At 66.6% G+C, this 46384-nt stretch carries 40 protein-coding genes (1 of these 40 cut by a window edge); 23 read left to right on the top strand and 17 right to left on the bottom strand.

Going from position 1 to position 46384, the window contains the following annotated elements:
• Positions 1-71: 71 nt before the first annotated feature.
• From IEY58_RS17190 to IEY58_RS17175, 4 genes are all read right to left on the bottom strand, one after another.
• Positions 72-1658, bottom strand: coding sequence for a site-specific integrase (locus IEY58_RS17190; protein WP_189047927.1), 1587 nt, complete (start codon positions 1656-1658; stop codon positions 72-74).
• Positions 1651-2880, bottom strand: a complete 1230-nt coding sequence (locus IEY58_RS17185) for a tyrosine-type recombinase/integrase (protein ID WP_189047925.1) — start codon at positions 2878-2880, stop codon at positions 1651-1653. The genes IEY58_RS17190 and IEY58_RS17185 overlap by 8 nt, the downstream gene beginning before the upstream one ends.
• 184 nt (positions 2881-3064) lie before the next feature.
• Entirely contained in the window at positions 3065-3616 is a 552-nt protein-coding gene (gene ssb / locus IEY58_RS17180) for a single-stranded DNA-binding protein (protein WP_189047923.1), read from the bottom strand.
• A 74-nt stretch (positions 3617-3690) separates the two neighbouring features.
• Positions 3691-6627, bottom strand: a complete 2937-nt coding sequence (locus IEY58_RS17175; RefSeq protein ID WP_189047921.1) for a phosphoenolpyruvate carboxylase — start codon at positions 6625-6627, stop codon at positions 3691-3693.
• Positions 6628-6903: 276 nt separating this feature from the next.
• On the opposite strand from IEY58_RS17175, the gene uvrA reads away from it, so the two are divergent.
• The 7 genes from uvrA (at position 6904) to IEY58_RS17140 (ending at position 15500) form a co-directional block, all read left to right on the top strand.
• On the top strand, positions 6904-9756 hold the full coding sequence (gene uvrA, locus IEY58_RS17170) for an excinuclease ABC subunit UvrA (RefSeq protein WP_229743777.1): 2853 nt from the start codon (positions 6904-6906) through the stop codon (positions 9754-9756).
• A 156-nt stretch (positions 9757-9912) separates the two neighbouring features.
• Positions 9913-11139 (top strand): EAL domain-containing protein, encoded by a 1227-nt coding sequence (locus IEY58_RS17165; protein ID WP_189047920.1) that lies wholly within the window; start codon positions 9913-9915, stop codon positions 11137-11139.
• Between the two features lie 68 nt (positions 11140-11207).
• Positions 11208-12266 carry an MBL fold metallo-hydrolase gene (locus IEY58_RS17160; protein ID WP_189047918.1) on the top strand — a complete coding sequence of 353 codons (1059 nt, stop codon included), beginning with the start codon at positions 11208-11210 and terminating at the stop codon, positions 12264-12266.
• Positions 12267-12278: 12 nt separating this feature from the next.
• Positions 12279-13088, top strand: a complete 810-nt coding sequence (locus tag IEY58_RS17155) for a CoA transferase subunit A (RefSeq protein WP_229743776.1) — start codon at positions 12279-12281, stop codon at positions 13086-13088.
• Positions 13085-13840: a CoA-transferase gene (locus IEY58_RS17150; RefSeq protein ID WP_189047916.1), complete on the top strand. Its 756-nt coding sequence runs from the start codon at positions 13085-13087 to the stop codon at positions 13838-13840. Before IEY58_RS17155 ends, IEY58_RS17150 begins: the two co-directional genes overlap by 4 nt.
• Positions 13837-15048, top strand: a complete 1212-nt coding sequence (locus IEY58_RS17145) for a CaiB/BaiF CoA transferase family protein (RefSeq protein WP_189047914.1) — start codon at positions 13837-13839, stop codon at positions 15046-15048. The genes IEY58_RS17150 and IEY58_RS17145 overlap by 4 nt, the downstream gene beginning before the upstream one ends.
• Positions 15045-15500, top strand: a complete 456-nt coding sequence (locus IEY58_RS17140) for an acyl-CoA thioesterase (protein WP_189047912.1) — start codon at positions 15045-15047, stop codon at positions 15498-15500. Before IEY58_RS17145 ends, IEY58_RS17140 begins: the two co-directional genes overlap by 4 nt.
• A 28-nt stretch (positions 15501-15528) precedes the next feature.
• On the opposite strand, the gene IEY58_RS17135 is transcribed toward IEY58_RS17140, so the two are convergent.
• Complete coding sequence (locus IEY58_RS17135; protein WP_229743775.1) at positions 15529-16893, bottom strand: hypothetical protein; 1365 nt, start codon at positions 16891-16893, stop codon at positions 15529-15531.
• A 179-nt stretch (positions 16894-17072) separates the two neighbouring features.
• Between IEY58_RS17135 and IEY58_RS17130 the strand changes: the two genes are divergently transcribed.
• Positions 17073-17423 carry a c-type cytochrome gene (locus tag IEY58_RS17130; RefSeq protein ID WP_229743774.1) on the top strand — a complete coding sequence of 117 codons (351 nt, stop codon included), beginning with the start codon at positions 17073-17075 and terminating at the stop codon, positions 17421-17423.
• A 145-nt stretch (positions 17424-17568) separates the two neighbouring features.
• On the opposite strand, the gene IEY58_RS17125 is transcribed toward IEY58_RS17130, so the two are convergent.
• The gene (locus IEY58_RS17125; RefSeq protein ID WP_189047907.1) at positions 17569-18714 is read right to left on the bottom strand and encodes a TIGR03118 family protein; all 1146 of its coding nucleotides are present in this window, start codon (positions 18712-18714) and stop codon (positions 17569-17571) included.
• 160 nt (positions 18715-18874) lie between these two features.
• Positions 18875-21790, bottom strand: a complete 2916-nt coding sequence (locus IEY58_RS17120) for a PAS domain S-box protein (RefSeq protein ID WP_189047905.1) — start codon at positions 21788-21790, stop codon at positions 18875-18877.
• Between the two features lie 206 nt (positions 21791-21996).
• On the opposite strand from IEY58_RS17120, the gene IEY58_RS17115 reads away from it, so the two are divergent.
• Complete coding sequence (locus IEY58_RS17115; protein ID WP_189047903.1) at positions 21997-22593, top strand: helix-turn-helix domain-containing protein; 597 nt, start codon at positions 21997-21999, stop codon at positions 22591-22593.
• A 79-nt stretch (positions 22594-22672) separates the two neighbouring features.
• Here IEY58_RS17115 and IEY58_RS17110 read toward each other — a convergent pair whose 3' ends face one another.
• Positions 22673-23890 (bottom strand): polyhydroxyalkanoate depolymerase, encoded by a 1218-nt coding sequence (locus IEY58_RS17110; RefSeq protein WP_189047902.1) that lies wholly within the window; start codon positions 23888-23890, stop codon positions 22673-22675.
• Positions 23891-24457: 567 nt separating this feature from the next.
• Positions 24458-24697 (bottom strand): hypothetical protein, encoded by a 240-nt coding sequence (locus IEY58_RS17105; RefSeq protein WP_189047900.1) that lies wholly within the window; start codon positions 24695-24697, stop codon positions 24458-24460.
• Positions 24698-24894: 197 nt separating this feature from the next.
• Between IEY58_RS17105 and IEY58_RS17100 the strand changes: the two genes are divergently transcribed.
• Complete coding sequence (locus IEY58_RS17100; protein WP_189047898.1) at positions 24895-25389, top strand: SixA phosphatase family protein; 495 nt, start codon at positions 24895-24897, stop codon at positions 25387-25389.
• 18 nt (positions 25390-25407) lie between these two features.
• On the opposite strand, the gene IEY58_RS17095 is transcribed toward IEY58_RS17100, so the two are convergent.
• The 3 genes from IEY58_RS17095 to IEY58_RS17085 all read right to left on the bottom strand — a co-directional run bounded on the left by IEY58_RS17095 (position 25408) and on the right by IEY58_RS17085 (position 28535).
• Positions 25408-26091: an HdaA/DnaA family protein gene (locus IEY58_RS17095; RefSeq protein ID WP_308422437.1), complete on the bottom strand. Its 684-nt coding sequence runs from the start codon at positions 26089-26091 to the stop codon at positions 25408-25410.
• On the bottom strand, positions 26088-27263 hold the full coding sequence (locus tag IEY58_RS17090) for an AI-2E family transporter (protein ID WP_189047896.1): 1176 nt from the start codon (positions 27261-27263) through the stop codon (positions 26088-26090). The genes IEY58_RS17095 and IEY58_RS17090 overlap by 4 nt, the downstream gene beginning before the upstream one ends.
• Positions 27264-27377: 114 nt before the next feature.
• Complete coding sequence (locus tag IEY58_RS17085) at positions 27378-28535, bottom strand: DUF2066 domain-containing protein (protein WP_189047894.1); 1158 nt, start codon at positions 28533-28535, stop codon at positions 27378-27380.
• A gap of 150 nt (positions 28536-28685) precedes the next feature.
• Between IEY58_RS17085 and purM the strand changes: the two genes are divergently transcribed.
• From purM to IEY58_RS17050, 7 genes are all read left to right on the top strand, one after another.
• Positions 28686-29753, top strand: a complete 1068-nt coding sequence (purM, locus tag IEY58_RS17080) for a phosphoribosylformylglycinamidine cyclo-ligase (protein WP_189047892.1) — start codon at positions 28686-28688, stop codon at positions 29751-29753.
• The gene (purN, locus tag IEY58_RS17075; protein WP_189047890.1) at positions 29741-30433 is read left to right on the top strand and encodes a phosphoribosylglycinamide formyltransferase; all 693 of its coding nucleotides are present in this window, start codon (positions 29741-29743) and stop codon (positions 30431-30433) included. The genes purM and purN overlap by 13 nt, the downstream gene beginning before the upstream one ends.
• Before the next feature lie 50 nt (positions 30434-30483).
• Positions 30484-30606 carry an aa3-type cytochrome c oxidase subunit IV gene (locus IEY58_RS17070; RefSeq protein ID WP_189047888.1) on the top strand — a complete coding sequence of 41 codons (123 nt, stop codon included), beginning with the start codon at positions 30484-30486 and terminating at the stop codon, positions 30604-30606.
• Positions 30607-30743: 137 nt separating this feature from the next.
• Positions 30744-31466: a GntR family transcriptional regulator gene (locus IEY58_RS17065; RefSeq protein ID WP_189047886.1), complete on the top strand. Its 723-nt coding sequence runs from the start codon at positions 30744-30746 to the stop codon at positions 31464-31466.
• Positions 31467-31570: 104 nt separating this feature from the next.
• Complete coding sequence (locus tag IEY58_RS17060) at positions 31571-32854, top strand: MFS transporter (RefSeq protein ID WP_189047884.1); 1284 nt, start codon at positions 31571-31573, stop codon at positions 32852-32854.
• On the top strand, positions 32817-33674 hold the full coding sequence (locus IEY58_RS17055; protein ID WP_189047882.1) for an amidohydrolase family protein: 858 nt from the start codon (positions 32817-32819) through the stop codon (positions 33672-33674). Before IEY58_RS17060 ends, IEY58_RS17055 begins: the two co-directional genes overlap by 38 nt.
• Before the next feature lie 87 nt (positions 33675-33761).
• Positions 33762-34229, top strand: a complete 468-nt coding sequence (locus IEY58_RS17050; protein WP_189047880.1) for a DUF1203 domain-containing protein — start codon at positions 33762-33764, stop codon at positions 34227-34229.
• A 79-nt stretch (positions 34230-34308) separates the two neighbouring features.
• Here the strand turns inward: IEY58_RS17050 and ndk are convergent, their stop codons facing one another.
• The 3 genes from ndk to IEY58_RS17035 form a co-directional block, all read right to left on the bottom strand.
• Positions 34309-34731, bottom strand: coding sequence for a nucleoside-diphosphate kinase (ndk, locus tag IEY58_RS17045; protein WP_189047878.1), 423 nt, complete (start codon positions 34729-34731; stop codon positions 34309-34311).
• A 138-nt stretch (positions 34732-34869) separates the two neighbouring features.
• Entirely contained in the window at positions 34870-35319 is a 450-nt protein-coding gene (locus IEY58_RS17040) for a DNA polymerase III subunit chi (RefSeq protein ID WP_189047876.1), read from the bottom strand.
• Between the two features lie 23 nt (positions 35320-35342).
• Positions 35343-36839 carry a leucyl aminopeptidase gene (locus tag IEY58_RS17035; RefSeq protein ID WP_189047875.1) on the bottom strand — a complete coding sequence of 499 codons (1497 nt, stop codon included), beginning with the start codon at positions 36837-36839 and terminating at the stop codon, positions 35343-35345.
• Positions 36840-37097: 258 nt separating this feature from the next.
• On the opposite strand from IEY58_RS17035, the gene lptF reads away from it, so the two are divergent.
• The 6 genes from lptF (at position 37098) to rsmA (ending at position 44936) form a co-directional block, all read left to right on the top strand.
• Positions 37098-38228, top strand: a complete 1131-nt coding sequence (gene lptF / locus IEY58_RS17030; RefSeq protein WP_189047873.1) for an LPS export ABC transporter permease LptF — start codon at positions 37098-37100, stop codon at positions 38226-38228.
• Positions 38225-39331 (top strand): LPS export ABC transporter permease LptG, encoded by a 1107-nt coding sequence (gene lptG / locus IEY58_RS17025; protein WP_189047872.1) that lies wholly within the window; start codon positions 38225-38227, stop codon positions 39329-39331. The genes lptF and lptG overlap by 4 nt, the downstream gene beginning before the upstream one ends.
• 7 nt (positions 39332-39338) lie before the next feature.
• Positions 39339-41711: an LPS-assembly protein LptD gene (locus IEY58_RS17020; protein WP_189047871.1), complete on the top strand. Its 2373-nt coding sequence runs from the start codon at positions 39339-39341 to the stop codon at positions 41709-41711.
• A gap of 81 nt (positions 41712-41792) precedes the next feature.
• On the top strand, positions 41793-43070 hold the full coding sequence (locus IEY58_RS17015) for a peptidylprolyl isomerase (protein WP_189047870.1): 1278 nt from the start codon (positions 41793-41795) through the stop codon (positions 43068-43070).
• A gap of 4 nt (positions 43071-43074) precedes the next feature.
• Complete coding sequence (gene pdxA, locus IEY58_RS17010) at positions 43075-44073, top strand: 4-hydroxythreonine-4-phosphate dehydrogenase PdxA (RefSeq protein ID WP_189047869.1); 999 nt, start codon at positions 43075-43077, stop codon at positions 44071-44073.
• Positions 44074-44078: 5 nt separating this feature from the next.
• Positions 44079-44936, top strand: coding sequence for a 16S rRNA (adenine(1518)-N(6)/adenine(1519)-N(6))-dimethyltransferase RsmA (gene rsmA / locus IEY58_RS17005; RefSeq protein ID WP_189047963.1), 858 nt, complete (start codon positions 44079-44081; stop codon positions 44934-44936).
• Here rsmA and gmk read toward each other — a convergent pair.
• Both gmk and IEY58_RS16995 read right to left on the bottom strand, forming a co-directional pair.
• Positions 44923-45555: a guanylate kinase gene (gene gmk / locus IEY58_RS17000; protein ID WP_189047868.1), complete on the bottom strand. Its 633-nt coding sequence runs from the start codon at positions 45553-45555 to the stop codon at positions 44923-44925. The genes rsmA and gmk overlap by 14 nt on opposite strands.
• A 7-nt stretch (positions 45556-45562) precedes the next feature.
• A protein-coding gene (locus IEY58_RS16995; RefSeq protein ID WP_189047867.1) for a YicC/YloC family endoribonuclease crosses the window boundary here: on the bottom strand, positions 45563-46384 show its 3' portion. 51 nt of this gene lie beyond the right edge of the window; only the last 822 of its 873 coding nucleotides appear in the window; its start codon lies beyond the right edge, outside the window — the gene reads right to left on this strand; it ends in the stop codon at positions 45563-45565.

The following is a 46384-nucleotide window of genomic DNA, read 5'->3' as shown; positions in this document are numbered from 1 at the left end:
GCTCCGTCGCGCGTGGAGGCACTGCGCGTCGCGCTCGGGCCCCTCCTATGGACTACCGGGACAACCCGCCATCAGGGGGTCAACATTGGACGCCGATCGGGGGTCAAGATTGCGCGCCGGTTGACACCACGAGCAGCCTCCGGCAAAGCCGAACGCCGCTTTTTGCATTCTTCGACAACCTGAGCAACCGCGAGGATTGTGCGATCATTGATGGATGCAATCCGCGCGCTCCCTTCATTCATCAGGCGATCGCGCTCACCCAACAGACCATCGAGAATCTCCTCGTGAGGCCCATCCAGCCACGGTCGGAAGTGCCGGCACGTGTAGCAGGCGATTGGCGCGGCGAGACTACAAAAGCTGTGGCTTCCGCATCCACCAACAGCCTGTTCGCCGTCACCGTATCGTGGGTCGGATATGAGATAGTCTTCTTCGTCGGCACCAAAGGCACCATCGACCAGAACCCCTGCAAACGCCTGGGCAAGCGGTGCCATGCGCATGGCAATCGCCTTATCGATGCGCTCAACGATCTCCGGGCGTGCCTCGACATATACGCCAGCATTCTGAGTATCGGAGTGGTCGAGCAGGGCCGCTATAAGTAACTCGCCATGTCCTTCGATAGCAGCATGAGTGCCGAGCGTTCGACGGAGGCGGGTTGGGAAGATGTTCAGTGGTTCGCCGGTACGTTCGGAATGAACCGCGAGGCCTTCGAGGATGAACGTTATACGTCCGCCTATGTTGTCGGCCGTAGTGTGCCATTCAAAACCGTCTAGCCAGTTCTCGATATCTCTCACTGCAGGAAACAAAGGAGCCGAACTTACGTCGGGCACGAAGCCTTTCAGCCTTTTCTCGACTTCTGCAATGTGATGCGAGATGAGCTTTCCGATTTCTGGAAGAAGCGCTCGATCGAAAAACTCATCCCTAGCGAGCTTGCCTCTCTGCTTCGCACGCGGAACCCGCAGGACATAGGTCGGAATCCCGTCGTGACTTGTCGAGTATTTCAGATCGCATATCTTAAGCGACGCGAGTTGGATTGGTCTTGGGCTTAGAAGGATGGCTAGCCACGCCAACGCCTCGTCCTCCACAGCTATCTCACCGGTCAGACGCGCATTCTTGAGGGCATCGATCAAGGCTTGGCGTTCGATATCAGTGAGAGGTCCCTCCACGGGGTCCATGGTCCGGACTGCGGTTCCTTTCCGATTTCCCTCCACTCGCATCTCATCGAGCACTATAGGCGCGTCCGGCTCCACGCCTGGCCAGCCGAGGGCGGCCCACTTTTTTATGAAACCCGACAGACCTGACAGATACCACTTGGTCTCCTTTGAAAGGCTATCTCTGTAGTTGATGATGCTGACCGAATCGATTTTCGACACCGGTGCGCATGGAGAGCCGATAGTCGCAAAGAAATGAACAAGACGTTCAAACATGTTGACCGTATGGCTGGATGATTTGTTTTGGACGTACCAAATCAAAACCGCCTTTATGCAATCAATTATCTCCGGCGACACAAACTCAATTCGGTCAAAATTCAATGAGTGCGCCTTTGCTGCCAAGCGAAGCGTCCATCGATTCCGGCGAGGATCAAAAGCCGCACCATCTCTCGTGACAACTTCCGTTGGCAGTTCGGGATACGGACGATATTCTAATTCATTTTTAACCATTATTGTTATCTCCAAGAGCCTTAGCCTGCATCTTGAGCGAATACTCGCTAGCTTTTCGCCTTATATGTCGCTTCGTGTAAGTTTCGGCGGTGTTAGAACCCTCAGCCCATCCCATCATATTGGAACGGTATTTTTCTTCCTTTGCTTCCGGCACATTCCCTCTGTCCATCGCCTCGGAGAATCGATCATTCCAATCATGACGAAGAACATGAGGGGTAACCCGACTGAGCATTTTTTTGTTTGTAGACCTTATTTCTTTGAAAATTTTTGCGAGGGCGCTTTTCGACAAAGGGCGACCGTGATCCGTTTCAACCAATAAAAACGGATGCTTAGATGATCCTTGGACCGCGCGTCTCTCCCCGAGATACGCAAATGCCAAATCTATCAGGCCCTGGTTCACGGGAAGTATGCGTTCAAGCGTCTTCACCGTCGGCTGGATGCTTCGAGGATCCAACGGATTGTCAGGTCTGCGGACGATCTTCATCGCGTTTGATCGAAAGTCGAGATCGTCAACATATGCGGCGAGGAGTTCGCCTCCTCGAATTCCAAGATGGTAGAGCAATAGGACAATTAACTTGTTTCTGGCCGCCACCCTGGAGTCTTTCCAGGGATTATTGGGAGAATTTGGCTCGATGCATTCCAGGAGAGCTTCACGTTCTTCCGGGTCCAGCCCCTCTCTGTTAGACGATGAGCTTCCTTCTCGGAGAATGCGTGCATCGATTGCTTCGAGCATTTGATCGCGCTTTGCCAACGTCACACCGTAGTTGGGATGCGTCGATTGGATCCGGGCAAGGTGATCATCTGTGAGCCAATAGAGATAGGCGTATATGACGCGCATCCGATTGGCCGCCGTGTAGCGATTGACTGTTTGCTCTCTGACGACTGGCGCCCGCTTTCGTACTCTCTCCAGCGGGATGGTCGGCGCGGCATCGGAATGAGTCCGCGCCTTCGATTTCAGGAGCCGAGACAGAAGGTCCTTGCTCTTAAGCTTCACAGCTGCGGCAAGAGCATCGATCTCATTGAGATCGAGAAAAGCTCCAGACGCGATCCGCCGTGAAAGGTCGATCCCCCAGGTGTCAGTGTGGATAAGCAGAATCGCGATCGCGGATAGGTGAGCCGTGATCGTATTGGCCGCAGCAGCTGTCGCTCGGACCTGCGTCAGAATGTACGCCATCGGCTCAAAGAGCGGCATACCGGTGGCCGCATTCAGGAGCGTTGGCAACCGCTCCCCGTTCTCCATGACGACGGTGTGAATTCGAAACGGGGACGCTGTTGTCAACACGAAAACTCCAGGTGCTACTTACACCCAGGTTCTCGCACGACCCAGAAAACATGACAACGGGGAAGTTTCGCCGTGTTTTCTGGGTCTTATACCATTCTGTTTACATCTACTTGATAGGTGTAAACTAGAACGGAATCTCGTCGTCGAGATCGGTCGCGGGCGCCGGGCCGCGGCTGCCGCCGCCCGAGCCAGACGAGCCGGAACCGCCGCGCGAGCCGCCGCTATAGCCGCCCCCGCCCCCACCGCTATAACCGCCGCCGCCGTAACCGCCGCCGCTGCTGTAGCCGCCGCCCTCGTCGTCACCGAACTCGCCGCCACCACCCTGGCGGCCGTCGAGCATGGTGAGCTCGCCGCGGAACTTCTGCAGCACGACCTCGGTCGTATAGCGTTCCTGGCCGGAATTGTCGGTCCACTTGCGGGTCTGCAAGGCACCTTCGAGATAGATCTTGGCGCCCTTCTTCAAGAACCGCTCGGCGACCTCGACCAGCCGGTCGTTGAAGATCACCACGCGATGCCACTCGGTGCGCTCCTTGCGCTCGCCCGAGTTCCGGTCCTTCCAGGTCTCGGACGTCGCGACCGACAGGCTCGCCACCTTGGTGCCGTCGTTGGTCGTGCGGATCTCCGGATCCTTGCCGAGATTGCCGACCAGGATGACCTTGTTCACCGAACCGGCCATGAAACACCCCTATGCACCATTGGAATCGATGCCCTTGACGTAGGCCGGATGGCCGGCCGGACGCAAGGGTGACGTTAGCCGACGGCGCCGATTTGATACGCGATCGCGTTGGAGAGCCGCAGCACCTGGCCGTAGAGCGCCAGAAGAGGATCGAACAGCGTCTCGTGCTCGCGCGCATAGCCCTGCGTCGCCTCGCCCTCGTAGGTCGAGGGCTCGGCCACGCGGGCCTCGGCCGGCAGCGCGCCCGGGTCGACCTTGGGGAAGATGTCCTTCAGCAGCTGCACCGCACCCGGCACGTCGAGTCGGATGAGCCGGGCCACGATGTCGGCACGCATCAGCCCGTGATGCGGCGAGAAGTCCGGCACGTGCATGGCCAGCAGATAGATCCGGTGGATCAGCGCAAGCCGTACGACATGCAGCAGGACCAGCGTGTGGTGGCGATCCGGCTCCAGCTTGCCCTCGAGCCCGCCGCCATGGGCGCCGGCCCGGTCGGTCAGGTCGAGGAAATCGGCCTGAAGCCGGCGATAGAGCTTGATCAAAGCCGGATATAGGTCGAGCCGCTCGAGCGCGCTCGACACGCCGCGCAGCTCCGTCGCCCGGGTCGGCCGCCGCGTCACGGCCGAGCGCGACAGCCACATGCCGGGATTGAGCGTGTCGATATGGGCCTTCAGCACATCAAGGTCGCTGAAGCCCAGTGCCGTCTCGACCATGACCATCGCGCGCCGGAAGCGCGGCGAGCGCTGGGTGAGCTCGTTGAACAGCTCCGGGTCCTTGGCGCGCGCGCGACCGACGCCATAGAGCGTGTTCGCGAGCAGTCCCAGCTGCTGCAGGATCGCGTTGTTCGGGATGGCGCGGATCTGCGAGACGTGCGTCACCTCCATGGCGCGCGCCGAGCCGTCGTGCTGGCGCTTGGTCGGGCGCGAGCCGGTGCGCGGCACGAGGTTGGCACCATAGGCGCTGACCAGCACCGCATAATTCGGGTCCTCGACCAGGCTCTCGAACAGCTGCTGGATCGTGGCGAAGAACTCGACCGCGTAGTCGTTCTCGCGATAGATCGGGTCTTCGACCGCCTCCGGGTCCGGCAGCAGCATGGTCTCGAGCACGCCGCGCAGCACGGCCAGCGCCGAGGCGAAGCCCATGAACGGCAGGAAGCCGTCGCCGCCCTGGAAGCTCACCTCCTCTTTCACCGCGATGCCGAGGTTCGCGAAATTGGCGCGGGTCACCGGCGGGCTGACATAGCGCAGCCGGTCAACGAGGCTCGACGGATGGCCGCCGCGGCCGATCGATTCGCCGTGCGTGTTGAACAGCACGATCTGGACGTCGCCGAGTTCGTGGCGTGCCAGCAGCGTCGCAAGCCGGAGGCGCAGCCGCTCGATCATGAAGGTCGCCGCCATCTGGCCGAGGTAGCGCCCGGAATCGGAGAAGCCGAACTGCACCGTGAGCCGCCCAGTCCGCTTCAGGTACGCCTTGTAGTGCGGGCTGCGGAGCGCCTCCTCGATGATGCCGTCGCCGCGCTCGAGCGCTTCCGCCGTCTCATAGAGCGGCGAGATCTCGACCTGGTCCTCGACGCCGAACAGGCGCGCGTAATAGAGCGCGGTCAGGAGCGTGAAGCCGGCCTCGGTCTCGGCGATCAGGAAGCGGACGGGCGTGTCGGCATCGACGTATTTCACCATCTGCTGGACGATCATGAACAGGCGCTTCGCCGTCGCCCGCTCGGCCATCAGATCGGCGAAATTGACCTTGACCGGCTCGACCGCACCCAGCAGGTCGTTGATCGCATTGTGATAGCTGCGCCGGTGGCTCGGATCGTTCGGCGCCGTTTCCATGCCGACCTGCTTGCGGATCGCATTGTGCAGCTGGGTCGCGTTCAAGCGCACATGGGTATGGGCGAGCCCCAGCCCGTGGCTCATCAGGCTCGCGTCGAGCGCCACGAGGTCGCGCCGCACCACCCGGTCCTCGCTCGCCGCCAGCCCCGCCGCGACCGCCGCGCGCAGGGGTGCTGCCGACACCAGGCCCGCGTCCCGCCCCTCGACGAACAGGTGGGAGAGCTCGCCGACCCGCTCCGGATGGCCCGAGACGGTGGCGAGCACCGCCTGCTCGCGCTCGACCATGGCGATCGCCCGGTCGAGCTGCTCCACGGCGGGGGCCAGCGCCGCTGCGACCGGCTTCTCCACCGCGGCCAGCCGCTGAGCCGCCGCGCGATGGCGCTTCAACTGCGCGAGCTTCACCCCCAGGCGCTTGGCGAACGTATCGCTCCAGGCGATGTCGGTCCGGCCGTCGAGGTCGTAGCCGACCCAGGAGGCCGCCGTGATCAGGCTCGGACGCAGCTCGGTCCAGCGCTCCGGGTAGAGCTCGGCCGCGACGTCGAGCACGATCTCGTTCACCCGGTCGAGCGCCGCCTGGATATGGCCGAGCGCCTCGACCGAGAACTCATGCTCGACCGCGAGCGTCAGGTCCTGGGGCGGCAGGTGCTCGGCATTCATCACCTCGCGCAGCGTCTCGGCACCGGCAGTGGATCCCAGCGGGCCGCCTGCCTCGTCTCGCCCGCTCGCCATGCGCATGAGCGCCCGCGCCAGCTCGACCGGCATGCCGAAGGTCGGGTGTGCGGTCAGCACGATGCCCAGCACCACGCGCTCAATGCGCGTGCGAAACGCCTCGAACGGCAGAAGCGGCGTTCCGGCCACGGCACGCACCACGGCGGCGATGGCGAGCGCGTTCCCCTGCGGGTCCATGTCGCCCAGATAGCGCACCTGCCGGTCGACCCGGTCAGCGAAGGACTTGACCGAGAGGCGCTGGATCAGCTGGTCGATGGCACCCGCCGAGGCCTGGCCGCCATCCATCATGCGCGAGAACTCGAGCGCCATGAGCAGGATCGGGTTGCCGAACGGGTCGATCTCCGCTTGCTCGGCCAGCACGAAGAGTCGCTCGCGCAGCAGACGTTCGAGGGTAGCGCCGTCCGCAGTCGACGCGGTCGAGCTGGCAAGCAGCGCCCGCAGACGCGACGCCAGCATGCTGCGTTGCACGCGATCGATATCGGCTCTTTCAACCCCTGAATCGGCAAGCATTGGTTTCTCACGGTACCAATTTTTGAAACATTCTATCTTATCGCATTGTGCAGTGCACGCACGCAAGCCTGCGACCTAACCGTGGGGCTAAAGATCATTGGCAGCGGTTGTCACCTGCTGTACGTTGATCACGTTTTGTTCCCATTCCGCGCAGCAGGCTTGAGTCGATTTCCTGGCCGGCCGCGCCATATAGTGCGCGTTCCCCAACGGAAGACTCCCCTGATGCAGCAGATCAGCGTGCGCGGCGCCCGCGAGCACAACCTCAAGAACGTCGACGTCGATATTCCCCGCGACAAGCTCGTGGTCATCACCGGCCTGTCGGGCTCTGGTAAATCGTCGCTGGCGTTCGACACGATCTATGCCGAAGGCCAGCGCCGCTATGTCGAGTCCCTCTCGGCCTATGCCCGCCAGTTCCTCGAGCTGATGCAGAAGCCGGACGTCGATTCGATCGAGGGCCTGTCGCCCGCCATCTCGATCGAGCAGAAGACGACGTCGAAGAACCCACGCTCGACCGTCGGCACGGTCACCGAGATCTACGATTATCTGCGCCTGCTCTACGCCCGCATCGGCGTGCCCTACTCGCCCGCGACCGGCCTGCCGATCGAGAGCCAGACGGTGAGCCAGATGGTCGACCGGATCTTGGGCATGCCGGAGGGCACGCGCCTCCTGCTGCTGGCACCGGTCGTGCGCGGCCGCAAGGGCGAGTACAAGAAGGAGCTGCAGGATCTGCAGAAGCGCGGCTTCCAGCGCGTCAAGATCGACGGCACGCTCTATGACATCGACGAGGCGCCGGCGCTCAACAAGAAGCTGAAGCACGACATCGAGGTCGTGGTCGACCGCGTCGTGGTGTCGGGCGAGCTCGGCAACCGGCTCGCCGATTCGATCGAGACTGCGCTCGAGCTCTCGGACGGGCTGCTCATTGCCGAGAATGCCGACGGCGGCGAGCGCACGACCTTCTCGGCCAAGTTCGCCTGCCCGGTTTCGGGCTTCACCATCGACGAGATCGAACCCAGGCTCTTCTCGTTCAACAACCCATTCGGCGCCTGCCCGGCCTGCGACGGGCTCGGCGCCAAGATGTATTTCGATCCGGACATGATCGTGCCGGACGAGCGCAAGTCGCTGGCCGACGGCGCCATCGCGCCTTGGGCCAATTCGACGTCGCAATATTACTCGCAGACGCTCGAAAGCCTGGCGAAGCACTATCACTTCAGCATGAAGACGCCCTGGTCCGAGCTGCCCGAGGAGGCGCGCCGGGTCATCCTGTTCGGCTCCGATGGCAAGATCGTGCCTCTGACCTATGCCGACGGCTTGCGCAACTACACGACCTCGAAGCCGTTCGAGGGCATCGTCCCCAACATGGACCGGCGCTGGAAGGAGACGGACAGCGCCTGGATCCGCGACGAGCTCTCGCGCTTCCAGAACCAGCAGACCTGCGAGGCGTGCGGTGGTGCGCGCCTCAAGCCCGAGGCACTGGCGGTCAAGATCGGCGGCAAGCACGTCTCGGAAGTGACGGCCCTCTCGATCGCCGAGGCCGGCCGCTGGTTCGCGGAACTGACCAAGACGCTCTCGCCCAAGGATGCCGAGATCTCCTATCGCATCCTGAAGGAGATCAACGAGCGGCTGGGGTTCTTGAACAACGTCGGCCTCGAGTACCTGACGCTCGCGCGCGCGTCGGCGACGCTGTCCGGCGGCGAGAGCCAGCGCATCCGCTTGGCGTCCCAGATCGGCTCGGGCCTGACCGGCGTGCTCTATGTGCTGGACGAGCCGTCGATCGGCCTGCACCAGCGCGACAACGACCGGCTCTTGGCGACGCTGCGGCGGCTCCGCGACATCGGCAACACGGTGCTGGTGGTCGAGCATGACGAGGACGCGATCCGCGCCGCCGATCATCTGATCGACATGGGGCCGGCGGCGGGTGCCCACGGCGGCGAGATCATCGCGCACGGCACGCCCGAAGAGGTCATGGCCCATCCGAAGAGCCTGACCGGGCTCTACCTCAAGGGCGAGCGCTCGATCCCCGTGCCGGCCCAGCGGCGCCGGATCGACAAGAAGAAGGCGCTCGAAATCGTCGGCGCGCGCGGCAACAACCTGCAGAACGTCTCGGTCAAGATCCCGCTCAGCACCTTCACGTGCGTGACCGGCGTCTCGGGCGGCGGCAAGTCGACGCTCATCATCGAGACGCTCTACAAGGCTCTCGCCAAGCGCATGAACGGCGCGCGCGAGCAGCCGCTGCCGCACGAGCGGATCGATGGCATCGAGCGGATCGACAAGATCGTCGACATCGACCAATCGCCGATCGGCCGCACGCCGCGCTCGAACCCGGCGACCTATACCGGCTGCTTCACGCCGATCCGCGACTGGTTCGCAGGCCTGCCCGAGGCGAAGGCACGCGGCTACGCACCCGGCCGTTTCTCGTTCAACGTCAAGGGCGGCCGCTGCGAGGCGTGCCAGGGCGACGGGCTCATCAAGATCGAGATGCATTTCCTGCCCGACGTCTATGTGCAGTGCGACGTCTGCAAGGGCCGGCGCTACAACCGCGAGACGCTCGAGGTCACGTTCAAGGGCAAGTCGATCGCCGACGTGCTCGACATGACGGTCGAGGACGGCGCCGAGTTCTTCAAGGCGGTGCCGTCGATTCGCGACAAGCTCCGCACGCTCGAGCAGGTCGGCCTGGGATATATCCATGTCGGCCAGTCGGCGACGACGCTGTCGGGCGGCGAGGCGCAGCGCGTCAAGCTCGCCAAGGAACTGTCGCGGCGTGCTACCGGCCAGACGCTCTATATCCTCGATGAGCCGACCACGGGCCTGCATTTCGAGGACGTGCGCAAGCTGCTCGAAGTGCTGCACACGCTGGTCGACCAGGGCAATACGGTGCTGGTGATCGAGCACAATCTCGAGGTCATCAAGACCGCCGACTGGCTGATCGACCTCGGCCCTGAAGGCGGCGCCGGCGGCGGCCGGATCGTGGCCGAGGGCCGGCCCGAGGCGGTGTCGGAGGTGGCCGAGAGCTACACCGGACGCTACCTCGCGCCCTATCTCGCGCGCGCCGCGGCGGACAAGCGACGGCGCGCCTAGGGCGCCCGGCGCGCCGCGCCCCGCGCAATCCAGCCTGGCGCGAGCGGTTGCCGTGACAAGGTTTAGAAGGAGTTAATACAAATAGGGTCCAATGCCGCTCAGCGGGGCCACTCCCGATTTCCGCTCGTCCGCGACGGCACCCGCGCATGAGGCAAGATGTCCAGGTCAGCACAGGAAGAAATTTCAACGGACCAGGAGTACCGGCTCCTGGAGCAGGTCGATCGGCTGTCGCGCCATCGCAACGGCCGGCGTGCGGTGCATGTCCATCTGTCCCGCCTCCGCTCCGAGAACCGTCGCGACCATCACCTCCGTATCGCCGCCAGCACATTCGAGAATCAGGTACGGGCGTTCGAGGGCCAGCTGTTCCAGCTGGCGAACCAGGACCTGTTCTTCATCTATCGCGACGTCCATCCGAGCGAGATCGACGAAGCGGTGATGCGCCTGCGCTACCTGTTCACCGACGATCCCCTGGTCCAGGACAGCGACGAGACAGACGGTTTCTGCACCTGGTACGACCTGGAACGTCAGTATGACGACCTGCGCGCGTCCGCCCAGGCGCTCTACGAGGATGCCCAGCGGCGCCAGAAGCGCCTGGCGCAGATCGCCGGCACCGGGCAGACCTCCAAGACGCCGATCAATGCCCATCGCCTGGGCGAGCTCATCGACATCATCGCCAAGGCCGATCTTTCGAACCTGCTGCGCCGGCAGGCCGTATTCGCGATCCTGACGACCCAGCCGCCGCAACCGCTGTTCCGCGAGCTGTTCATCTCGATCGGCGACCTGCAGAAGCTCGTCCTGCCGAACTACGACATCCTCGCCAATCGCTGGCTGTTCCAGTACCTGACCGAGACGCTCGACAAGCGCATGCTCGCGATGCTGAGCAAGAACGACGATCCGGCGATCTCGAACTCCTTCAGCCTCAACCTCAACGTCTCGACCATCCTGTCGAAGGAATTCATGGCCTTCGACAGTTCGCTCAAGGCCGGCGCACGCGGCACGATCGTGATCGAGCTGCAGATGCTCGACGTCTATGCCGACATCGCCGCCTTCACCTTCGCCCGCGATTTCGCGCGCGAGCGCGGCTATCGCCTGTGCCTCGACGGCCTCAATGAGCTCACCCTGCCGATCGTCGATCGCGAGCAGCTCGGCATCGATCTCGTCAAGCTGCAGTGGAAGCCCAACATGGCCGACGACCGCCTGCCGGAGAAGAAGGCGAAGATCCGCGACATGGTCGAGCGCACGGGCAAGACCAAGGTCATCATGTGCCATGTCGACACCGAGGAAGCACTGCGCTTCGGCCACAGCATAGGCCTCGCCATGTACCAGGGCCGCTTCATCGACCAGCTGGTCGCCCCCCGGAACGCGGCCAACCGCCCGCGCTGAGGTTTTCGACGCCAAGGTTCCACTGGCGGCGCTTGTGAGGGCAGTCCTGATCCCTTAGTTTGCTCTGGATGAGCAGTTCGACCCCAGCGGCGGCCGCGGCCGCCGGTCTCACCTTTCCGCATGCGGCACCGCCCGAGCCGGGCGGCCTCGTGGAAATCGCCCCCGGCGTGCTTTGGCTGCGCCTGGCCCTGCCCTTCCAGCTGAATCACGTCAATGTCTACCTGATCGAGGACGAGGGCGGCTGGGCCGTGCTCGACACCGGGCTCGGCGACGACGCAACGCGCGCCGCGTGGCAGGCTGTGCTGGCCGGCCCGCTCGCCGGCAGCCGGCTCACCCGTCTCATCGTCACCCACTTCCACCCGGACCATGTGGGCTTGGCCGGCTGGATGTGCGAGCGCTATGGCCTGCCGCTCCACATGAGCCAGACGGAATATCTGTTCAGCCACGCAATGCAGCTCGACCAGACCGGCATCGGCGACGAGCCGCTGCGCGCGTTCCACCGCACGACCGGCCTCAATACCGAGCAGATCGAGCAAGTCGTGGGACGCGGCCACAGTTACCTGAAGCGGACGACCGGCCTGCCGCCGACCTTTCTCCGCCTGATGGCCGGGGACCGGCTGCCCCTCGGCGGCCGCGGCTTCGACATCCTGACCGGTGCCGGGCACGCGCCGGAGCAGGTCATGCTGTTCGAGCCCGCAACCAAGCTGTTCTTCTCGGCCGACCAGATCCTGGCCAAAATCTCGCCGAACGTCAGCGTCTGGTCGATGGAGCCGGAGGCCGATCCCCTGGGCCTCTATCTCCGCTCGCTGGCCGAGATCCGGGCGAGCCTGCCGGAGGATGCCTTCGTGCTCGCCTGCCACAACCTGCCGTTCTACGGCCTGCACCGCCGGATCGACGAGCTGGTCCAGCACCACAGGCACCGCTGCGCCGAAATCGCCGACGCCTGCCGCGCGGCGCCCAAAAGTGCTGCCGACATCATCCCGGTGCTGTTCCACCGTCCGCTCGACGCGCACCAGACCGGCTTCGCTGTCGGCGAGGTGGTGGCCCATCTCAACTACATGCGCCGCTGTGGCGAGCTTACGCGCGAAACCCGGACGGACGGCGTCCATCTCTATCGCGTCAGCTGAGGAGCCGGGCCTGTGACCGCCGGACATCCGACCGATCTCGATGCCGCTCTGCGCCTCGTCGAGGACGGCGCGCTTGTGGCGATCCCGCCCGACTATGCCGGCGTCGCCATGGCGGCGACGCGGGCGCTCATCCGGCGCGGCATCCGGAACTTGCGCCTCGTCTGCGTGCCCCAGAGCGGCCTGCAGGCGGACCTGCTGATCGGTGCCGGCGTCGTCGCCGAGATCGAGACCGCGGCCGTCACGCTCGGCGAATACGGCCTTGCCCCGCGCTTCACGGCGGCAATCCGCGAGCAGCGCATCCGCATCAAGGATGCAACCTGCCCCGCCATCCACGCCGGGCTGCAGGCGAGCGAAAAGGGTGCGCCCTTCACCGCCATGCGCGGGCTCATCGGCAGCGACCTCATCAAGGTCCGGCCCGACTGGCGCGTGATCGACAATCCTTTTGGTTCGGGCGACGATCCGGTGGCGCTCATCCCGGCGATCCGGCCGGACGTGGCGTTGTTCCACGCCCCCATGGCCGATCGCAACGGCAATGTCTGGGTCGGCAAGCGCCGGGAACTCGTCACCATGGCCCATGCCTCGGCCACGAGCGTCGTGACGGTCGAGCGGCTCTATGACGGCGACCTGCTCGCCGACGACACGCTCGCGGCCGGCACGCTGCCGGCGCTCTATGTTGGCCGCGTCGCCATTGTGCCCGAGGGCACCCGGCCCATCCGCTTCGGCGCCCGACCGAACGACGGCCCGCACCTCGCCGAATATGCCGAGCTCGCGGCGACGGACGCCGGCTTCGCCACATATCTCGCCCGGGAGCTCGCGCGATGACCGGGAATTGCCGTCCCGAGGAACTGCTGATTGGCGTGGTGGCCGAGCTCATCGGCCGAGTGCGCCACGTTGCGGTCGGCGCGCTGTCGCCGATTCCGGCCGCCGCGGCACTGCTCGGCGCCCGGCGCCATGACGGCATGCGCGTGTCGATCTTGAACAGCCGCCGCCACAGCTTCTTCACCGATGGCGGGCGCGAGCTGTTCGACTGCGCCGGCCAGGGCCGGATCGACGCGTTCTTCCTCTCGGGCGGCCAGATCGACGGCGCCGGCAACGTCAACCTGGTGGCGATCGGCGATTATGCGGCGCCGAAGGCGCGCTTCTCCGGCTCATTCGGTTCGGCCTATCTCTATTACGTCGTGCCGAAGGTCATCCTGTTCCGCCTGGAGCACACCCGGCGCACGCTGGTCGAGCAGGTCGATTTCGTGTCGGCGCCTGGCACCAGCGCCCCTGGCGTCTATCGGCCGGGCGGCCCACATGCGCTCGTGACCAACCTCTGCGTCTTCCATTTCGACAAGACGGCCGGCCGCTTCACGCTCGCGAGCCTGCACCCGGGTGTGACACTCGAGGAAGTGCGCGACCGCACGGGCTTCACCTTCGCGGCACCGGACGTGGTGCCGACGACGGCAGAGCCGTCCGAGGCCGATCTCGCGCTGATGCGCGGCCCGGTCGCACAAGACCTGGCCGAGACCTATCCTGCCTTCGCCGCCGAGGTGCTCGGCTGGCGCGCCCCTGCCGGAGAGACCGTTCCATGACCATTCAACCCCATCCCGGCGCGCTCGCCGGCATCCGGGTCGTCGACCTGACCCGCGTGCTCGGCGGTCCTTACTGCACGCAGATCCTGGGCGACCACGGCGCGGAGATTATCAAGATCGAGCCGCCGACCGGCGACGAGACGCGCGGCTGGGGCCCGCCGTTCCGCGACGGCGACGCGTCCTATTTCATTGGCGTCAACCGCAACAAGCAGTCGGTCGCCATGGACTTCACCAAGCCCGAGGCGCGCGAGATCCTGTTCCGCCTGCTCGAGGACGCCGACGTGCTGGTCGAGAATTTCAAGGCCGGCACGCTCGAGCGCTGGGGCATCGGCTACGAACAGACGCTGCGCGCGCGCTTCCCGCGCCTGATCCACGCCCGCGTCTCGGGGTTCGGCAGCGACGGCCCGCTGGGCGGCCGGGTCGGCTACGACGCGGTGATCCAGGGCATGGCGGGCCTGATGAGCGTCAACGGCGAGCGCGGCGGCTCCCCGCTCCGCCTCGGCATTCCGATCGTCGACCTTGCGACCGGGCTCAACACGGCGCTCGGCATCCTGATGGCACTGATCGAGCGCGGCAAGTCGGGCCAGGGCCAGTTCGTCGAAGCCTCGCTGTTCGACAGCGGCGTGGCCCTGCTGCACCCGCATCTCGCCAACTACCTGATCAATAACAAGATTCCGGGTCGCACCGGCAGCGCGCACCCGAACATCAGCCCGTATGACTGCTACCCGACCAAGACCGTGCCGATCTTCCTCGCGGTCGGCAACGACCGGCAATACGCGATGTTCTGCCGGCGGCTGGGCGTCGAGGCGCTGATCGACGACCCGCGCTTCGCCGCCAACCGCGACCGCGTCGCCAACCGCGACGCGCTGACGGCGCTGCTGCAGCCGGTGCTGGACGAACTCGACGGCTATGACCTGGCGGAGCGGCTGCTGGCCGAGGGTGTGCCCTGCGGGCCGGTGCTCGATCTGTCCCACGTCGTGGAGCACCCGCAAACGATCCATCGCGAGATGGTCATCGAGGAAGGCGAATACAGCGGCTTCGGCACGCCGATCAAGCTGTCGCGCACGCCGGGCGGCCTGCGCAGCGTGCCGCAGAAGTTCGGTCATGCGACGCGTGCGGTGCTGGCCAAGGCGGGCTATTCGGAGACCGAGATCGACCGGCTGATCGCGGAGGGCATCGCGTTCACCACCCACGACGCAGCCTCATGAGCAGCGCCGGTTTCGCCCCGCCGGCCCTCGATCCAACCGACCGGGCGAGCTATCACGATTGGGTCGAGGACGTGCTGCGCTACGGCGACGTCGACCGGCAGAACCACGTCAACAACGTGGTGTTCGCGAGCTTCTTCGAGAACGGCCGCGTCCACTTCCTCGATACGGTGGTGCGCCCGCTGATCGAACCAACCGACCTGTTCGCGCTGGTCAAGATCACCGTCGAGTTCCGGCACGAGATGCATCATCCCGGCACGGCCGCGGTCGGGACCCGGCTCGCCCGGCTCGGCCGCAGCTCCGTCGCCTTCGCCCAGGGTCTGTTCAACGAGGGCCGCTGCGTCGCGATCGCGGAAAGCATCGTCGTGTTGATGGATGGCGAGAACCGCAAGTCGAAGCCATGGCCGGACGAGGCGGCAGTGGTGCTGCAGCGCCTGGCGGACGGCGCCGCGTAGCTGCCTGCGGCGAAGCACCTTCGGCGCCTCAGAAGGCGATCCAGGCATAGAGAAAGAGGGTGTTGTTGTCCGACGCGTTGCGGCCCCTGCCGTCGAAGTTCGTGCGGCCGCCGTTGAACTTGTCGTTGATGATGTACTGGATGCCGATGCGGCCGTTGAGCTGCGGCCAGAACGACGGTCCGCCGTGGCTGAACGGCAGGTACGCGATCTCGGCGATCCAGCCGTCGCCGTTCGGACTGCCGGTGGGCGTGCCATAGAGCTGCGCGTCGGCGCTGCCGTTGATGGCGAAATAGCCGCCGGTCACGCTCCAGGTCCGATCGTAGGTGTATGAGGCCGAGAGGTTGGTGCTGCGCAGCAGGTCGTGCCCGTTGCTGGCGAGACCGAGGGGCCGGCTGGCGCCGAGCGTCTGGCTCTCATGGATCCACGAGCCGCGCAATGTGACGGCGTCGCGCTCGCCGATGTACTGGTACTGCAGGTCCAGGCCGATATCGGAGACGTGATCGGTGCCGAAGCCGATCTTCCTCGAGGGGACCACATCGGCCGAAAGACCGAACGTGCCGACCTCCAGATGGTTGTTACCCCAGCCGGGCTCGACCGCCACGCGCCAATAGGGGGCCGTGCCGGAGATCGGAGACTCCCCGGTCGTGTCGACGCCGAAGAAGGTTTGGGTCCGCTTCGACAGCGAGCGATAGCCCGAAAGCTCGACATAAAGGAGGTCGTTCCAGAACGCATAGGCGCCGGCACCGGCGACCTTCTGTGCCTGAGTGCCCTCGACCAAGGTGGCTGCAGCGGGCTTTGGTGCGAGCGACGAGGAAATGAAGGGAAAGCGCCAGGCCGGCGTTGTGTTCCAGACGTCCTGCACCGTCGGGTTATTGTTGAGCGTGGCGCCCCAGATCAGGTCCTCGCCGAATAGGGTTCCGGTGTTGGCGTAGCGGATGTCCGTATTGTCCCAGCCGAAGCGGCGCGCCGTGCTGTCGTAGGTCGCCTGGACGAAGGCCCCGGCGTGATCGGTGATCCGCCCGCCAGTGAAGAGACTTGCCTGTTGCAGGGCCAGGTTGTTGTTCGGCCCGAAATGCGGGGCGGCGCCACCCCGCTGGCCCGCCTCGGTGTGGGTGTAGGCGGGCTGCAGCATGACTGCGAAGGGCGGCAACGTCGAGGTGCCCCCGCCCATCGTGTAGCCGTTGAGCTTGAAGCGGCGGCCGACCGGTGTCAGTTCGGGAAATGCCACGTGGCAGGTGGCGCAGGGCTCGCCGGTCTGCCGGGCATAGAGCGGCAGCGCATCAGCGCCTCGAGGATAGAACACCGCCACGGCAATGCCGACGAGGGTCCCCATCCCCGCGACGGCGGCCACGACCACGGCCGCCCATTGCCCCTCGCTGCGCATCGGTGCCATGGCGACGCTCCCGCGCCCCAGGCGCGCTGGGTGCGCTGCGATGACTTCCCCCATTGGTCCGAGGACACCCAGCGCGCATGGAATATTCCACCGCGGGCTCACGTCTCTAGAAGCAGCACCATTGGCTTCACGAGAGCCCTTCGAGGGGCCGCGCTATGCCTTCATCTGTGCAAATTGCCGTGCTCGCCGGGCTGGCCTCCGTCATGACGATGGTGGCAACCGGCGCCCGCGCCGAGGACGATGGCGCGCAGATCTTCCGGCGCACCTGCGCGCTCTGCCACTCGATCGAAGCGGGCAAGAACCGGGTAGGCCCGTCGCTTGCCGGGGTCGTCGGACGCCCGGCCAGCAGCATCCCGGATTTCTCCTACTCGACGGCAAACAAGGCCTCGCACGTGGTCTGGACGCCCGAGGTGCTCGACCGCTATCTCACGGACCCGCGAGGCTTCATGCCCGGCACGAAGATGACCTTTGCGGGCCTGAAGGATGAAGCCGACCGGCAGGCCGTGATCACGTTTCTGAAGGCGCATTAGGCTCTGAAGGCGCATTAGGCGCGCGACCGGCCATCCGGTGATGCGCATGACAAAACGGCCCGCCGGGGATGCTCCGGCGGGCCGTTTCCATTGCCGAGGCTCGCCCCCGGCCAATCACGGCCGAGGCGCGAGCTTGGCGGCCGGCTCAATCCTCATTCTCGCCCTGGTCGTCGTCCTCGTGGTGGACGAAGGCGAGGTTGCCGAACAACCCGTCCGCCTCTCCGTTCGGGCCAGCGGAGAAATAGACCTTGTCCTTGTCGCCACCCTTGCCGCCGTTGCCGACAATCAAGGCCCAGAGTCCGTCGATCTTGAGATCATGGCGCTTCTCGTGGGCCCCATCGGTCTTGAGCGCGCCGCGCGCATGCAGGTTGCCAGGGCGGAAGGCATGGATTGCGCCGTCGCCGAAATTGCCGACGAGCAGCTTGCCGGCGAAGCGGCCGAAGCTTCGCGGTGCGATCGCCAGGCCCCAGGGCGAGTTCAGGTCGTCCCGGTCGTGGACGCTCGCCTTGATCGTGCCGAAGATGTCGACCCGCTCGACGAAGCCGTTGCCGACGCCTTTCACGTCGTCATGTCGTTCGGCGTCCTGTTTGGCATAGGTGACGTAGAGATGCCCGTTCAGGTTCTGGATGTTGAAGGGCGCGAAGTCGCTGGGCAGGCGATGATCGCGGAAGGTGCGGACCAGATGGAAGTGGCCGTCATAGACCTCGACCACGCCGAAGCGGAAATTGGTAGCGAGCAGGTAGCTGCCGCTCGCGTCGGTAAAGATGGTGAGGCCCTTATAGACCGCACTCGGATTCAAGGTCGAATGGTTGACGGCGATCACCGCATTGGTCGGGTCGACCTTGGGCGACCAGCCCGAGATGGTGCCGTCCTCGGTCGCGAACAGGAAGACGGCCGGCGCGGAATGGGTCATGCCCGACTTGTCCTTGGCGCTCACCACGAAATCCTGCGTCGCGTTGAACACCTGGCCGGTCGGCGCCGACGCGCCGGTGGCACCGGGCGGGGCCGGTATGGTCACCGTGAGGAGCTTGGTGCCCTGACCGTCGAAGACGAGGGCGAGGCCGGCACCGTTGGCCGAGATCCAGAACGGCCCGGTCGGCGCATAGGAAATGCCCCAGGCATTGAGGAGGTTGTGATCCGTGACCACAGCTGGCGGCTTGCCATCGGAGACAATGTCGGTCTGGACGACGACACCGGCCGCCGCCGGGCCAGAGGACGATGCGAGAAGGGCGAGTGCGAGCGTGGCTTCCGTGAGCCAGCGCGGCGCGTGTTGCAATAGCGGTATTGCCATGGACTCTGCCTCCTGCACGCGCGCCGTTCGATGAGGGCACACGCCATCGGGGTCAGGGCGCGCTCTGAACGCGAATAGACCAAGAGACTGGACCGGGTGGTGTTCTATTCCGCGGGCGCGAGCGGAAGCGCCGTGCCATTCCGCTCAATTCGATCCGACCCTAGCCGGTCGAGGCCAGCGCCGCGTTGCCCTCATCGTCTGCGACCCGCTGGAACCGGGCGGTCACAGTCGTTCCGACGCCGAGCGACGAGGCGATCTCGAGCGTGCCGCCCTGCATTTCCATGAGCCGACGTGACAGAGGCAGGCCCAAGCCGGTGCCGTCGCCCTCGCGGTTGCGCGCGTTGTCGACCTGGCCGAACGGCTCGATCACCTTCGACAGATCCTCCTGCGCGATACCGATGCCGGTATCGGCGACCAAGATCGCCGGTGAGCCGTCGGCCAACAGGCTGGTCGACACGACGACCCGGCCGCCGACCGGCGTGAACTTGATGGCATTGGACAGGAGATTGAGCAGTACCTGCTTGATGCGGACCGGATCGCCGACCGCTTCCGGCATGTCGTCCGTCACTACATAGTTAAGCGCCACACCCTTCTGCTCCGCCCGCGCCGCCATCAGACGGCAGCTTGTCTGGACCAGCGCGCCCAGCGTCACCGACTCCTGGTGGAGCACCAGCGCCCCGGCCTCGAGCTTCGCGAAATCGAGGATATCGGTGATGATGGCGAGCAGATGCTCGCCGCTGGCGTGGATGTCCTCCGCATACTCCCGATATTTCGCCGAGCCGAGCGGCCCCAGGCTCTCCTGGCGCATCAGGTCGGCAAACCCGATCACGGCATTGAGCGGCGTGCGCAGTTCGTGACTCATGTTCGAGAAGAAGGCGCTGCGCATCCGGTTCGATCGCTCGGCCTCTTCGCGCGCCGCCCGCAGTTTCTCCTCGTTCGCCTTCTGCAGGCTGACGTCGCGCACCACGCCCACGATCTCGAGCGGCGTCCCGGTCGCGGCGTCGCGCACGAGCTTCACTCGCGTCTCGACCCAGACGAGATGCCCGTCGCGATGGTGGACGCGATAATCGATGGCGGCCGCATCACGGCGCCCCGCGCCGAGTTCGGCGAGCGTTGCGAGCACCTTCGGCCGGTCCGCGGCGAGGACGATATCGCCGGTAACGCCCTGGAGCAGCTCGTCCGGATCGTAGCCGAGGATGTCGCGATAGGCCGGCGAAAGATAGACGCGGCGCCCATCGAGCGTCAGCCGGATGATCATGTCGGTCGCGTTTTCGGCGAGCAGCCGGTAGCGCGCCTCGCTCTCGCGCAGCGCTTCCGCCTGCTCCACCCGCTCGGTCACGTCGCGCAGCATGCTGATGAGCTCGATCGGCCGCCCGGTGCTCTCGTCCCGAAGCACCCGATCGCGCGCCTCCAGCCAGAGCGTATGCCCGTCGCGATGGAGCGCGCGGAAGCTGTAGACGCCGATCTCGGGCCCCTCGCCGCGCAATTCCGCCGCGAAACGATCGGCCACCATGGACTGGTCGTCCGGATGGATCAGGCACGGGTTCTGATGCCCGATCATCTCTTCCGGCTCGATGCCGAGGATCTCGCGACAGGCGGGCGACACGTAACGCCGCGTGCAGTCCGGCCCGATGCGCAGGATCATGTCGGTCGCATTCTCGGCAATCGCCCGGAACCGCGCCTCGCTCTCCCGCTGGGCGCGTTCGGCGGCGATACGGGCGCCCACATCGCGGACGAGGCTCACGATCTCGCCGGTCGGCCGGCCGGCTGCGTCGCGTACCAGCCGGGCCTTCGACTCGACCCATACCCAGCTGCCGTCGGCATGGCGCATGCGATGGCAACTCAGCCCTTCGCCGGCGCCATCCGCGAGCCCGTGCCAGATGGCGATCACCCGGTCCCGGTCGTCCGGATGCAGCTGGTCACCCGGCTGGGTCGCGATCATTTCCTCCGGCGAGAAGCCGAAGATCCCTCGCGAGGCCGGCGAGACGTAGTGACGTTCGAGCGTCACGAGATCATTGACCACGATCATGTCGCCGGCATTTTCGGCGAGCAGCCGGTAGTCGGCCATGACCCGTGCCGTCTCGATCTCGGCCTCGTTCTGCCGGCGCCAGAGCGCGACGAGCCGCCAGCCGAGCAAACCCGACAATGTTCCGAGCAGACCGATGCCGACCAGATGAGCCCGGAAGTCGCGGCGCCAGCGGGCGAGCGCCTCGCTTTCCGCGACGCCGATCACGACCACCAGCGGCAGCTCGGTCGAGCGGTGATAGGCCTCGACCCGCCGCACCCCATCGATCATCGACGGCGTGACAAAGGCGCCGGTCGGCGATTGCCGGACATGGTCGCGGAACAGCGGACCGTCCGCGAAGCTCTTGCCCAGCACCGGTACCAGCACCGGCCAGCGCGTCAGCAGCACGGCATCGGAGCGGAACAGCACGATCGTCCCGTGCCGGCCGAGGGGCAAGCCCGCACAAAGGTTGTCGAAGAAGGAGAGATCCATCGCGGCGACCGCGACGCCGACGAAGCGGCCATGGGCATCGTCGAGCCGGCGCGAGATCGCGATGCTGTAGCGACCCGTGCTGCGGCTAAGATAGGGGGCCGAGATCGCAACGTCGCGATCGAGCTGATCGCGGTGCATCTGGAAGAACTCGCGCCCTTCGGCACTGCCCTCGGCATGGCTTGCAAAGGAGCTCGCGAACCAGCGCCCGTCCTGATCGAGCACCACGAGATCGCGCAGTTGCGGCGTCGCCCGCGCCCGATTGCGCAGCAGCGCGTCGAGTTCCGGCGCGCGCGCCGGATCCAGCCCGCCGGCCGCCACTCGGTCTTGCACCTCACGCAGCGGCAGGTCGACCAGATCGATCGCCCGGGCAATTTGCTGGGCCGTCGAGTCCGCGAGGCTCTGCGCCCGGACGCCCGCAATGTCGAGCGCCACCGCCCGTGCGTTCCAGGCATGCCAGAGGTCGAGCCCGACGAGCGAAAGCACCAGCGCCACCACGAGCCCCGCGGCGGTCGCTTGCACGGTCGTGCCGCCGAGGCGGCCGCGCGCTGCTCTGAAGACGGGCTGGAGGGCAGGCTCCATCACCAATCCGCTCCTATTGGCATGCCGGTGGCACGAAACTGATCTTACCGCCCAAATTCGGCCTGACGCCATCGGTGCGGCGGCCGTTACGGCCCTGGCTTGACAGCACATCCGGCATAACGGACATATCGCCCAGGATATTTTGCCGGCATGAGCCTGGAATGCACGCTGAACACGCTGATACCGCTGAAACCGACCGGTCGGATATGGTCGATGTCACAGACGGCAAGGACCCTGCCGCCGAACTGGCGGCGATCGTCGGCCGCAATCTCCGCCGGTTGCGGACACGGCGCGGCTATTCGCTGGAGCGGCTCGCCAAGCTGTCGGGCGTCAGCCGCGGCATGCTGGGACAGATCGAGCTCGGCCGGAGTGCCCCCACCATCGGGCTCCTGTGGAAGATCGCGACGGCGCTCGACGTCACCTTCGCCACGCTGACCGCAGCGGACGCGGCGGGAGGCACGGCCGTGCTCAGGCTCGATCAGGCGAAGATCCTGTCGTCGAGTCAGGGCCGCTTCACCTCGCGGGCGCTCTTCCCGTTCGACGGGGAACGGCGCGTCGAATTCTATGAGATCCGGATCGCGCCCGGCCATGAGGAGGCGGCACTGGCCCATGCGCCGGGCACGATGGAGAATCTGACCGTGAGCCAGGGGCGCCTCGAGCTGTTCGACGGCGAGGAAAGCCATCTGCTCAATACCGGCGACGCCATCCTGTTCGAGGCCGGCCGGCCTCATCGCTATCGCAATCCCGACGACACGGAGACCGTTGTCTACCTTGTCATGACCTACGACGAGACCATCGGCTAGCGACGGCACGCCGGAAATGCAATGGCCCCGGATCGCACGATCCGGGGCCTTTCCTTGTCCGCTCACGCGGGTGTCGACGTCAGCCGTGGCTACGGATGAAGTCGCGCACCACCGGATAGATCTCGGTCGACCAGCGGCGGCCGTTGAACACGCCGTAGTGACCGACCTGGCGCTGCAGGTGATGCGCCTTCTTGCTGGCCGCGAGCCCCGTGCACAGGTCCTGGGCGGCCGACGTCTGGCCGACGGCGCAGATGTCGTCCTTCTCGCCCTCGACCGTCAGCAGCGCGGTCCGCTTGATCGCGCGCGGCTCGACCTTGCGGCCGCGCGACACCAGGCGGCCGAGCGGCAGCGCGTGCTCCTGGAACACCTCGCGGATGGTCTGCAGGTAGAATTCGGCCGGCAGGTCCATGACGGCGGTATATTCGTCATAGAACTTCTGCGTCGCCTCGGCGCTCTCGCCGTCGCCCTTCACCAGATGGTGGAACAGATCGACATGGGCGTTCACGTGCCGGTCGAGATTCATGGTCATGAAGCCGGCGAGCTGCAGAAAGCCCGGATAAACGCGCCGGAAAGCACCCGGATAGCGCAGCGGGACCGAGGTGACGACGTTGCGCTCGAACCAGTCGATGTCGCGCGTGGTCGCGAGCACGTTCACCTGGGTCGGATTGATGCGCGTGTCGATCGGGCCGCCCATCAGCGTCATGGTCGCCGGCTGGTTGGGCGCACCGTCGGCCGCCATCAGCGACACCGCCGCGAAAACCGGCACCGCCGGCTGGCACACGGCGATGACGTGATTCCGGGGCCCGAGGAAGTTCATGAAGCCGGTGATCGTGTCGATGAAATCGTCAAGATCGAACCGGCCATGGATGAGCGAGACGTTGCGCGCGTTCTTCCAGTCGGTGATGTAGACGTCATTGTCGGGCAGCAGCGTCTTGACCGTGCCGCGCAGCAGCGTCGCGAAATGCCCCGACATGGGCGCGACCAGCAGGACCCGCGGCTGCTCCTCAGAACCGTCCTTGGCGAAATGCAGCAGATTGCCGAACGGCGTCTGCAGCACGTTCTCCTCCGTCACCGCAACCTCGCGGCCGCCGACCCGCACCGTGTCGATGCCGAATGCCGGGCGACTGTGCGACATGCCCGAGCGAACGACCAGTTCGCAGGCGGCCGCCATTGCGCGGACCATGACATTGTCGTTCAGCCCCGGCCAGGGCTGCTTCAGAAAAGCGCCGGTTGCTTGGGCCATAACGCGAAACGGACCCATCACGTCGACGTGCGCTTGATAAGCCTCGTACAGCATGTGCCGTCACACCTTCCAAAAGTAATCCGAAGCCCGCGCGTCGCGTCGTGTATCGACTCGACGCTGATCTTCGCTGCCGAAGTCATCGGCAGAACCGCTCAGCGTGTGCGCCCTGTTACAACCCGCATCGGCCGGCTTCGTTCCTGGATAACGGACGAACACCGTCTCGCATTTCATCAGTCCGTAACAATGACGGCGGTCACAATCTAAGCAGCCTTGGCCCTCGGTCAAGCGCTCTCATCCGTCACTTCCACGGACTTTTATGCAAATTTTCAGCTAATGGAAAATACTGGAGAAAGCCCGGTGCGCGCGGCACAAATACTGGGCATTTCGCAGCTGCGCCCATTTTCTCGGCGCCGCAAAATTAGCCACAAGCTGTGGCATTCTGCCAAATGCCCCTCCGGTTGACGCCGGAGACCGCGTTCCAAGGCCCGACTCCATCCATCACGCGACCGAGTATGCACCCGGTCGCTGAAGGGCTTCTTAACGATGGATGGGAGTTGTCGGTTAACGATGCCCAGGCGGACAAGCCGACTGGGCATCGGCCCTAGGGGAGCATTCGGCCGGTCATTCGCCCGGATTGGCCTTGATGTCCTGCTCGATCTGCTCGGTCAGGTCCTTGAGCAGGCGGACGATATCCTCGCGGCTGGTCGCTTCCGCCGCCGCGTTCACCGCGGCCTCGACCATCATGACGCCGACGAGGTAGCCGAGCGCGCCGCCCTCTTCGAGCGCCGCCACCAGATGCCGGTCGGCGATCTCGGCGGCCTTGTCGTAAAGCGCGTCCATCTGGTTGTTCTCGTCGCTCATCTCTTCCTCAGTTGGCTGGCTCAGTTGGCTGGGTCTTGGCCGCTCCCCGGGCCTCGGGCGACGGCAATGCGGCGGGACCCTACCAGGAATCGATCCGGCTCCCACCAGTTTTCATCGTCGGACGCTTGCGTCGCGCGGGCAGCACCGGCACATCCTGCTCTGAGCGATATGATGAAGCCGGAGGACGCCGGAGGACGATGCCAATCAGGAAACTCACTTTGCTGCGCCACGCGAAAGCCGTGCCGGCCCTGCCCGGAGTCGACGACCACAGCCGCCCGCTCAACGGGCGCGGCCGCAGCGCCGCCCGCCAGGTCGGCGTCGAGACCGCCGGCGCCCGGCCCGACCTGGTCCTGTGCTCCACCTCCACGCGGACGCGCGAGACCTGGGCGCTCCTGAGCCAAGCCTGGGAAACGACGCCGCCGGTCCTGGTCGAGGATGCGCTCTATATGGCCGACGTCGAGGCGCTGCTCGCGCGCCTGCGGCGTATTCCGGGCGAGATCAGCCATGCCTGGCTGATCGGCCATAATCCAGGGCTGCATGATCTCGCCAATCTCCTGGCGGAAGGCATCGGCCAGGTCGCCCATTTCCCGACTGCGGCGCGCGCCCGGCTCGAATTCGTGGCCGACGACTGGGACGAGCTCGGGCGTCTGCCGCTGCGCCGCCTCGACGTGTTCACGCCCGCCCGAGACTAAGAGTCCCGCGACTGAGCGTTACCCCTCGTCCGGATAGAGCCGGCGCAGCACGTCGCGGGCAAGCGGCACCGTCACCCGCCGATGGGCCGCGAGCGCCGCCGCGTCGATCGCCGCCACGAGCCGCCGCGCCACCTCGAACGAGCGCTCCATGCGCGCCGTCAGGAAATCGACGACGTCCTCGGCGATCATCAGCTGACGGTCGGCGAACAGCTTGATCAGCACCGCATGGATCAGCGGGTCGTCCGGCGGGAGGATGGCGACGACCGGCAAGGCCTTGAGGCGTGAGGCAAGATCGGGCAACGCGGTGCCCCAGCGCGCCGACGCCCGGTCGGCCGTCAGCAGCAGGCTGAGGCGTCGCTCCGCCGAGCCGTTATAGAGGTGCAGCAGCGGTTGCTCGGCCGCGCGGTCGGCCTGCTCGACGACGAGCGGCCGGCCGGCCTCGAGCAGACGCGGCACGGCGGCCGCGTCGAGCGCGGGTCCGTCGATGAGCCCGGCATCGGCCCGCGCGCGCCAGACGCTCGCAAGATGGGTCTTGCCGGCACCCGGCGGCCCCTCCAGCACGAGCGCCGGCATCGGCCAGGCCGGCCAGCGGTCGATCCAGCCGACGGCGGCGGCATTGCTGTCGGTCACCAGGAAAGCGTCGCGGTCGAGGGCCGGCCGGTGGCCGAGGTCGAGCGGCAGCTGGACCGGCGGGGCGATCACGGCGTACCGCCGGCCGGCGGGGCACCGACATCCCGATGACCGACATCCTGATGACTGGCATCCCGATGATAGGAATCGGGGGGGCAGGCATCCGATTCATTGGCCGGGACTGCGTTGGCAGGGTCGTAGAGCGGGCTCAGGAGATAACGCTTGAGCGCGAAGCGGACGAGCACGCCGATGACGGCAGCCATCGGGACGGCGATCAGCACGCCGACGAAGCCGAACAGCGCGCCGAACGCGAGCAGCGAGAAGATCAGCCAGACCGGATGCAGGTTGACCCGGTCGCCGACCAGCTTGGGCGTGATGATGTTGCCCTCGAGCGTCTGACCGACGACGAACAGTGCTGCGACCACAAGCGGCTTGTGCCAGCTGCCGAACTGGGCGAAGGCGAGGCCGACCGACAGGAGGCCGCCGGTGAAGCCGCCGAGGAACGGGATGAAGATGAGGCAGCCGCACACGAGCCCCAGCACCAGCCCGAAATCGAGCCCGATGATGGTGAGCGCCAGCCCGTAGAACATGCCCAGCAGCAGGCAGACCGACGCCTGGCCGCGCAGGAAGCCACTCAGCGTCTGCTCGATGAGGCGCGCCTGCTCGCGAATCGTCTCGGCGTGCTCGCGCGGCAGCCAGGAATCGATCGTCGCCAGCAGCACCTCCCAATCCCGGAGCAGGAAGAAGGCGACGATCGGCGTGATGAAGACGAGCGAGAGCAGGTTGGCGATCGCGATGCCGCCGGTCAGCAGCGAGGTGATGACCTTGCCGATGCCGGCGAGGATATCGCCCACCTTGGCGCTCGCAGCATCGCGCAGCTTCGCGACCTGGTCGGGGTCGAGCCGGTCCTGCAGCAATGCCAGGAAATGGTCGATCTCGTCGCGCACCATCGCGAGATAGGCCGGGAAATGGCTGACGAGGGCGGTGATCTGGTTCTCGAGCAGCGGCACCAGCAGCAGGATGAACGCGACGATGAGCGCCAGGAACGCGAACAGCACCAGGATCGAGCCCAGCGACCGGGGCACGCGCAGCCGGTCGAGCCGGATGACGAACGGATCGAGCAGGAAGGCAATGGCGGAGCCCATCACGAACGGCAGGAGAATGCTACTCAAGAGATTGAGCACATAGGCGGCAAGCACCACGGCCCCGATCCAGAACAATGTGCGGCCCCAAGCCTGAGTCATGAACACCTCTCCGCCGGGCCTGCCAATCGTTCCGGCGCCCGTCCCCTGCTTCCCGAGTATCGCAGATCGGCCCCACCGGTCGAGCGCGAAGCGATCAGGCCTCGCGCCGCCCGGCTATTGGCCGGCCGATACCGGCGCGGCGCTAGCGGGCTGCGCGGCCGAAACCGGCGTCTTCAGCGCGAGCGTCGCCGTCGGTTGGCCGGGCGTAAACACCAAGTCCTGCTGGGCGAAGCCGATCTTCAGCAGGTCGGCGCTGCCGCGCACCCGGAGCCTGATGTGCACCTCTGAGTGCCCGAACAGATCGACCTGCTCGCCGCGCACGAACGGGATCTTGGAAAGCCGCTCGCGCACCGCGCCCCAGTCGGCAGCACTGGTGATGGGCACGGTCACCGACAGGATCGATTCCTGCTCGCCGCCGCCGAACGTCAGCTGCTTCCATTTGTCCTCGAGCGCCTTTTCGGCCGCGACCACGCCGGCGGCATAGAGCGCGGTATCGGCCTTGGCGCCGGGTACCTGGACGGTGACGGGATCGGCCGAGCCGTCCGGGCTGTAGCGCGCGACCGTGACCTCGAGCCCGTCGCCGCCCGGTGCGGCGGTCGCGACCACCACGTCGCCGCCGCCGTAGTGCTGCGCCAGCGCCTGCAGCTGCTCGGGCGCAGGCTTGCCGGCCGCCGGCGCGTCGAGCACCGACATGTCGGCGAGGTCGCCTGTCGGCAGCACCCAGGGCACGAGACCGGAGCGGCCGTTCGCAGCACCCCAGGCGGCGCGCCAGGGGTTCGGGTCGTCCCACAGCCGGGCCGTATCGCCCGTCCGCAGCAACGGCACGATCACCACGGGCTTGCTCGCGAGCTCCGTCACGGTCAGGTGCGCTTCATGCAGCAGCTTGCGCACGCCGTTCGGGCTGAAGCGATAGGTGTAGCTCGCGAGGTAACGGACCGACGAGCTGTGCTCGTCCTTGACCTCGAAATCCTGGATGAGGTTGACGATCGTGTCGTCGCTCGGCTGTGGCAGGCGCTGCCAGTCGCCCTTCTGCGTCAAACGCTCGAGCAGCTGGCGGAACGCGCGGCGCTCGCCGTCGAGCCGTGCCGCCTCGCGCGCCTGCACGGCGCTCTGTGCCGTCGCGTCGACCGGCACGTCGGCGACCACGTAGGCCGAAGGAAACCCGGCCGCGGCGGCCGGACGCGCCCACAGCAGGAGCGCCAGCGCCAGGACCGCAGCCCCAAAGGGGCCCGGCCCTGCCATGCGCAAGCCAGGGAAGCGTCGCTCGATCATTGAAGTCCGTCCCGTTTCAAGTATGGTCGCCGCCAATCGGTTGTCCTATGGGCTTGGTCGCGCGTCCCCCGGTCAGCAAGGCGGGTCGCCCCGCTTCGCACCCCCGGAGCGCCCCAGGGCCGCACCGCCCGTATAACGCACAAGGATGCCATGAAGAGTCAAAGCTACCGTGACGCAGGCGTCGATATCGATGCCGGCAATGCGCTGGTCGAGGCGATCAAGCCGCTGGCCCGCGCCACCTCCCGCACGGGGGCCAACGCCAGCCTCGGCGGCTTTGGCGCGTTCTTCGACCTGAAGGCCGCCGGCTTCAAGGATCCGCTGCTGGTTTCGACGACCGATGGCGTCGGCACCAAGCTCAAGATCGCGATCGATTCGGGCAAGCACGATACGGTCGGCATCGACCTCGTCGCCATGTGCGTGAACGACCTGGTCGTCCAGGGCGCCGAGCCGCTGTTCTTCCTTGATTATTACGCGACGGGCAAGCTCGACGTGGCGGCGGGCAAGGCGATCATCGCCGGCATCGCCCAGGCCTGCCAGGAGGTGGGATGTGCGCTGGTCGGCGGCGAGACCGCCGAGATGCCCGGCATGTATGCCCACGGCGACTATGATCTCGCCGGCTTCTCGGTCGGTGCCGTCGAGCGCGACCAGGTGATCGACGGCACCAAGGTCGCAGCGGGCGATGTCATCCTGGGCCTCGCCTCGAGCGGGCTGCATTCGAACGGCTTCTCGCTCGTGCGCAAGGTCGTGGCCGAGGCGCAGCTCGACTATGCCGCCCCTGCCCCGTTCGCCCCCGGACTGTCGCTGGCCGAGGCGCTGCTCAAGCCGACCCGGCTCTACGTCACGTCCTGCCTGGCCGCCGTGCGCGCCGGCGGCGTCAAGGCGCTTGCCCACATCACCGGCGGCGGCCTTCTGGAGAATATCCCGCGCGTATTGCCGGACACGCTCCAGGCCGAGCTCGACGTCGCCGCCTGGTCGCTGCCGCCGGTGTTCCGCTGGCTTGCCGAAACGGCCGGCATCGCCGCCCCCGAGATGGCGCGCACCTTCAACTGCGGCATCGGCATGATCGCCGTGGTCGCGGCCGCCGACGCTGACCGGATCGAGCGGATCTTCGCCGAGAAGGGCGAGACGGTGCGCCAGATCGGCCGCATCGTGCCGCGCCCGGCCGAGGCACCTGGCTGCGCCATTCCGGCGCTGGGATCGGCGGCATGGCCCGCCTGAAAGTCGGCGTCCTCGTTTCGGGCAACGGCTCGAACCTGCAGGCGCTGATCGACCTGTGCCGGAGGCCGGGCTTCCCGGCGGAAATCGTGCTCGTCGTCTCGAACAAGCCGGGCGTCAAGGCGCTCGACCGGGCGGCACGCGCCGGCATCGCGACCGCGGTCGTCCCGCACGAGGAATATCCCGACCGGCTGGCGTTCGATCAGGCGATCGACGCGGCGCTGCGCACGGCCGATGTCGAATTCATCTGCCTCGCGGGCTTCATGCGCGTCTTGAGCGAGATGTTCGTCGAGCTCTGGCGCGACCGCATCATCAACATCCATCCCTCGCTGCTGCCGAGCTTCAAGGGCCTGCACACCCATCGCCAGGCGCTCGAGGCCGGCGTGCGCTTCCACGGCTGCACCGTGCATATCGTGCGGCCGCGGCTCGACGACGGCCCGATTCTGGTGCAGGCCGTCGTCCCGGTGCTGCCGGGCGACGACGAGCAGACGCTGGCGGCGCGCGTGCTCAAGGCCGAGCACAAGATCTATCCTCAGGCATTGCGGCTCGTCGCCGAGGGGCGCGTCACGATCGAGGGCACGCGCGCCCGGATCGACGATCAGTTCCTCGGCGCGTTGGAAGAATTGATGAATCCGCCCGATCGGCCAAGGCCGCCCTTGCCAAGCCCGCCCGCTCGGGGGTAACACCGCGGTATCGTTCTTCTTTCTCCCAGGCTTCTTTCGAGGATTTCGCGATGGCTGATACCGAACTCGTCCGGCACCAGCAGATCTGGCACGGCTTCACCAATTTCGTGAAGTACGGCACCGCCGCGGTACTCCTGCTCGTCGTCTGCCTGTGGTTCTTCCTGGTCGCCTGATCCGGCGCCATAACCCGATCACCGACTGACTCCAATCATCGACCGCCGCCGGGCTGAGCCGCCCGCGCGGCGGTTTTCGTCTTGGCGCTCCAGCGCGTCCGCTTGATCCGGACAAGCGCGAAATCGATACTGCGGCCATGGACTCCGACCATCGACTGCCGCTTTACCAGCGCCTGCGCGACCAGATCGCCGGCGATATCACCCGCCATGTCTGGCGCCCCGGTGCCGCCATCCCGACCGAGGCCGAGCTCGCCGAAACCCACAAGGTCGCGGTCGGCACCGTGCGCAAGGCGATCGATCTGCTGGTCGCCGAAGGGCTGGTCGAGCGCGCCCAGGGCCGCGGCACCTATGTCCGCCGACCGAGCTTCGACAGTTCCCTCTTCCGCTTCTTCCGCTTCCAGGGGCCGGACGGCACCCGGCGCGTGCCGGAAAGCCGCATCCTGGCGCGCGAGCGGCTGGCAGGTCCGCCCGAGGTCACCCGCGCGCTGGCGATCGCCGACGGCGCCGAGGTCATCCGCCTCACGCGCCTGCGCCTCATCGACCGGCGCCCGGTGCTGGCCGAGGAGATTTGGCTGCCGGCCGATCGCTTCGCGCCGCTGATGGCGCTCGAGCCGAACGCGTTCGGCGACCTGCTCTACCCGCTCTACGAGACTCATTGCCGCACGGCCGTCGCCTCCGCACGCGAGACGCTCTGGGTCGAGACCATGGCGGCACCGGTCGCAACTCTGCTCGAGCAGCCGCCCGGCACGCCCGCCGTAGCGATCGAGCGGCTGGCGCTGGGATACGACGAGCGTCCGGTCGAGTGGCGTCGTACGCGCGGTCCGGCCGACCAATTCCGCTATCAGATCGAGATCCGCTGACGAGATCTGCCGACAGGCGCCGCGACTCGAGCACTTGACATCGCCCCGGACTCCGTCATTTCTCTAGTCATATATATGACTGAGATCCATCGGGGAGGATGAACTTGATCGACTGGTATCGCGAGTGCGCCCCGGTGGAGCGCCGGACCTTCTGGGCCTGTTTCGGCGGTTGGGCGCTCGATGCCCTCGACGTCCAGATGTTCAGCCTGGTCATCCCGGCCCTGATCGCAACCTGGCACGTGAGCCACACAGAGGCCGGGCTCATCGGCAGTGTCACGCTCGCCACCTCCGCGATCGGCGGCTGGCTCGGCGGCGCGCTCGCCGACCGGGTCGGCCGGGTCCGCGCGCTGCAGGTGACGGTGCTCTGGTTCGCCCTCGCCACCTTCGCCGCCGCCTTCACCCAGGATTTCTCGCAGTTGCTGGTCGCCAAGGCGCTGCAGGGCTTCGGCTTCGGCGGCGAATGGGCGGCGGGCGCGGTACTGATGGCGGAAATCATCCGGCCGGAACATCGCGGCAAGGCGCTGGGCGCGGTGCAGAGCGCCTGGGCCGTCGGCTGGGGCGGCGCGGTGCTGCTCTATGCCGCCGTCTTCTCGGTTGCGACGCCGGAGGTAGCCTGGCGCGTGCTGTTCGCCATCGGCCTGCTGCCGGCAGCGCTCGTGCTCTATGTCCGCCGCGGCATTCCCGAGCCGGCGCGACGCGACGCTCCTTCCGAACGCGCACCGTTCTTCGCGACACTCTTCGGCATCTTCCGGCCGGAGACGCTGCGCGCCACGCTCGTCGGCGGCTTGTTCGGCCTCGGCGCCCATGGCGGTTACTACAGCATCACGACCTGGCTGCCGACCTATCTCAAGGCCGAGCGCGGCCTGTCGGTGCTCGCGACCGGCTCCTACCTGGGCGTGATCATCGTCGCCTTCTTCTGCGGCTGCGTCATCGCAGGCCAGCTCCTGGACCGGCTCGGCCGCCGATTGACCGTCGCCGGCTTCGCACTCGGCTGCATCCTGGTCGTCATCGCCTATGTCATGCTGCCGATCGGCAACGGCGCGATGCTGCTCCTGGGCTTTCCGCTCGGCTTCTTTTCAGCCGGCATCCCGGCCAGCATGGCGACCCTGTTCAACGAGCTCTATCCCGGCGGCACGCGCGGCACCGGCGTCGGCTTCTGCTACAATTTCGGCCGCATCCTTTCGGCCGTATTCCCGACGCTCATCGGCTATCTGAGCGGCTCGATATCGCTCGGCACGGCGATCGGCCTCGACGCGGCCTTCGCCTATGCCCTCGTCCTGCTGGCACTGGCACTCCTGCCGGAGACCCGCGGGAAGACCCTCGGCACCGCAGCCCCAGCGGTCGAGGAAGATGCGACGGAGCTGGTCCCTCACGGCAGCCGCCTCTGAGAAGTCCCGGAGAGCCATCATCGCCATCGACACCCACGCCCACGTCTTCACGCGCGACCTGCCGCTCGCCCCGGGGCGGCGCTACGCCCCGGGCTACGACGCCGACATCGACGCCTACATCGCCCGGCTCGACCGGTACGGCCTCGACCGCGGCGTGCTGGTCCAGCCGAGCTTTCTCGGCACCGACAACAGCTATCTCATTGAGGCGCTGGCCGAGCACCCGACGCGGCTGCGCGGCATCGCCGTCGTGGCACCGGACATCGCGCGGACGGCGCTCGACGATCTGGAACGCGCGGGCGTCGTGGGGCTGCGGCTCAACCTGATCGGCGAGCCGGACCCGCCGTTCGGCTCGCTGCGCTGGCGCCGGCATCTTGCCGCCGTGGCCGAGCGCGGCTGGCAGATCGAGATTCAGGCCGAGGCGCATCGGCTGAACTGGATCCTGCCGCCGCTGGTCGATGCCGGCGTCGCGGTCGTGGTCGATCATTTCGGCAAGCCAGATCCGGCGCAGGGCGTGGACGATCCGGGCTTCCGCCATCTGCTGTCGCTAGGCCCCTCCCGTGCCGTCTGGGTCAAGCTCTCCGGCGCCTATCGCACGGGCGACATCGAGCGTGGCCGGGCAATCGCCGCCGCCGCGGTGCCATTGCTCAAGGAGGCGTTCGGGCTCGACCGGCTCGTCTGGGGCAGCGACTGGCCGCACACCCAGTTCGAAGCGGTCGCAAGCTATCCGAACGCGCTGGCGCTCCTCGGCGAATGGCTGCCCGATGCGGCCGAGCGCGCCATTGTCCTCGGCGAGAGCGCGGCGCAGCTCTTCCGGTTCTGACGAATAGCGGCGCAAGAACCGGAACGTCGCTGGCGCCGGGCCTTCCTAGAGTGGCGGCATCGCGTCACTCGAAGGGATCCCTGCGCCATGAACTTCCGTATCACCGGCCTCTCGCCCGAACCGTTCCGTGCCTTGTTCGGCCTTAGCGACGAAGAGCTCGCCTGCCGCGGCGCCCAGCGCGTGATCGCCGACGCCAAGCCCGGCTATCCGGACCGGATCGAGGTCCGCGATGCCGAGGTCGGCGAGCCGCTGCTGCTCGTCAACTACACCCACCAGCCCGCCGACACGCCGTATCGTGCGAGCCACGCCGTCTTCGTGCGCGAGGGTGCCGAGACGACCTATGACCAGGTCAATGAAGTGCCCGACGCCATGCGCAGCCGGTGGCTGTCGGTCCGGGCGTTCGATGCCGGCCATCTGATGATCGATGCCGACCTCGTCGAGGGCTCGGCGCTCGAAAGCCTGATCGAACGGTTCCTCGCCAACCCGGATGTCGCCTATCTGCAGGCGCACTACGCCAAGCGCGGCTGCTACGCGGCGCGGATCGAACGCGCCTGACCGGTCGGCCCGCCCAAAACAAAACCGCCGCCGGATCGCTCCGGCGGCGGTTTCCGTTTCGACCGAGGTTGCCCGGAAGTTAGGCAACGATCTCCGAGGTGGCGAAGAAGAACGCGACCTCGATCGCGGCATTCTCCAGGCTGTCCGAACCGTGGACCGAGTTCGCCTCGATCGATTCGGCGAAATCCTTGCGGATGGTGCCCGGCGCGGCGTTGGCCGGGTTGGTGGCGCCCATGATCTCGCGGTTCTTGGCGACGGCATTCTCGCCTTCCAGCACCTGAACCACGACCGGGCCCGAGGTCATGAACGAGACCAGATCCTTGAAGAACGGCCGTTCGCGATGCACGGCGTAGAACTGGCCGGCGATCGCCTCGCTCATCAGAATGCGCCGCTGGGCGATGATCCGGAGGCCGGCCTCTTCGAAGCGGGCGTTGATCTTGCCGGTCAGGTTGCGGCGGGTCGCGTCGGGCTTGAGGATCGACAGGGTGCGCTCGATGGCCATGGCCTCGGGTCTCCAGAGGGATGAGAAAGGGTCCGACGGCAGGTCCGTCGCGAAAGAGTGGCGCCTTATAGCCGCAAGCACGCAATGGGAGCAACGCTTCTGCCCACAGGCAAGCCCTGCGTCAGACTCTGCATCGCGTCAGGCTTTGCGTTCCCAGCCGCCGCTCGGCTTCTGCTGCCAATAGGTCAGCTGATGGCCCTCCGCCTGGTAGCGTTTCCAGCGGGTGCGCGCGGCTGAGACCTGGTCATCGTCACCGCCGTCGAACAGGTCGAGGCAACGCTTGAACGGACCCACGTCGGACATTTCGGCGCCGCCGACCTGAGCCAGGAGCTCCGCCCCGTTCGGGTTCTCGTCGGCGGCGGTGAGATAGATCGGCTGGTCGGCACTGCGGCCGTCGCGAGCGCTGCCATGCGGCAGGAAGGTGCCGGCGTCATAGGTCCAGAGCTGGACCACGAGCCGCTCGACCTCGGCCTCGTTCGGGACGCGGACGAGCACGCGCAGGCCCGCCGCGAGCGCCTTTTCGAGGAGGCGCGGCAGCGCCTCCCCGAGCGGGCTCCGTTGCAGGTGGTAGAAGCCGATCTCGGTCATGATGCGGCCGTCACCTGCATCACTCAGTCTTCGTAATGCTCGGCGATGAAGCGCTCGAGCAGGCGCACGCCGTAGCCGGTCGCCCCCTTGGGCACGGTCGCCGCGTCCTTCTTCGACCAGGCCATGCCGGCGATGTCGAGATGCGCCCACGGCACGCCATTGACGAAGCGCTGCAGGAACACGCCGCCGATCGAGCTGCCGGCATTGCGGTCACCGGTGATGTTCTTCATGTCGGCGACATCGCTGTCGATCGCCCGGTCGAACGCCTCGCCCAGCGGCATGCGCCAGAGCGGCTCGCCGACCGCCTTGCCGGCCGCCGCCAACCGCTCGGCCAGCTCGTCGTTGTTCGAGAACAGGCCGGCATATTCGCTGCCAAGCGCCACCAGGATGGCGCCCGTCAGCGTCGCAAGATCGATCATCAGCCGCGGCTTGAAACGGTCCTGGGCGTACCAGAGCGCGTCCGCCAGCACGAGACGACCCTCGGCGTCCGTGTTGTTGACCTCGATCGTCTGGCCTGACATCGAGGTCAGGATGTCGCCCGGCCGGATCGCGTTGCCGTCGGGCATGTTCTCGGCGAGGGCCACGACGCCCACGACATTGGCCCGCGCCTTGCGGCCGGCCAGCGCCTTCATGAGCCCGATGACCGTGCCCGAGCCGCCCATGTCCCACTTCATCTCTTCCATGCCGGCGCCCGGCTTGAGCGAGATGCCGCCGGTGTCGAACGTGATGCCCTTGCCGACGACCGCGACCGGCGCCGCCTGCTTGTCCTTGGCACCGAGCCAGGCCATGACCACGAGCCTGGGCGGCCGGACCGAACCCTGGCCGACGCCCAGGAGCGCGCCCATGCCGAGCTTCTTCATCTTCTTCTCGTCGAGCACCTCGACCTCGACGCCAAGCTCGGCGAGGCTGGACGCCTGCTCGGCCAAGCTCTCCGGATAAAGCACGTTGCCGGGCTCGGACACGAGGTCGCGGGTGAAGAAGACGCCGTCGGCCAGCTTGTCGAGATCGGCGAAGAACTTCTTGGCAGCGGTCGCGGCGTCGCTCTGCACCGCGAGCTTCTTCAGGGTCGGCTTCTGCTCCGCCTTCATCCGGGTGCGGTACTTGTCGAAGCGGTAGGAGCGCAGGCGCGCCCCGAACGCGACATTGGCCGCGATCTCGGCCGGCGGGAGCGCCACGCCGTCGACGGCGCCCAGCCGGACCGTCGCCTCGCTCTCGCCGGCACCGTTCAGATGGGCCACGAGCGAGCCGCCCAGCGCCTGCAGCGCCAGGGCATCAAGCTCCGCCGGCTTGCCGAGGCCGGCGAGGACAATGCCATCGATGGCGAGATTGGCGGGCGCCAGCACGGCCAACAGCTGCCCCTTCTTGCCCGTGAAGCGGCTGGACGCCATGGCGCGGGCGAGCGCGCCGCCGCTTTCCTTGTCGAGCGCCGCGGCGGCGGGGGAGAGCACACGGTCTTCACCGACGCCCACGACGACCGTACCGGCCTTCGGCACGCCCAGTTCGGCGAAACTGATCTTCATGATGTTCCTTCTCGATTTTTCTATGCCGGCTCTTTCGCGAGGCCCCATGAAGGAGCGAAGCCGGTCTGGTCCTTATGTTTCTCTGGTCGCGTCGACCCGTGACGATTTGTCTAGCATTCCGCCGGCCGAACCGCCACCCGGCCGTGAACCGAGCGCAATCCGGGCGGGCGACACAACCGAGGAAAACGCCGAACAGCCGTTCCATGTGCAATTCGGCCTAGGTTTTGCCGGAATCGACTTTGTATACTCGCGCCCGCCATGAACCGCCTTACCCGCTACATCTTCCGCCAGTGCGCCGGCGCCACGCTGTTCGTGACACTCGGTCTGACCTCGGCGTCCTGGCTCATTCAGTCGCTGAAGCTGGTCGACCTCGTGGTGAACCGCGGCGTCGGGATCGGGCTGTTCCTTGAGCTTGCAGTGCTGAGCCTGCCGCAAATGCTGGCGCTCACCCTGCCAATCGGCTGCTTCGTTGGCGTGCTGTTCTCGTACAACAAGCTCGTGACCGACAGCGAGCTCGTGGTCATGCGTGCCTGCGGCTTGAGCCAGAACCGGCTGGCGCGGCCGGCGCTGATCCTGGCCGCCATCGGCACGGCCGCGATGTTCTCCCTCTCGGTCTATTTCCTGCCGGCCTCGAAGAATGCTTTCAAGGACCTGGAATTCCAGATCCACAACCAGATCGCCTCCGTGCTGCTGCAGGAAGGGACCTTCAACACCGTCTCGGACACGCTCACGATCTATGTGCGCGCCCGTGACGCGGCCGGCCGGCTCGAGGGCCTCCTGATCCAAGACAGCCGCGATAAGACGAAGCCGGTCACGCTCACGGCCGAGCAAGGCCTGATCGTCCAGGTCGACAACACGCCGCGCGTGCTGATGATCAACGGCACGCGGCAGATCTGGGATCCCGAGAAGCAGCAGCAGGAAGTGCTGACCTTCGACCGCTACAGCCTCGACCTCAACCAGTTCCGCGACGCGCCGGGCGCGCGCATCCTGCAGGCGGAAGAACGCTTCATCCCTGACCTGTTCTTCCCGACCGACGCCGACAATGACCCGGTGCTGCGCGCCCATCTGCTGACCGAGGGCAATAATCGCCTGATCAGCCCGATCTATTGCCTGAGCTTCATCCTGGTGGCGCTCGCGGCCTTGCTCACAGGCGAGCTCAACCGCCGCGGCCAGACGAAGCGCGTGCTGATCGCGTTCGCGATCGTGGCCGCCCTCGAGGCGACGTCGATCAGCTTCACCAACATGTCGAACCGCAATACCGCGATGATCCCGCTCATGTATCTGAACGCGCTGCTGCCGGCCGTCGTCGGCATCGTGCTCGTGCTCTATGGCCACCGCATCCTCAGGCGGCGTGCCGTGGCGGCACCTGTGAGCGAGGCGGCAGCATGAACTTTCCGACTACGCTCTTCGGCTATATCGCGCGGCAATTCCTGGTCTGGTTCACCGGCACCTTCATCATGATCCTGCTGCTGATCTTCATCGGCAACCTGATCGAGCTCTTGCGGCGCGCGGCGGCGCATCCGGAGATCTCGATCGGCCTGCTGGTCAAGATGGCGGCGCTGCAACTGCCCTACACCGCCCAGCAGGTCACGCCCTTCGCCGTGCTGTTCGGCAGCATCTTCGCGCTGGCGCGCATGACGCGCAGCCAGGAACTGATCGTGGCACGCGCGGCCGGCGTCTCGGTCTGGCAGTTCCTGACGCCCTCGATCACGATCGCCTTCCTGATCGGCGTGATCGGCGTCACCGTATTCAACCCGCTCGCGTCCTCGATGCAGGCGACCTTCAAGCAGCTGGAGGCGCGGTTCCTTAAGGGCCAGGCGGATGATTCGCTGCTGCTGTCGTCGAGCGGCCTCTGGCTCCGGCAAAGCGACACCACCGGCACCCAGGCCGTGATCCATGCCCAGCGCCTGACCCCGTCCGACATGACGGCCGACGGTGTCACGCTCTATTTCTTCCGCGACGGCGACCGGATGCTGCGCCGGATCGACGCCAAGACAGCGGTGCTGCACGACGGCCGCTGGCTGGTCAAGGATGCCTGGGAGTGGCGACCGGAACGCAAGCCCGAGTCGCAGCATCTGGACCAGGTGACGGTCGAGACCAACCTCACGCCGCGCAAGATCGAGGATAGTTTCGCCACACCCGACACGATGTCGTTCTGGGCGCTGCCCGGCTTCATCGATCTGCTGGAGAAATCCGGTTTCTCGGCGCAGCGCCACAAGCTCTATTTCCAGTCGCTGCTGGCACGGCCGGTGCTGCTTTGCGCCATGGTGCTGATCGCCGCGATCTTCTCGCTGCGCATGCAGCGTCGTGGCGGCGCCACCACGCTGGTCGTCGGCGGCGTCGCCGCCGGTTTTCTGCTGTATTTCCTCACAGATGTGGTATTCGCCCTGGGTCTCTCGTCGACCATCCCGGTGGCACTCGCCGCCTGGACGCCCGCCGGGATCAGCACCCTCTTGGGGGCTACCCTTCTGCTCCATCTTGAGGATGGCTGAGTCCTTCATGCGCCACCGGGTCAAGTCGTTCGTATCGGGCAGCGCCCGCGCCCGCCGCCGGGCTGCGCACGCGGTCGTGCTGGGGGTCGGTCTCGGCGCTTGGGGCCTCGTCCTGGACGAGCCGGTCTTCGCCCGAGATGCCGACAAGTCCGCCGCGCAGAACGGCCAGACGGTGCCGGTGCTGTTCAGCGCGGACGAGGTCAACTACGACGACGAATACGGGCTCGTGATCGCGCGCGGCAATGTCGAGATCTCGCAGGGCAACCGCACGCTGCTCGCCGACATGGTGAGCTACAACCAGCGCACGGACACGGTCACCGCGTCGGGCCATGTCAGCATGCTGCAGGAAACCGGCGACATCGTGTTCGGCAATTACGTCGAACTGACCGATTCCATGCGCGAGGGCTTCATCCAGGACGTCCGGATCCTGATGGCCGACCGCTCGCGCGTCGCGGGCAACACCGCACGCCGGACCGATGCGAACCGCACCGAGATCCGCCGCGGCGTCTATAGCCCGTGCGATCTCTGCAAGGACGATCCAACCCAGCCGCCGCTCTGGCAGCTCAAGGCCGCCAAGATCGTTCACGACAAGGAACTGCAGAGGGTCGAGTACGAGGACGTGACGCTCGAAATGGGCGGCTATCCGGTCCTCTATTCGCCCTATTTCTCGCATCCCGACCCATCGGTGAAGCGGGCGAGCGGCTTCTTGCCGCCGACGCTGGGCTCGTCCAACACGCTCGGCTTCAATTTCACGACGCCCTACTACTGGGTGCTGGCGCCGGACAAGGACCTGACGATCTCGCCCCTGTTCACCCTGAACCAGGGCATCGATCTCGGCGGCGAATATCGCCAGCGCTTCAGCAATGGCTTCATCGATACGCGCGCGAGCATCACCCAGGCCGACCTCGTCGGCGGGGCCAACAACAACACCACGGTGCACGACCAGATCCGCGGCCATATCGCATCGTTCGGCGAGTTCGATCTCGACGAGAACTGGCGCACGGGCTGGGCGATCCGGCGCACGACCGATCAGACCTACGAGCGGCTCTACCACTTCGGCGGCAACGAGAACTTCCTGACCTCGGACGCCTATGTCGAGAATTTCGACGGTCGCAACTACGGCTCCGTCAACGCCTACAGCTTCCAGTCGCTGCGCCTCGGCGTCAGCGACCGCGCCCAGCCGTACGTGCTGCCGCTCGGTGACTATTCCTGGGATTTCCGCCCGACTGTCTGGGGCGGCCATTTCACGGTCAACGCCAACGGTGCGGACATCATTCGCGAGACAGGCCCGAGCAGCCGCCGCGCCTCCGTCGGCGGCGAGTTCAACCTGCCCTGGATCACGCGCGACGGCAGCGCCTTCAATTTCGTCGCCGGCGTGCGTGCCGACGGCTATAACGTGGGCAGCCAGCCGGTCGTCGGCACCGGGCTGATCAGCTACATCAACGGGCAGCCGTCCGTCTCGCACCCGCAGATCTTCAACGGCTCGACCGGCCGCGTCTTTCCGCAGATCGGCCTCGAATGGCGCGACCCGTTCGTACGGCAGAGCGACCATTCGACGCTCGTGATCACGCCGCGCGCGGCGATCTATGCGGCGCCGATCGGCGGCAACCCGCCGCAGATCCCGAACGACGACAGCGTCTCGTTCGACTACAACGAGAACGACCTGTTCGTGCGCAACCGCCTGGTCGGCTACGACCAGGTCGACAGCGGCCAGCGCGTCGACTATGGCGTGCAGGCCGACTGGACCGGCGACGATGGCTCGAAGGCGCGGGCACTCGTGGGTGCGAGCTATCGGTTCCAGCGCCAGACACCGCTCAACTACGGTCTCGGGCTCAACCCGGTGACGAACGGCGCCTATCAGCCGACGGTCGCGATCAACTCCGGCACCGGTATCAACCGCCAGAACTCGGACTATGTCGGCCGGCTGAGCTACAGCCCGTCCGGTTTCATCGATGCCAGCTACCGCTTCCGCTTCGACCGCGAGGACCTCCGGCCGGAACATCAGGAACTGGGCGTCAACTTCGGACCGTCCTGGCTCAGGATGTCGACCTCCTATCTCCAGCTGGGTGACAATCCGCGCGACGGCGAGAGCCGTCGCCAGGAGCTGAGCGTCAATCTCAACTATGTCTACGATCAATATTGGACGTTTTCGGCGCGAGCGACGCGCGAGCTGTCCGGCGACAACGTCAACCAGGTCTCCTCCGGCTTCGCCGCCCAGTACCAGGATGAATGCCTGACCGTGATCGCCTCGCTCACCCAGACCGGCGTCCGCGACCGGGACATCAAGCCGGGGACCACCCTGCTGTTCCAGTTCGTCTTCAAGAACCTGGGCGAGATTGCCCTGCCGCAGCTCCAGGCGGGCAACGAATCGCTGCCGTGAATCATTGCCGTGACGACGGATGGTGTTCCGCGTTACAACACCGCCCGGCCGCCCGATAGCGGCCGGGTGATCATTCGGGACATGACCTTGCAGCCTCTCCGAAGCGCGCGCGGCCGCCTTGCCGCTGTTCTAGCCATCACGCTTCTTGCCGCCTGCTGGCTTCGCCCGGCCCACGCCCAGGACCAGGAGTACCGGATCGCGGCGGTCGTCAACGACGACGTCATCTCGATCTCCGACGTCGAAGAGCGGGTGAAGCTGGTCGTCGCGTCCACCAACCTGCAGCCCAATCCGCGCGTGCTGCAGCAGGTCCGCGCCCAGGTGCTGCGCACGCTCATCGACGAGAAGCTCGAGCTGCAGGAGGCGAAGAAGGAAAGCGTCGCCGTCGGCCTTGCGGATGTCACGGACGCGATCTCGAACATCGAGCAGCAGAACAAGATGCCGAAGGGCGGCGTCGACCAGTTCCTGAAGACGCACAACATCGACCGGCAGACCATGGTCGACCAGATCACGGCGCAGATCGCCTGGGCGAAGACGGTGCGCCGCCGCTTCATGCACTCGGTCATCGTCAGCGACGAGGAAATCAACGAGCAGCTCAAGGAAGAGCAGGCGAACGCAGGCAAGCCGCAGGATCGCGTCGGCGAGATCTATCTCTCGGTCGACAATCCGAGCCAGGACCCGGAAATCCACGACACCGCGCAGCACCTGGTCGACGAAATCCGCCACGGCGCGCCCTTCCCGGCCGTCGCCCGCCAATTCTCGCAATCCTCGACCGCCGCGGTCGGCGGCGACATCGGCTATGTCCAGCCGGGCCAGCTCGACCCTGAGGCCGAGAAGCTCCTCAGCAAGCTGCAGCCGGGGCAGATGATCGGCCCGGTGCGGCTGACCGGCGGCTATTACATCTACCTGCTCATCGATCGGCGTACACCGGTCGATCCAGCCACGCAGGTCGCGGTCAATCTCACCCAGGTCGTGTTCCCGATCCCCGCCGGCACCGACAGCGCCAGCGTGATCGAGAAGGCCAAGGCCGCGACCGCTGACGCCAAGAGCTGCGGCGAAATGGCCAAGATCGGCCGCGACGTGTCGCCGGATCTGTCCGGCCCGATCGGCGATATCAAGGTCGCCGAACTGCCGGCCGAGGTCCGTTCGACCGTTCTCGCCGCCAAGCTCGCGACGCCGACCGATCCGGTTCCGGTCCGCAACGGCATCGGCGTGTTCATGGTGTGCTCGCGCCAGGGCGGCGACCAGGAGGCCGAACGGGATCGGATCGCCGACAACATCACGCGCGTGCGCCTCGAGAACCTCGCCCGCGGCTATCTGCGCGATCTGCGGCAGGTCGCCTTCATCGACCTGCGCGTCTGACCCGATGCCGCCTCTCGTCCTCACCATGGGCGAGCCGGCGGGCATCGGCGGCGAGCTGGCGTTCGCCGCCTGGTCCCGTCGCGCCGCCGGCGTGCCGTGCTTCGCCTTGCTCGACGATCCGGAGCGGCTTGGCGCCCTCGCCCGGTCGCTCGGCCTGAAGCTGCCGATCCGGCCTATCGAGCATGCGGCGGACGCCGAGGCTGTCTGGGCCTCCGCCCTGCCGGTCCTGCCGATCCCGCTTGCGGCACGGGTCGTGCCGGGCAAGCCCGATCCGGCGAACGCCGGCGCCATCATCCGGGCGATCGAACGGGCCGTGGCGCTCGTCACCGCCGGAGAAGCCTCGGCGCTCGTCACCAACCCGATCCAGAAGCAGGTGCTGATCGAGGCAGGCTTCCGCCATCCCGGCCATACGGAGTTCCTGGCCGATCTGGCCGGGCCTGGCGCCGTCCCCGTCATGATGCTGACCTGTCCGGGCTTGCGCGTCGTACCGATTACGATCCATCAGTCGCTGCAGTCGGCGATCGCCGATCTCAGCATCGATAAGATTACGACGGTCGCGCGCATCACCGCGGCGGCCCTGACACGGGACTTTGGCATCGCCCGGCCGACTCTCGCCGTGTCCGGTCTCAACCCGCACGCGGGCGAAGGCGGCGCCTTCGGGCGCGAGGAGATCGACGTCATTGCGCCGGCAATCCAACGCCTGTGCGCCGAGGGTATCGAGGTCGAAGGCCCCCTGCCGGCCGATACGATGTTCCATGTCCGGGCGCGCCAGACCTACGATGCGGCCCTGTGCATGTATCACGACCAGGCGCTCATCCCGATCAAGACGATCGATTTCGAGCGCGGCGTGAACGTCACGCTCGGCCTGCCGTTCGTTCGCACCTCGCCGGACCATGGCACCGCGCTCAACCTGGCCGGCACCGGCAAAGCCAGCCCCGAGAGCCTGATCGCCGCCCTCGTCACCGCCGATCAGATGGCGCGCACGCGCGCCGCCGCCCGTTGAGCGAGATCCGGGGGAGCGATATCCGGGGAAGCGACGCCGCCACGCCGCTGCCGCCGCTCATCGAGGTCATCCGGCGGCACGGGCTCGATCCGAAGAAGCAGCTCGGCCAGAACTTCCTGCTCGATCCGCGCCTGACCGCCAAGATCGCCCGGGCGACGGGTTCGCTCGACGGGATCCATGTGGTCGAGATCGGCCCCGGCCCAGGCGGGCTCACCCGTGCACTGCTAGACGCTGGCGCCGCCCAGGTGGTCGCGGTCGAGCGCGATGATCGCTGTGTGGCTGCCCTCGGGGAACTGGTTGCTGCCTATCCCGGACGCCTCAGCATCCGGCCGGCCGACGCGCTCAAGACCGATCCGGCGAGCCTGGTGCCGGCACCCCGGCGCATCGTCGCAAACCTGCCCTACAACATCGCGACGCCGCTGCTGATCGGCTGGCTGCGCAACATCACGGCCTATGATGCGCTCGGCCTGATGTTCCAGAAGGAGGTGGCCGACCGGCTGACGGCGGCGCCGCGCAGCAAGGCGTATGGCCGGCTTTCGATCCTGACTCAATGGCTCTGCGAAGCCGATGCCGTGTTCGACATCCCGCCCGGTGCTTTCTATCCGCCGCCCAAGATCACCTCGACCGTGGTCCGGCTGGTGCCGCGGCGGCAACCGCTGGCCGAGGCACGGTTCGAAGACCTGGAGCGTGTGACCGCGGCCGCGTTCGGCCAGCGCCGCAAGATGCTGCGCGCCAGCCTGAAGACCCTCGGACGCGACACCGACCGGCTCGTCGCCACCGCCGGCGTCACACCGACCGCACGGGCAGAGGAGCTGACCGTCGAGGAATTTTGTGCGCTGGCGCGAGCGCTCAGCGCTGGCTGATGCGCCGGACGAAGTCGACCAAGCCCGTCTGACGCTTGCGCTTGGCCCGCTCGGCCGCGACGATGGCTTGGAGTGCTGCCAGGCTCTGGGCCACGTCGTTGTTGACCAGCACGTACTCGTATTCCGGCCAGTGGCTCATCTCGTCGCGCGCCTTGTCCATGCGGTGGCGCACGACGTCGGGGCTGTCCTGGTTGCGGGCGGTCAGCCGCCGTTCCAGCTCGTCGACCGACGGGGGCAGGATGAAGATGCTGACGACGTCGGCAGCGAGCGTCGACTGGCCGAGCTGCTGCGTCCCCTGCCAATCGAGATCGCTCACGATGACCCGGCCGGCGGTGAGTTCCCGTTCCACCGGCTCGCGCGGCGTGCCGTAGGAATTGCCGAACACCGTCGCATATTCGAGAAGGTCGCCGGCCGCCACCATCTCGGCAAACCGGGCCTGGCTGATGAAATGATAGTGCACGCCGTCGATCTCGTTCGGCCGGCGCGGCCGTGTCGTGACCGAGATCGACAGGGCCAGGCTGGGATCCGATTCGAGCAGCTTGCGGGTGAGCGTGGTCTTGCCGGCGCCCGAGGGCGACGACAAGACGATGATGAAGCCGCGGCGGCTGATCTCGACCATGATGGCTCTACTCGATGTTCTGGACTTGCTCACGCAATTGCTCGATCGCGGCCTTGAGGTCGAGACCGGTGCGGGTCAGCCCCAGGTCGGCCGACTTCGAGCAGACCGTGTTGGCTTCGCGATTGAATTCCTGACACAGGAAATCGAAGCGGCGGCCGACGCCCAGTCCCTCGGCCAGCAGCTCGCGCGCGCCCAGGATATGGGCGGCAAGCCGGTCGAGCTCCTCGCGCACGTCGGCGCGCGCCAGGATGAGCGCCAGTTCCTGGGCAAGCCGCTCCTCCGGCACCGGCGGCGCGCCATCGAGCAGATCGGCGATCTGCTGCTGGAAGCGGGCTCGAATCGCGTCCGGCTGGGTCGCGGCCGCCTGCTCCGCCGTTGAGACATAGCCGGCAATCTCGTCGAGCCGCGCGCTCAGCACCCGGCCGATGCGTTCGCCCTCGGCGTCACGCGCGGCGACCAGCGCTCCCGCCGCCCGCCCGAAGCTCTCGGTGAGGGCGGCGAGCCGCACCTCGCGGACCTCCGGCCCCGGCTGGTCATCGGCCAGCTCCATCACGCCGCGGATCCCGAGCAGGCCGTCGAGCCGCGGCGGGGCGGCGTCGATGACGCCCTCGAGCGACTTCAGAAGGTCGACCACCTGGCCCAGCACGGCGTCGTTGATCTTGAGCTGGGCCACGCGCGCGGTCTCGGTAATCGCGAGGCTGGCGTTGATCGAGCCGCGCTTGAGGCGGTCGCCCAGCAGTGCCTTGCACGGCCCCTCGAGCGCGTCGAAACCGGGCGGCAGCCGGAAGCGCAGGTCGAGCGCCTTGCCGTTGACACTCCTTAATTCCCA

Origin of the sequence: Aliidongia dinghuensis (assembly GCF_014643535.1) — a bacterium.
Taxonomy (GTDB): Bacteria; Pseudomonadota; Alphaproteobacteria; order ATCC43930; family CGMCC-115725; genus Aliidongia; species Aliidongia dinghuensis.
The sequence above is the reverse complement of the archived record's forward strand: the minus strand, read 5'-3'. Positions and strand labels throughout refer to the sequence as shown.

Coding starts and splice junctions, on each gene's coding strand:
- IEY58_RS17135 (WP_229743775.1), bottom strand. CDS start 16,893: ATGGCACCGATGCGCAGCGAGGGGCAATGGGCGGCCGTGGTCGTGGCC.
- IEY58_RS17090 (WP_189047896.1), bottom strand. CDS start 27,263: ATGACTCAGGCTTGGGGCCGCACATTGTTCTGGATCGGGGCCGTGGTG.
- IEY58_RS17120 (WP_189047905.1), bottom strand. CDS start 21,790: ATGGAGCCTGCCCTCCAGCCCGTCTTCAGAGCAGCGCGCGGCCGCCTC.
- IEY58_RS17040 (WP_189047876.1), bottom strand. CDS start 35,319: ATGACCGAGATCGGCTTCTACCACCTGCAACGGAGCCCGCTCGGGGAG.
- IEY58_RS17115 (WP_189047903.1), top strand. CDS start 21,997: ATGGTCGATGTCACAGACGGCAAGGACCCTGCCGCCGAACTGGCGGCG.
- pdxA (WP_189047869.1), top strand. CDS start 43,075: ATGCCGCCTCTCGTCCTCACCATGGGCGAGCCGGCGGGCATCGGCGGC.
- IEY58_RS17050 (WP_189047880.1), top strand. CDS start 33,762: ATGAACTTCCGTATCACCGGCCTCTCGCCCGAACCGTTCCGTGCCTTG.
- IEY58_RS17070 (WP_189047888.1), top strand. CDS start 30,484: ATGGCTGATACCGAACTCGTCCGGCACCAGCAGATCTGGCACGGCTTC.
- lptF (WP_189047873.1), top strand. CDS start 37,098: ATGAACCGCCTTACCCGCTACATCTTCCGCCAGTGCGCCGGCGCCACG.
- IEY58_RS17020 (WP_189047871.1), top strand. CDS start 39,339: ATGCGCCACCGGGTCAAGTCGTTCGTATCGGGCAGCGCCCGCGCCCGC.
- IEY58_RS17015 (WP_189047870.1), top strand. CDS start 41,793: ATGACCTTGCAGCCTCTCCGAAGCGCGCGCGGCCGCCTTGCCGCTGTT.
- purN (WP_189047890.1), top strand. CDS start 29,741: ATGGCCCGCCTGAAAGTCGGCGTCCTCGTTTCGGGCAACGGCTCGAAC.
- IEY58_RS17125 (WP_189047907.1), bottom strand. CDS start 18,714: ATGGCAATACCGCTATTGCAACACGCGCCGCGCTGGCTCACGGAAGCC.
- IEY58_RS17055 (WP_189047882.1), top strand. CDS start 32,817: ATGCGACGGAGCTGGTCCCTCACGGCAGCCGCCTCTGAGAAGTCCCGG.
- IEY58_RS17145 (WP_189047914.1), top strand. CDS start 13,837: ATGACCATTCAACCCCATCCCGGCGCGCTCGCCGGCATCCGGGTCGTC.
- gmk (WP_189047868.1), bottom strand. CDS start 45,555: ATGGTCGAGATCAGCCGCCGCGGCTTCATCATCGTCTTGTCGTCGCCC.
- IEY58_RS17150 (WP_189047916.1), top strand. CDS start 13,085: ATGACCGGGAATTGCCGTCCCGAGGAACTGCTGATTGGCGTGGTGGCC.
- ndk (WP_189047878.1), bottom strand. CDS start 34,731: ATGGCCATCGAGCGCACCCTGTCGATCCTCAAGCCCGACGCGACCCGC.
- IEY58_RS17165 (WP_189047920.1), top strand. CDS start 9,913: ATGTCCAGGTCAGCACAGGAAGAAATTTCAACGGACCAGGAGTACCGG.
- IEY58_RS17085 (WP_189047894.1), bottom strand. CDS start 28,535: ATGATCGAGCGACGCTTCCCTGGCTTGCGCATGGCAGGGCCGGGCCCC.
- IEY58_RS17190 (WP_189047927.1), bottom strand. CDS start 1,658: ATGGTTAAAAATGAATTAGAATATCGTCCGTATCCCGAACTGCCAACG.
- IEY58_RS17035 (WP_189047875.1), bottom strand. CDS start 36,839: ATGAAGATCAGTTTCGCCGAACTGGGCGTGCCGAAGGCCGGTACGGTC.
- IEY58_RS17140 (WP_189047912.1), top strand. CDS start 15,045: ATGAGCAGCGCCGGTTTCGCCCCGCCGGCCCTCGATCCAACCGACCGG.
- purM (WP_189047892.1), top strand. CDS start 28,686: ATGAAGAGTCAAAGCTACCGTGACGCAGGCGTCGATATCGATGCCGGC.
- uvrA (WP_229743777.1), top strand. CDS start 6,904: ATGCAGCAGATCAGCGTGCGCGGCGCCCGCGAGCACAACCTCAAGAAC.
- IEY58_RS17065 (WP_189047886.1), top strand. CDS start 30,744: ATGGACTCCGACCATCGACTGCCGCTTTACCAGCGCCTGCGCGACCAG.
- IEY58_RS17105 (WP_189047900.1), bottom strand. CDS start 24,697: ATGAGCGACGAGAACAACCAGATGGACGCGCTTTACGACAAGGCCGCC.
- IEY58_RS17100 (WP_189047898.1), top strand. CDS start 24,895: ATGCCAATCAGGAAACTCACTTTGCTGCGCCACGCGAAAGCCGTGCCG.
- IEY58_RS17160 (WP_189047918.1), top strand. CDS start 11,208: ATGAGCAGTTCGACCCCAGCGGCGGCCGCGGCCGCCGGTCTCACCTTT.
- IEY58_RS17110 (WP_189047902.1), bottom strand. CDS start 23,890: ATGCTGTACGAGGCTTATCAAGCGCACGTCGACGTGATGGGTCCGTTT.
- lptG (WP_189047872.1), top strand. CDS start 38,225: ATGAACTTTCCGACTACGCTCTTCGGCTATATCGCGCGGCAATTCCTG.
- ssb (WP_189047923.1), bottom strand. CDS start 3,616: ATGGCCGGTTCGGTGAACAAGGTCATCCTGGTCGGCAATCTCGGCAAG.
- IEY58_RS17175 (WP_189047921.1), bottom strand. CDS start 6,627: ATGCTGGCGTCGCGTCTGCGGGCGCTGCTTGCCAGCTCGACCGCGTCG.